The sequence below is a fragment of the Bradyrhizobium sp. 2TAF24 genome (genome assembly GCF_052115025.1).
Lineage (GTDB): Bacteria > Pseudomonadota > Alphaproteobacteria > Rhizobiales > Xanthobacteraceae > Bradyrhizobium_A.
Genome location: NZ_JBFRFW010000031.1, coordinates 1 through 46,906, shown reverse-complemented (window position 1 = coordinate 46,906; position 46,906 = coordinate 1). Strand labels below are relative to the sequence as shown.

The 46,906-nt window shown below is 65.8% G+C and carries 48 protein-coding genes; 37 read left to right on the top strand and 11 right to left on the bottom strand.

Features of this window, described 5'->3' with window-relative positions; translation table 11 throughout:
- The first annotated feature begins 183 nt into the window (after positions 1 to 183).
- The 8 genes from AB4Z37_RS30820 to AB4Z37_RS30785 all read left to right on the top strand — a co-directional run bounded on the left by AB4Z37_RS30820 (position 184) and on the right by AB4Z37_RS30785 (position 8,988).
- Positions 184 to 1,383, top strand: a complete 1,200-nt coding sequence (locus tag AB4Z37_RS30820) for a tyrosine-type recombinase/integrase (RefSeq protein ID WP_103245827.1) — start codon at positions 184 to 186, stop codon at positions 1,381 to 1,383.
- A complete protein-coding gene (locus tag AB4Z37_RS30815) occupies positions 1,380 to 2,543 on the top strand; it encodes a PDDEXK nuclease domain-containing protein (protein WP_103245826.1) in 1,164 nt (387 codons plus the stop codon). The genes AB4Z37_RS30820 and AB4Z37_RS30815 overlap by 4 nt, the downstream gene beginning before the upstream one ends.
- Before the next feature lie 302 nt (positions 2,544 to 2,845).
- The gene (locus AB4Z37_RS30810; RefSeq protein ID WP_441520491.1) at positions 2,846 to 3,256 is read left to right on the top strand and encodes a hypothetical protein; all 411 of its coding nucleotides are present in this window, start codon (positions 2,846 to 2,848) and stop codon (positions 3,254 to 3,256) included.
- A 775-nt stretch (positions 3,257 to 4,031) separates the two neighbouring features.
- Positions 4,032 to 4,862, top strand: coding sequence for a DUF932 domain-containing protein (locus AB4Z37_RS30805; RefSeq protein WP_103245943.1), 831 nt, complete (start codon positions 4,032 to 4,034; stop codon positions 4,860 to 4,862).
- Between the two features lie 66 nt (positions 4,863 to 4,928).
- Entirely contained in the window at positions 4,929 to 7,019 is a 2,091-nt protein-coding gene (locus AB4Z37_RS30800; RefSeq protein WP_066788719.1) for a ParB/RepB/Spo0J family partition protein, read from the top strand.
- A 62-nt stretch (positions 7,020 to 7,081) separates the two neighbouring features.
- Entirely contained in the window at positions 7,082 to 7,291 is a 210-nt protein-coding gene (locus AB4Z37_RS30795) for a hypothetical protein (RefSeq protein ID WP_059400219.1), read from the top strand.
- Between the two features lie 186 nt (positions 7,292 to 7,477).
- Positions 7,478 to 7,870 (top strand): YkvA family protein, encoded by a 393-nt coding sequence (locus AB4Z37_RS30790; RefSeq protein ID WP_059400218.1) that lies wholly within the window; start codon positions 7,478 to 7,480, stop codon positions 7,868 to 7,870.
- A gap of 803 nt (positions 7,871 to 8,673) precedes the next feature.
- The gene (locus tag AB4Z37_RS30785; RefSeq protein WP_009523266.1) at positions 8,674 to 8,988 is read left to right on the top strand and encodes a DUF736 domain-containing protein; all 315 of its coding nucleotides are present in this window, start codon (positions 8,674 to 8,676) and stop codon (positions 8,986 to 8,988) included.
- 388 nt (positions 8,989 to 9,376) lie between these two features.
- Here AB4Z37_RS30785 and AB4Z37_RS30780 read toward each other — a convergent pair whose 3' ends face one another.
- The gene (locus AB4Z37_RS30780; RefSeq protein WP_009523267.1) at positions 9,377 to 9,667 is read right to left on the bottom strand and encodes a helix-turn-helix domain-containing protein; all 291 of its coding nucleotides are present in this window, start codon (positions 9,665 to 9,667) and stop codon (positions 9,377 to 9,379) included.
- 257 nt (positions 9,668 to 9,924) lie between these two features.
- Between AB4Z37_RS30780 and AB4Z37_RS30775 the strand changes: the two genes are divergently transcribed.
- The 4 genes from AB4Z37_RS30775 (at position 9,925) to AB4Z37_RS30760 (ending at position 12,624) form a co-directional block, all read left to right on the top strand.
- Positions 9,925 to 10,275, top strand: a complete 351-nt coding sequence (locus AB4Z37_RS30775; RefSeq protein WP_009523268.1) for a DUF2958 domain-containing protein — start codon at positions 9,925 to 9,927, stop codon at positions 10,273 to 10,275.
- 329 nt (positions 10,276 to 10,604) lie between these two features.
- Positions 10,605 to 11,366: a DUF2285 domain-containing protein gene (locus AB4Z37_RS30770; RefSeq protein WP_009523269.1), complete on the top strand. Its 762-nt coding sequence runs from the start codon at positions 10,605 to 10,607 to the stop codon at positions 11,364 to 11,366.
- Positions 11,367 to 11,449: 83 nt separating this feature from the next.
- Entirely contained in the window at positions 11,450 to 11,740 is a 291-nt protein-coding gene (locus AB4Z37_RS30765) for a helix-turn-helix transcriptional regulator (RefSeq protein ID WP_103245942.1), read from the top strand.
- A gap of 26 nt (positions 11,741 to 11,766) precedes the next feature.
- On the top strand, positions 11,767 to 12,624 hold the full coding sequence (locus AB4Z37_RS30760; protein WP_441520490.1) for a replication initiator protein A: 858 nt from the start codon (positions 11,767 to 11,769) through the stop codon (positions 12,622 to 12,624).
- Between the two features lie 159 nt (positions 12,625 to 12,783).
- On the opposite strand, the gene AB4Z37_RS30755 is transcribed toward AB4Z37_RS30760, so the two are convergent.
- Entirely contained in the window at positions 12,784 to 12,915 is a 132-nt protein-coding gene (locus AB4Z37_RS30755) for a hypothetical protein (RefSeq protein WP_255581933.1), read from the bottom strand.
- Between AB4Z37_RS30755 and parA the strand changes: the two genes are divergently transcribed.
- From parA to AB4Z37_RS30730, 5 genes are all read left to right on the top strand, one after another.
- Positions 12,914 to 13,552 carry a ParA family partition ATPase gene (gene parA / locus AB4Z37_RS30750; RefSeq protein ID WP_059400215.1) on the top strand — a complete coding sequence of 213 codons (639 nt, stop codon included), beginning with the start codon at positions 12,914 to 12,916 and terminating at the stop codon, positions 13,550 to 13,552. The genes AB4Z37_RS30755 and parA overlap by 2 nt on opposite strands.
- Complete coding sequence (locus tag AB4Z37_RS30745; RefSeq protein ID WP_009523273.1) at positions 13,549 to 13,833, top strand: hypothetical protein; 285 nt, start codon at positions 13,549 to 13,551, stop codon at positions 13,831 to 13,833. Before parA ends, AB4Z37_RS30745 begins: the two co-directional genes overlap by 4 nt.
- Entirely contained in the window at positions 13,830 to 14,375 is a 546-nt protein-coding gene (locus AB4Z37_RS30740; protein WP_027477922.1) for a DUF2840 domain-containing protein, read from the top strand. Before AB4Z37_RS30745 ends, AB4Z37_RS30740 begins: the two co-directional genes overlap by 4 nt.
- Entirely contained in the window at positions 14,372 to 14,959 is a 588-nt protein-coding gene (locus AB4Z37_RS30735) for a S26 family signal peptidase (RefSeq protein ID WP_441520489.1), read from the top strand. Before AB4Z37_RS30740 ends, AB4Z37_RS30735 begins: the two co-directional genes overlap by 4 nt.
- A gap of 436 nt (positions 14,960 to 15,395) precedes the next feature.
- Complete coding sequence (locus tag AB4Z37_RS30730; RefSeq protein WP_012436214.1) at positions 15,396 to 17,378, top strand: relaxase/mobilization nuclease domain-containing protein; 1,983 nt, start codon at positions 15,396 to 15,398, stop codon at positions 17,376 to 17,378.
- Between the two features lie 47 nt (positions 17,379 to 17,425).
- Here AB4Z37_RS30730 and AB4Z37_RS30725 read toward each other — a convergent pair whose 3' ends face one another.
- The 8 genes from AB4Z37_RS30725 to AB4Z37_RS30690 are packed head-to-tail and all read right to left on the bottom strand — an operon-like array spanning position 17,426 to position 24,953.
- Positions 17,426 to 17,860 (bottom strand): enoyl-CoA hydratase/isomerase family protein, encoded by a 435-nt coding sequence (locus AB4Z37_RS30725; protein WP_230965135.1) that lies wholly within the window; start codon positions 17,858 to 17,860, stop codon positions 17,426 to 17,428.
- On the bottom strand, positions 17,850 to 18,221 hold the full coding sequence (locus tag AB4Z37_RS30720; protein WP_230965136.1) for an enoyl-CoA hydratase/isomerase family protein: 372 nt from the start codon (positions 18,219 to 18,221) through the stop codon (positions 17,850 to 17,852). Before AB4Z37_RS30720 ends, AB4Z37_RS30725 begins: the two co-directional genes overlap by 11 nt.
- A 33-nt stretch (positions 18,222 to 18,254) precedes the next feature.
- Positions 18,255 to 19,037: an SDR family NAD(P)-dependent oxidoreductase gene (locus AB4Z37_RS30715; protein ID WP_035479509.1), complete on the bottom strand. Its 783-nt coding sequence runs from the start codon at positions 19,035 to 19,037 to the stop codon at positions 18,255 to 18,257.
- A 30-nt stretch (positions 19,038 to 19,067) separates the two neighbouring features.
- Positions 19,068 to 19,868, bottom strand: coding sequence for an enoyl-CoA hydratase/isomerase family protein (locus tag AB4Z37_RS30710; RefSeq protein WP_034386985.1), 801 nt, complete (start codon positions 19,866 to 19,868; stop codon positions 19,068 to 19,070).
- Positions 19,865 to 21,046, bottom strand: coding sequence for a thiolase family protein (locus AB4Z37_RS30705; RefSeq protein WP_035479512.1), 1,182 nt, complete (start codon positions 21,044 to 21,046; stop codon positions 19,865 to 19,867). Before AB4Z37_RS30705 ends, AB4Z37_RS30710 begins: the two co-directional genes overlap by 4 nt.
- A 27-nt stretch (positions 21,047 to 21,073) precedes the next feature.
- Entirely contained in the window at positions 21,074 to 22,741 is a 1,668-nt protein-coding gene (locus tag AB4Z37_RS30700; RefSeq protein WP_035479516.1) for a long-chain fatty acid--CoA ligase, read from the bottom strand.
- Positions 22,738 to 23,805 carry a CaiB/BaiF CoA transferase family protein gene (locus AB4Z37_RS30695; protein ID WP_027015142.1) on the bottom strand — a complete coding sequence of 356 codons (1,068 nt, stop codon included), beginning with the start codon at positions 23,803 to 23,805 and terminating at the stop codon, positions 22,738 to 22,740. The genes AB4Z37_RS30700 and AB4Z37_RS30695 overlap by 4 nt, the downstream gene beginning before the upstream one ends.
- 2 nt (positions 23,806 to 23,807) lie before the next feature.
- Positions 23,808 to 24,953, bottom strand: coding sequence for an acyl-CoA dehydrogenase family protein (locus tag AB4Z37_RS30690; protein ID WP_035479518.1), 1,146 nt, complete (start codon positions 24,951 to 24,953; stop codon positions 23,808 to 23,810).
- A gap of 194 nt (positions 24,954 to 25,147) precedes the next feature.
- Here AB4Z37_RS30690 and AB4Z37_RS30685 point away from each other — a divergent pair, with 194 nt between their 5' ends.
- Complete coding sequence (locus tag AB4Z37_RS30685; protein WP_027015141.1) at positions 25,148 to 26,188, top strand: AraC family transcriptional regulator; 1,041 nt, start codon at positions 25,148 to 25,150, stop codon at positions 26,186 to 26,188.
- 331 nt (positions 26,189 to 26,519) lie between these two features.
- Positions 26,520 to 27,569 carry an MBL fold metallo-hydrolase gene (locus AB4Z37_RS30680; RefSeq protein ID WP_012436223.1) on the top strand — a complete coding sequence of 350 codons (1,050 nt, stop codon included), beginning with the start codon at positions 26,520 to 26,522 and terminating at the stop codon, positions 27,567 to 27,569.
- 188 nt (positions 27,570 to 27,757) lie between these two features.
- Here AB4Z37_RS30680 and AB4Z37_RS30675 read toward each other — a convergent pair whose 3' ends face one another.
- On the bottom strand, positions 27,758 to 28,036 hold the full coding sequence (locus tag AB4Z37_RS30675) for a transposase (protein WP_012436224.1): 279 nt from the start codon (positions 28,034 to 28,036) through the stop codon (positions 27,758 to 27,760).
- A 282-nt stretch (positions 28,037 to 28,318) separates the two neighbouring features.
- On the opposite strand from AB4Z37_RS30675, the gene AB4Z37_RS30670 reads away from it, so the two are divergent.
- The 18 genes from AB4Z37_RS30670 to AB4Z37_RS30585 all read left to right on the top strand — a co-directional run bounded on the left by AB4Z37_RS30670 (position 28,319) and on the right by AB4Z37_RS30585 (position 46,608).
- The gene (locus AB4Z37_RS30670; protein WP_221306544.1) at positions 28,319 to 29,671 is read left to right on the top strand and encodes an MFS transporter; all 1,353 of its coding nucleotides are present in this window, start codon (positions 28,319 to 28,321) and stop codon (positions 29,669 to 29,671) included.
- A 24-nt stretch (positions 29,672 to 29,695) separates the two neighbouring features.
- Entirely contained in the window at positions 29,696 to 31,477 is a 1,782-nt protein-coding gene (locus tag AB4Z37_RS30665) for an acyl-CoA dehydrogenase (protein WP_012436226.1), read from the top strand.
- Positions 31,478 to 31,501: 24 nt separating this feature from the next.
- Positions 31,502 to 32,251, top strand: a complete 750-nt coding sequence (locus AB4Z37_RS30660) for an electron transfer flavoprotein subunit beta/FixA family protein (RefSeq protein ID WP_012436227.1) — start codon at positions 31,502 to 31,504, stop codon at positions 32,249 to 32,251.
- Positions 32,252 to 33,184, top strand: a complete 933-nt coding sequence (locus AB4Z37_RS30655; RefSeq protein WP_012436228.1) for an electron transfer flavoprotein subunit alpha/FixB family protein — start codon at positions 32,252 to 32,254, stop codon at positions 33,182 to 33,184.
- Positions 33,185 to 33,201: 17 nt separating this feature from the next.
- Positions 33,202 to 34,116: a LysR family transcriptional regulator gene (locus AB4Z37_RS30650; RefSeq protein ID WP_012436229.1), complete on the top strand. Its 915-nt coding sequence runs from the start codon at positions 33,202 to 33,204 to the stop codon at positions 34,114 to 34,116.
- 25 nt (positions 34,117 to 34,141) lie between these two features.
- Positions 34,142 to 34,372 (top strand): EexN family lipoprotein, encoded by a 231-nt coding sequence (locus AB4Z37_RS30645; protein WP_012436230.1) that lies wholly within the window; start codon positions 34,142 to 34,144, stop codon positions 34,370 to 34,372.
- Between the two features lie 217 nt (positions 34,373 to 34,589).
- Positions 34,590 to 36,608: a conjugal transfer protein TraG gene (locus tag AB4Z37_RS30640; protein WP_012436231.1), complete on the top strand. Its 2,019-nt coding sequence runs from the start codon at positions 34,590 to 34,592 to the stop codon at positions 36,606 to 36,608.
- Positions 36,605 to 37,069 carry a CopG family transcriptional regulator gene (locus AB4Z37_RS30635; RefSeq protein WP_012436232.1) on the top strand — a complete coding sequence of 155 codons (465 nt, stop codon included), beginning with the start codon at positions 36,605 to 36,607 and terminating at the stop codon, positions 37,067 to 37,069. The genes AB4Z37_RS30640 and AB4Z37_RS30635 overlap by 4 nt, the downstream gene beginning before the upstream one ends.
- Positions 37,066 to 38,103, top strand: a complete 1,038-nt coding sequence (trbB, locus tag AB4Z37_RS30630; RefSeq protein WP_012436233.1) for a P-type conjugative transfer ATPase TrbB — start codon at positions 37,066 to 37,068, stop codon at positions 38,101 to 38,103. Before AB4Z37_RS30635 ends, trbB begins: the two co-directional genes overlap by 4 nt.
- A gap of 104 nt (positions 38,104 to 38,207) precedes the next feature.
- Positions 38,208 to 38,492, top strand: a complete 285-nt coding sequence (locus AB4Z37_RS30625; protein WP_441520492.1) for a TrbC/VirB2 family protein — start codon at positions 38,208 to 38,210, stop codon at positions 38,490 to 38,492.
- Complete coding sequence (locus tag AB4Z37_RS30620; protein WP_012436235.1) at positions 38,489 to 38,773, top strand: VirB3 family type IV secretion system protein; 285 nt, start codon at positions 38,489 to 38,491, stop codon at positions 38,771 to 38,773. The genes AB4Z37_RS30625 and AB4Z37_RS30620 overlap by 4 nt, the downstream gene beginning before the upstream one ends.
- 19 nt (positions 38,774 to 38,792) lie before the next feature.
- Positions 38,793 to 41,270 carry a conjugal transfer protein TrbE gene (trbE, locus tag AB4Z37_RS30615; protein WP_012436236.1) on the top strand — a complete coding sequence of 826 codons (2,478 nt, stop codon included), beginning with the start codon at positions 38,793 to 38,795 and terminating at the stop codon, positions 41,268 to 41,270.
- Positions 41,267 to 42,022 (top strand): P-type conjugative transfer protein TrbJ, encoded by a 756-nt coding sequence (gene trbJ, locus AB4Z37_RS30610; RefSeq protein ID WP_012436237.1) that lies wholly within the window; start codon positions 41,267 to 41,269, stop codon positions 42,020 to 42,022. The genes trbE and trbJ overlap by 4 nt, the downstream gene beginning before the upstream one ends.
- Before the next feature lie 12 nt (positions 42,023 to 42,034).
- Positions 42,035 to 43,390 (top strand): P-type conjugative transfer protein TrbL, encoded by a 1,356-nt coding sequence (gene trbL, locus AB4Z37_RS30605; protein ID WP_074923306.1) that lies wholly within the window; start codon positions 42,035 to 42,037, stop codon positions 43,388 to 43,390.
- 11 nt (positions 43,391 to 43,401) lie between these two features.
- Positions 43,402 to 44,106, top strand: coding sequence for a conjugal transfer protein TrbF (gene trbF, locus AB4Z37_RS30600; protein ID WP_074923307.1), 705 nt, complete (start codon positions 43,402 to 43,404; stop codon positions 44,104 to 44,106).
- On the top strand, positions 44,103 to 45,095 hold the full coding sequence (gene trbG, locus AB4Z37_RS30595) for a P-type conjugative transfer protein TrbG (protein ID WP_441520488.1): 993 nt from the start codon (positions 44,103 to 44,105) through the stop codon (positions 45,093 to 45,095). Before trbF ends, trbG begins: the two co-directional genes overlap by 4 nt.
- Before the next feature lie 2 nt (positions 45,096 to 45,097).
- On the top strand, positions 45,098 to 46,366 hold the full coding sequence (locus AB4Z37_RS30590) for a TrbI/VirB10 family protein (protein ID WP_441520487.1): 1,269 nt from the start codon (positions 45,098 to 45,100) through the stop codon (positions 46,364 to 46,366).
- On the top strand, positions 46,363 to 46,608 hold the full coding sequence (locus AB4Z37_RS30585) for a DUF2274 domain-containing protein (protein WP_024537615.1): 246 nt from the start codon (positions 46,363 to 46,365) through the stop codon (positions 46,606 to 46,608). Before AB4Z37_RS30590 ends, AB4Z37_RS30585 begins: the two co-directional genes overlap by 4 nt.
- The last annotated feature ends 298 nt before the right edge of the window (positions 46,609 to 46,906 follow it).

Sequence of the window (46,906 nt, the reverse complement as noted above, 5' to 3'; positions counted from 1 at the left end):
TTTTTTGTTTGACGATGACCCCAGCCCGACATTTCGCTGGACTGCGCTGAAGCCCGATACAGCAGGTTTATCAATAACTTACGCGCGTCCATCATATGCCGGTGCTTTCCGAAACCTGACCCGGCTTCCGCTCTCGCGGCCCCTATGTGGCTCTTGGAAACCGGGTCTTTCCGAGGAGTCATCGTGGCCAAGATCAAGCTCACCAAGACCGCCGTGGAGACGGCGCAACCCCAGGCGCAGGACATCGAACTGCGGGACACCGTGGTGCCCGGCTTCCTGTGCAAGATTACCCCGGCGGGCCGCCGGGTATTCATGCTCCAGTACCGCACGAACGCGGGCGAGCGTCGCAAACCTGCCTTGGGCCTGTTCGGGGAACTGACCGTCGAGCAGGCCCGCGTCATGGCGCAGGACTGGCTGGCTGAAGTTCGCCGGGGCGGCGATCCCGGCGGCGCCAAGGCCGAGGCGCGCAAGGCGCCCACGGTGGAGGCGCTGTGCCAGAAGTTCATGGAGGACTACTCCAAGAAGCGCAACAAGCCCAGCACGCGGCGCGGCTACCAGGCCGTTATTGATCGCTGCATTGTTCCGCTGCTCGGGCGCAAGAAGGTGCAGGACGTGAAGCGGCCTGACGTTGCCGGGCTGATGGAGAAGTTGGCCTACAAACCCGCCGAGGCGAACAACACATTCGGCGTGCTGCGCAAGATGTTCAACCTGGCCGAGGTGTGGGGCTACCGCCCCGACGGCACGAACCCGTGCCGCCACGTTCCGATGTTCCCGCCCGGCAAGGAAACCCGGCTCATCGTGGACGACGAACTGGCGCTGATCTTCCGCCATCTGGAGAAATTGGAGGCGGAAGGACTGGAGAACTACGTCATTCCGCTGGCGATTCGCCTGCAATTCGAGTTCGCGGGCCGCCGCTCCGAAATCTGCACCCTCGAATGGAAGTGGGTTGATTTGGAGAACCGGCGCGTGGTGTGGCCGGACAGCAAGACCGGTGGCCTCTCCAAGCCCATGAGCGCGGAAGCCTATCGGCTGCTTGCGACGGCACCACGCCGGGAAGGCTGCCCTTACGTCCTGCCGTCGCCCAACGACCCGGACAAGCATTTGACCTTTGGCGAGCACTACGGTGGCTGGTGCCGGGTGCTCAAGGCCACGGGCGTGGCTCATGTCGGCACACACGGTATCCGCCACCGATCGACGACCGACATTGCCAATTCGGGCGTGCCGACCAAGGTGGGCATGAAGCTGACAGGCCACAAGACCGTGGCGATGTTCATGCACTATGTCCACACCGAGGACAAGCCAGTGCGCGATGCGGCCGAGCTGGTGGCCAGCCGGCGGCAGGCCATCACGGGTGCGCGCCAGCCTGCGGAGGCGACAGCATGAACAGCACAAAATCGCCCGCAGTGGCGGCCAAGGCTGCCGCCTTGCCTGCCGGCTACGCCGGCATCCACGGCGGCATCGTAGAACTGCTTGACGCTGCACGCCGTGCAACAGCGCGCAGCGTCAATGCGCTGATGACGGCCAGCTATTGGGAAATCGGCCGCCGCATCGTGGAGGCCGAGCAGCAGGGCAAGCGCCGCGCAGGGTACGGCGAGCAGTTGATCGAACGGCTGTCTGCCGACTTGACTGCGCAGTTCGGGCGTGGGTTCAGCCGCCCGAACTTGCAGCAGATGCGGTCGTTCTTCCTGACCCGGCCAATTCGCCAGACAGTGTCTAGCGAATCTTCTCTAGCGCCGTCGCAAGGGCATTTCCTGCTGGCGCAGGGCCGCCCTGGGCGGCTGGACGAACTGGCCCATGTCTTCCCCTTGCCGTGGTCGGCCTATGTGCGGCTGCTGATGGTCAAGGACGACCACGCGCGCCAGTTCTACGAAGCCGAAGCCCTGCGCGGCGGCTGGAGCGTGCGCCAGCTCGACCGGCAGATCGGCAGCCAGTTCTACGAGCGCACGGCGCTGTCGAAGAACAAGGCGGCGATGCTGGTCAAGAGCGCCGTGCCGAAGCCGGATGATGCCGTGACGGTCGATGATGCGATCAAAGACCCGCTCGTGCTGGAGTTCCTTGATCTCAAGGACGAGTATTCGGAATCCGATCTCGAACAAGCCTTGATTCGACGGCTGGAAGATTTCCTGCTGGAGTTGGGCGACGGCTTCACCTTCGTCGGGCGGCAGCGCCGCTTGCGCATCGACCAGACGTGGTATCGCGTCGATCTGCTGTTTTTCCATCGGCGCTTGCGCTGCCTGGTCATCATCGACTTGAAGCTCGGTGCTTTGACCCATGCTGATGTGGGCCAGATGCACTTGTATTGCAACTATGCGAAGGAACACTGGACGTTCCCCGAGGAAAATCCGCCCGTGGGCCTGATTCTCTGCGCCGACAAGGGGCACGCCTTGGCGCGGTACGCGCTGGAAGGCTTGCCCAACAAGGTGATGGCGGCGAACTACAAGATGGTGCTGCCGGATGCCGAGGTGCTGCAAAAGGAACTGGAGAACACGCGGCGGCTGATCGAATCTCGCGTGACGGTGCCTCCCAAGAAGCGCAAGCAATAACCGGGCGTCCCGGCGTGCCGCCGTCGGGCTCGCGGGCTGCGCCCCGCGCTTCGTGCCGAATCGCGGCCATCCGGCTTTGATCCCTGACGCCTCCGGCCCTCTCGGGCCTGCGCGCTCCGCTTGCCGAAAGCCGGGTGCGTGGGTGGTTTGAGGGAGCGGTCTTGCTGTGTCCCTTCACCGTATCACGGCGTTCTCGCCGTCAATGACTGCGCGTGCAGGCACGCTTGCGGCCTGGCGGCCGTCTTCGATCTTTGACTGCTTGCGCTGCGCCGTGAGGGCGACGGTTCCGGGCAATTCCGCCCGTGCAACCGGAGACCGTCATGAACGACAAATCACACGTTTCACTCGAACAGCATGTTTGCCTCGTTTGCGGCACGGCGTTCGATACCGGCGCCATCCTGCTGGACAAGCGCCTGCGCGCGAGCATGGAGCGCCATACGGCGACCGGCTGGGGCCTGTGCCCCAAGCATCAGAAGCTGGCCGACGATGGCTTTGTGGCGCTGGTCGAATGCGATCCGCAGCGCAGCGGTTCGCAGGCCGGCGGGCGCATGAAGCCCGAGCAGGCGTATCGGACGGGCCGACTGGCCCATCTGCGGCGCACGGTGTTCGCGCGGATGTTCAACGTACCGATCGCGGACGAGCAGGCTTGCGTGTTCGTTGAGCCTGGCGTGATCGAGCAGTTGCAGTCGATGACGGCGCCGGCGGCGAGCTGATCGCGCCGCGCTGCCTTCGGTGCGTCGTTCCTTCGGGAGCGGCGCACCTTTCTTCTTGCTGCGCCCGGTGCCGATACCTTCGCGCCTGCGGCGCTGCGCGCTGCGCTTGCACTCCAGGGGAAAGCCCTGCGGGCTATCCCCGCCGCGCAGGCTTGGCGCCCCTCGAAGACCGCCGACCCGGCTGCGCCGGATCGGCCAGACCGCATTCGCAGCAGATCCACGATGCCTTGCGTGTGCTCGTCCTGATTCTGTTGTTTCTTCGGCTTTGAAGGCTGGGCGTCCCCGGCCACCTGGGAGATGGCCGGGCGCGCTGTCGTGCTTCGCATCGAACCCCCTGCGGGGTTTCGCCCCTGTCGGGCTTCCATCGTTCCCTCGCTCCGCTCGGCTGACGCCTCCGGCCCGGCTTCCAGCTTCGGGCCTGCGCGCTTCGCTTGCGTGCGGTCGGCACACAGGGATGGCCGTTGCCATGTCCAGCCGTCTTCCCTGACTTCATCACCTTGTCCGCGACTGTAGCCCGCGGCCTGGTGCCGTCAAGGCGCGCAGGGCCGTGTCCTCGGCTGCGCCTGCGGGCCGCACCAACCCTGCGCTGGTTTCCTTGACGGCCCCCGTCCACGGGCTCCCTTCCGTCGCGGGCGATGAACTCAGGAAAGACGGTGGCAACAGGGCCAACCGGGTTCCTCGTGCCGACCGCACCGAACAGCCGAAAGGCTGGGCTCCGAATCTAGGAATCCGGTGTGCGGTTTTCTTCAACGGCCTTTTTGTTCAGGAGAAAGACATGCAACTCGCATCCCGTTTCGCTTCCCGTTCCCCTTCGCTGCGCAGCGACTGCCCGCTGTCCGATGACCAGATTCGCAGGGTAGCCCCGTCCATCTTCGCGGATGCCCCGCACCAAAGCCGCTCCGAGCGGTACGCCTATATCCCCACGGCGGCAGTTCTGACCGAGCTTCGCAAGGAGGGGTTTCAACCCTTCATGGTGACGCAGACCCGCGTGCGCGATGAAGGCAAGCGCGAGCACACCAAGCACATGCTGCGCCTGCGCCATGCCAGCCAGATCAACGGCGCGGAGGCTAACGAAATCGTGCTGCTGAACTCCCATGATGGCACCAGCAGCTATCAGATGCTGGCCGGAATGTTCCGGTTCGTGTGCAGCAATGGCCTTGTGTGCGGCGACACCGTGGCGGACGTGCGCGTACCCCATAAGGGCGACGTGGCCGGTTCCGTCATCGAAGGCGCTTTCGAGGTGTTGAGCGGCTTCGAGCGGGTGAAGGAATCCCGCGATGCCATGCGCGCTATCACGCTGGATGAAGGCGAAGCCGAAGTGTTCGCCCGTTCCGCGCTGGCCCTCAAGTACGACCCCACGGACAACAAGCCCGCGCCCATCACGGAGTCGCAAATCCTGATGCCGCGCCGGTTTGATGACCGACGCCCCGACCTGTGGAGCGTGTTCAACCGCACGCAGGAGAACTTGACCAAGGGCGGATTGCATGGCCGCAGCGCCAACGGACGCCGCCAGCAGACCCGACCCGTGCAGGGCATTGATTCCGATGTGCGCCTGAATCGCGCCCTCTGGATGTTGGCCGATGGCCTGCGCCAGTTGAAAGCCTGAACCGTTCCCCCGCCGGAGGGGCGGCTTCCCCTCCATTCCCTTGTTTCACTCGATTGGAGAGTCACCATGAACGCCATCACCCAAACCGAAGCCCGCGCCGTCAATACCGCCGCAGCTATTCCGCTGGAAGCTGCCGACCCGACCAAGAACCTGATTCTGGTTCCGCTGTCGCGGCTGGTGCTGCGCCCCGCTGGCCGCAACGTGCGCAAGACCCCGCGCATGTCCATTCCCGAACTGGCCGCATCCATCCAGCGTGTGGGTCTGCTGCAAAACCTGATCGTGATCGCATCCGCCGATGGCGAGCATTACGAAGTTGTGGCCGGTGGCCGTCGCCTCGCCGCGTTGAAGCTGCTGGCGAAGAAACACCGCATCGCCAAGGATTGGGAGGTGCCTTGCCTGCTGGTGGCCGATGGCACGGCCCGCACGGCCAGCCTCACCGAGAACGTGCAGCGCGAAGCCATGCACCCGGCAGACCAGTTTGAAGCCTTCGCGGCGCTGGTGGCCGAAGGCCGACCCATCGAGGACATTGCGGCGGATTTCTCCGTTACGCCGCTGGTGGTGCAGCGCCGTTTGAAGCTGGCGAATGTCTCGCCGCGCCTGATGGCCGACTACCGGGCCGATGCCGTCACGCTCGATCAGTTGATGGCCCTTGCCATCACCGATGACCACGCCGCGCAGGAAGCCGCGTTCTACGATGCACCGCAGTGGCAGCGCCACCCATCCCACTTGCGCGAACGCCTGACCGAAAGGGAAATCGACGCCTGCCGGCATCCGCTGGTGCGCTTTGTCGGGCTGGACAGCTACGAGGCCGCAGGCGGTGGCGTGCGCCGTGACCTGTTCGCGGAAGATGATGCGGGTGTGTATCTGACCGATGCCGCGCTGCTGGAACGGCTGGCGCAAGACAAGCTGGCGGGCATCGCCGCCACTGTCCGCGCCGAGGGTTGGGCCTGGGTGGATGCCACGCCGGGCGTGACCCATGCCGACCTGCACGCTTTCCAGCGTGCGCCGAGAGAGCGGCGCGAGCCGAACAAGCGCGAAGCCGCACGCATCGAGAAGCTGCAAGCCCGGATGCACCAACTGGCCGAAGCCGTGGATGCCGCGCTGGACGCCGACGACGAGGACAAGGCCGACGCCGACGCCTTGCAGGAGGAAGGCGAAGCCGTGGGCGAACAGTTGCAGGCGCTGGAAGATGGCTTGCAGGACTACGGCGCGAACGTGAAGGCCGCAGCCGGTGCCATCGTCACCATCGACCGCAACGGCGAGGCCGTGATTCATCGCGGCCTGATGCGCGAGGCCGAAGCCAAGGCGCTGCGCACGCTGGAAAAGCTGCGCCAGGGTTTCAGCGACCCGGACGCCGCGAACGATGACGAGGGCGAGGACGGAGACGACGACAGGCAGCCCAAGACCGCCGCCATGTCCGACCGGCTGGCGCAACGCTTGAGCGCCCACCGCACCGCCGCGCTGCAAATCGAAGTCGCACGGCATCCGCAAGCTGCGCTGGCAGCTGTGGTGCATGGCATGGTGCAGACCGCCTTGCAGGAAAGCCGCTACGGCCGCAGCCGTGATTCTCTGCCGCTGGGCGTCGGCCTGAAAGTGCAAGACCGGCTGGAAGGCATGGCCCCGGACTGGCCGGGATCGCCTGCCGCCGTGGCGCTGCGCGAACTGCAACAGGTAGCGGGCGAAGCCTTGCCGGACGACAGCGCCGAATTGTTCGCCGTGCTGCTGACGAAGCCGCAAGACGAGCTGGTCAAGCTGCTGGCCGTGTGCGTGGCTTCCACGGTGGACGTGGTGACGCCTCGCGCCACGCCGCACCAGCCCGGCGAAGAACTGGCGCAGGCCGTGGGCCTCGACATGGCCGCATGGTGGCAGCCGACCGCCGAAGGCTACTTCAAGCATGTTTCCAAGGCCGTGATTCTGGAGGCCGTGGGCGAGTTCGCGCCGGAATCCGTCACCCGGCTGGGTAAGCTCAAGAAGGCCGACATTGCCAGCGAAGCCGAGCGGCTGGCCGATGGCACGGGCTGGATGCCTGCCATCTTCAAGGCCGCAGGCCCGCAGCAGGCAGTGCAGGAAAGCGCGCAGGAGGAAGGCCCGGAGCAGGACGCCCCGGAGGATGCCGAGGCAATGGCGGATGAAACCGCCGAGGCGCTGGCCGCTTGACCCGCGCCGAAGGCAAGCGCCCCGGCTTCGACCGGGGCGCTTCGCCGAAAGGAGAAGCCCCCATGACCCGCATCACCAGCAGCCGCCAGCGCATGGCGGCGATCTACGCCCCCGGCACAACACGCGCCCGCCGCTGGCACGGCGATGGCGACGTGCGCGGCTACCGCCCGCCCTCGGGCTGGTCGGCCCGCGCTGACCTCACCGACATTCATCCCATCACGGGTCGCGCCTTGGCTCGCGCCGTGTGGTGGATCATCGAGACGAAGGAATAACCATCGTCAGCACCGCGCCCAGGCCGTTCCGTCCTGGGCGCGGTGTTGAAGCCGAACAGCCGGAACATCACGCCGCCGCCCTCGCTCTGGCTCGGGCGGCGGCGTTGCAGGCATCGCGGTGGTGCGCGATGCCAGTATGTGCCGATCGGGTCAATCGGCTATTTCTGCTATGCCACACTTTCCGGCATGAGTATCAGCACCACCATGAAGACTTGGGCCAAGCGCATCAAACGCGATGGCGTGACGCTGTGGTTTGCCGGCAAGCATCCCCGCACGCCTTGGTATGCCAAGGCGCTGGGGTTGTTCGTGGTGGCCTATGCCCTGAGTCCCATCGACCTAATTCCAGACTTCATCCCGGTGCTGGGCTATCTGGACGATGTGATTCTGTTGCCCGTGCTGATCTGGCTGACCGTGAAGCTGTTGCCGTCCGAGGTGCTGGCGGAGTGCCGTGTGCAGGCCGATGAATGGATGCGAACAGAAGGGGCCAAGCCAAGGAGCCGATTCGGGGCCGTGATGATCTTGATGCTGTGGCTGGCGATGGGGGTGGCGTTGTGGCTCTGGCTCAAGCCGCATCTGTAGGCTGTTCATGATGGCGTACTGAATGGGCTGGGCGTGTCGGCGCAATGCGCCGCCGGGCTTTCGGGCTGCGCCCCGTGCCGACTTCGCCGTCACGGCCATTCGGCGTCAATCCCTCACGCCTTCGCGCCTGCGGCGCTGCGCGCTGCGCTTGCCTCCAGGAGAAAGCCCAGCGGGCTATCCCCGCCGCGCGATGCTTGGCGCCCCTCAATGCTGCCGAACCGGCGAAGCCGGATCGGCTTGGCCAGCGCCCCGCCGCAGTGGACGGTACGTTGGCGAACACGCTGAGACTTGCTGCGGCAGGTTGTGCGAATGCGTGCCGTCCTCAACGCTGGCGGTTCGTGCCCATCACGTCATGAAGGACGGCTCACGGACATCCCGCCCGGCATCGCCATGGAACTTCCACGCCACGCCTCAAGACCAGCGCCGCAAAGTGCGGCAGGGGCGTTCTCGCCCGTCGTTGGGGTATTGACCTGGCCCGCGTCTGGGAGCGAGCCGGTGCAGCCTTCGTGCGGGAATGCCGAGCCGGCCCTGTCTCCTTTCGGTGCGGTTCGGCCCAAAGCGTCCTTGTGTTGTTGTGAATCCTGGCGGGGGCGCGGCTGCGCCTCGGGCTTCCTGGCTGCAACCGTCCAGCGAAAACAATTTCCCCTCTGCTGCGCAGATTCCTCGCGGGACAAATTCTTTTCGCCTCCCGGCTCTCCACTGCGTTGCGACCGCAAGCGGTGCAGCCCGCCCGTCCCCCGCCGGCCGGATCACAACAAGGACGCGATGGGCGCGAACCTTGTTCCACCAAAAGGAGATCCATCATGGCCAACATCGGCACCTTCACCGCAGACAAAGACGGCTTCACCGGCACGCTTCGCACCCTGACGCTCAACGTCAAGGTCAAGCTGGTGCCCAACGACAAGGGCGACAACGAGAAGGCCCCTGACTTCCGCCTGCAGGCCGCCAGCCACGACATCGGCGCGGCGTGGAAGAAGACCAGCGAGGCCGGGCGGGAGTACATCTCCGTGACCCTCGACGATCCTTCGTTCCCGGCCACGGTCTACGCCCGCCTGATCGAAGACGAGGACGGCACGCACGACCTGATCTGGTCGCGCAGCAAGCCCCAGGCGGCCTGACGGCCGCCAGCGCCCCGCCCACGCGGCGGGGCGCTGTGTTGCGAATGCTGCGCTGTATCGGCAAGCAGAATGGCTTGGCAGTGTGCGGGATGTGTCTTGCCTGGCTACCAAGCAATGGCTTGAATTGGTAGAGGTACATGCGGGGCGGGTCGGTGCTGCGCACCACCGGGCTTTGCGGGCTCCGCCCCGTGCCGACTACGCCGTCACGGCCATTCGGCTCCAATCCCTGCCGCCTTCGCGCCTGCGGCGCTGCGCGCTTCGCTTGCCTCAAAGGGATCGGCGCCAGGCCCATCCCCGCCGCGCGGTGCTTGGCGCCCCTCGATACCGCCGAACCGGCTGGCACCGGATCGGCCTGGCACGCCCCGCCATGATGGCGGGGCTTCGGCGGCTATGCCTGGGCTACCGCCAGCAGTTCTTCGGCCTTGCTCATCAGCACTGCCGTGCTGCATTCGAGTGCGCTGGCGATCTTGAAGATGATCGCCAGCGTGGGCATGTGCTCGCCACGCTCGACCTTGCCCATGTGCGAACGCTCGATGCCCGCGAGGTGCGCCAGCGACTCCTGCGCGATGCCGCGCTCCGTCCGCAACGCGCGCACCGCCGCGCCGAAGGCTTGCGCCAGTTCGGCATCGAAGGTGGTGGCGCCCGCTGGCCGGCCGCGCTGGATGGATCGCTTCTGCATGGACAGAAGCGTCAAGTCGCAGCACAATTAAAACCACGTTATCTTTAACTCTTTCACGGCTCTGGCCTTATTCGTGCTTTTACGGAAATCCGCTTTTGCGGATTCCGACAGAACCGGAGAACCGCCTACGTGCCTTTCCAGATTTCTACAATTCTGTTTTTGCGCTTTCGTGTTTCCAAGGCTTTGGTGGAACACGCATCCGTGCTTCGGCGCGGAAGCGCAAAACCGGCAATCCATGTTGGAACAGGAGCACCACGATGAACGCTCCCCTCGTCACCGATGCGCAGCGCGCCGCGCTGCTGGAGAACGGGCGGCGGGCCGCCGCCGGTGAACCGCACGACCCGTTGCCGGTCGTGCGGCTGTTCACCCCCGACGCGCACGCCATCTGGCTGCTGGCCTCGCTCGATCCTGCCGATGACGATACGGCGACCGGCATCATGGACGTGGGCATTGGTATGCCAGAGCTGGGCCGCATCAAGCTGTCCGACCTGGCCTCCATCGTCGGCCCGAACAAACAGCCCGTGATGCGGGATTTGTATTTCCAGGCAGTGCGCCCGTTGTCGGAATACCTGCGGCTGGCCCAGGAGAACGGTTCCATCGTTGATTGAACCGTTCGCGCTCCGGCCAAGCCGGGCGCATTCAGACTATTTCGGTCTTGCTCCAGACCTTTTCGATCTGAATTCGCACTCTGCTTCAAACCCGAATATCTGTGACTGAAACAGTCACGATCTTTCGCGCGGCTTGCGGCACGGTGTTTTATGCCGCGTGACATTTTTGGGTCAGGCGGCCGTCGCATTCAGACGGATTTCGCAACTCGCCGGAGCCTATCGGTCTTGACACCAGAAGTTACAGCTTAACCGGATTTCCACCTTGATTTGAGGCTCCCGCATGTTCGCCGCCGTGGCGACGTTCCTGCTGTTCGACAGGAGCTTTCGTCATGGTCAGCCCTCACCATTTCGCGCACTGGTATCCCACGGCCGCTTACCTCTACGTCCTGGGGCTGGACACGCTCGCACTGGCCTGGGAGTACCTGCGCCGCCATCCTGATTACCGGCTCGACTGGCTGCGCCGTGCGCGTCGCTCTGATGCTGGGCATCGCTGGGGCTTGCGCCTGCTGGAAGACCCGGCGCTGGATGCGCGTGACGCGCACCCGGCCTGGCTGCCCGGCCACACTGGTGTGGTGCAGCTCTACCCTGATGCTGATCCGCCGCCCGACGCCGCCGCATTCGACTTCTGGAACATCCCCGGCCACAAACACCTGCTCCACGACGGCAAGCGACTGGCGCTGATCGCGCGCAGCCCCGGCCAGTGCCTGCGCTTCGCGCTGGCGCCCGGCCTGGAGGACGGCATGGCTGTCGCCTATGCCCATCACGGCGGTGCTGCCGCACCTGCACGCGGCCATGCGCCCGGTGCGGCGCTGGCCGATGCGCGGCCCCGGCCATCGCATTCGGCCTTGCTGGAACTGCACACCTTGCAGGCGCTCGACGCGGCCCTGACGGGCGCGTCCTTGCGCGACGTGGCCGAAGGTTTGTTCGGCGTGGATGCCGCGGCTGGTTGGTACAGCGACGGCGGCCTGCGCTCCAAGGTGCGCCGCCTGACGCGGCGCGGCGATGCGCTGATGCGCGGCGGCTATCGCCGCCTAGCACAGCTTGCTCCGCTTGAGAAGGGTCGTTTTGAAGGCCACGCAAAACGACCCTGAGCAGGAGAGCTTCGTTTTCTGAGACTGCCTCCATCCGGTTGCGCTGTGTGGCCGGAGCTTTGAAAGCTATGGAGGTTCTCACCATGCGTCCCGCTCCCTTGCGGCCTGCCGCCGCTCCCGCAACCACCTCGACCGCTACCGCGCAACCGCAGCGTTATCTCACCAACGACGAAGCTGCCGACTACCTGCGGCTGTCGCCGCGCACACTGGAAAAGCAGCGCGTGCTGGGTGGCGGCCCCAAGTTCCGCAAGTTCGGCCGCCGCGTCATGTACGCCGTGGCCGACCTCGATGCCTGGGCCGCCGAGCGCAGCTACGAAACTACGTCCGATCCCGAATACGCCGAGCAGCACTCGGCGGACAGCCGTGCGCGCTGATCGTTGGCGAGCGGGTGGCCTTCGCCATGTCCAGCCCTGCGCTGCCGTCCCGGCAGCGGCCCGTGCCAGAGCGCGAACAGCTCGACCTGTTCCGCGCCCTGCCGGGCGACATGGCACCGCGCGACAGCCAGGACTTGATGGCCTTTCCGTTCTTCTCGCTGGCGAAGTCGCGGCGCGTAGCGCCTATCGACTTCCAAGCCAGTGGGGTGACGATCCGCGTGGAGGGTACACAGGAGCACGGCATCGCCACGATCTGGGATGCGGACATCCTGATCTGGGCTGCGAGCCAGATTGTGGAAGCGCGCGACGCGGGCCTGCGCCCGTCGCGGCTGATGCAGGCCACACCCTACGAGATCCTGCGCTTCATCGGGCGCGGTACGTCGCTGCGCGATTACCAGCGTCTCAAGGCCGCGCTGGATCGGCTGCAGTCGACCACGGTGGCCACATCCATTCGGGAGACCACAGGAAGGCGGCTGCACAGCTTCTCGTGGATCAACGAGTGGAAGGAACTGGCCGATGCCAAGGGCACGCCCTTGGGGCTGGAGCTGATCCTGCCAGACTGGTTCTATGCCGGCGTGATGGATGCCGCCCTGGTGCTGACCATCGACCCAGCGTATTTCCGGCTCACGGGCGGCATCGAGCGGTGGCTGTACCGGCTGGTGCGAAAGCACGGTGGGCGACAGCCGGGGGGCTGGCAATTCGACTTCCAGCACCTGTACCGCAAATCGGGCAGCGTGGCGCGGTACTACGACTTCGCCGCCGACCTGCGGGCGCTGGTGGCTCGGCAAGCCTTGCCCGGCTATCGCCTGGGCATCGAATACCTCAGCACTGCTGCCGCGCCGCTGCTGACGTTTCGGCCCGTGCCGCCCACGGCACGGGGATAACTGCGGCAAAGCCTGTGGACGGGCTCGTGCTATCAGGCAACAGAAGTATCGTGCTATCAGGCAACGAATCCTCGTGCTATCAGGCAACAAAATCGGCCGCAAACCCAATGCTGGCGCGGGTTTCGGCCTCTCTTAACTTATCTAACTTAATTCCTAACATTAGTAGTAGCAGTGCGGCGTTTCGGTGGACAACCACCAAACGGCACGCGCGGGCCAGTGATTTTTGCCACCGGCAAGCCGGTTTTGCAGGCCGATCAAAGGCAGGTTTTCCAGCAAGGAGGGCTGCGCCATGATCGTCGCGCTGCTCAATCAGAAAGGCGGCGTGGGCAAGACCACGCTCGCCACCCACATCGCCGGCGAGCTGGCGATGCGCGGCCAGCATGTCGTGCTGCTGGACGCCGACCCCCAAAGCTCCGCGCTGGACTGGACGCAGCGCCGCAGCCAGCAAGGTTTGCCAAGGCTGTTCAGCGCCGTGGGCCTCGCACGCGAAACCCTGCACCAGGAGGCACCAGAACTCGCCAGGCGGGCCGATCACGTCGTCATCGACGGCCCGCCGCGCATCGCCGCCTTGGCACGCTCCGCGCTGCTGGCGGCCGAGCGCGTGCTGATCCCGGTGCAGCCCAGCCCCTACGACCTGTGGGCCAGCGCTGAGATGGTGGCGCTGATCCGCGAGGCGCAAGTCTTTCGGCCTACGCTGCGCGCGGCCTTCGTCATCAACCGGCGCGTCAGTACCACCGTCATCGGACGCGAAGCACGCGGCGCGCTGGCTGAGCAGCCGCTTCCTGCGCTGCGCGCGGAAGTACATCAACGCATCGTGTTCGCCGACAGCGTGGCCGCTGGCCGGCTGGCACGCGAGACGGCACCGGACAGCGCCGCCGCGCGCGAAATCACTGCGCTGGTGGACGAACTGCTGCGGTGGCCGACATGACTGCGAAGCCGCCACCGAACAGCAAACGCACGGTAAAGCGCGTCGGCATCGGCGCGCGTCCGCCCGCGAATCCGCACGCCGAGGCGTGGATTCGCCAGGGCGACGCCGATGCGCTGGGCAAGGGCGACCTCTATACGGCCCGCCTCACGCTCGACATCACGCCCGCCATGCGGGCGCGCATCAAGGTGTCGGCCTTCACGCAGGGCGTGACCGTGGCCGACCTGCTGCGCGGCCTGCTGGAGCGGGAGTTTCCAGAACACCGCAGGGAGAACACGCCATGACTGCATCCGCTTCGTCTGCCCCCGCGCCTGTTGCCTTCGCGGCCACGGCTGCGCTCGCAGCACCTTCCGGCCAGCCTGCCAGCGCGCCGCTGACGCGCGTGGCGCTGGCCTACATCGAACCGCGCTTCAAGCTCTACCTGCGCTTCGGCGAACCTGCGCGCACGCACCAGCTCGACCGCTGGCGGCGCTGCGCCGTGTTCCTGCCGGGCGCCATGTTCTGCCGCATTCGCTGGCAGGCCAACGACTACGGCACGATCCGCTGGCAGCTCATGGTGATGCAGGCTTGCACGCCGCTCGATGCGGCGCAGCGCATCCCCGGCGTTCAGCCGAGTGCACGCCTGCTGCTGCACGTCGAGGGCGACAACCAGGTGCGCGCCGTGCTGGAACGCATCGCCGCTATCGAGGCGCTGGGCATCGCGCCCGCTACCGCCTCGCCCGCGTACTGGCGCACGCTGGGCAACCGGCTCGCTGCGCGCTTGCCGTTGCCCGAATACAGCGCCGAGCGGCACGCCGCCTGGCTGGTCGGGAGGGCGCTGCCATGACCGCTGTTTCCACCGCCGGCACAACGCCGCGTTCTCGCTCGCGCCTGCGCGCTCGCCTCGTGCTGGCGGGCCTGTCCGCCTGCGGCCTCGCTGCGCTGGCCTGGGCGTCTTTCGTGCATCCACTGCCGCGCCTGACCTACAACCCGTCCGACAGCGTGGCGGTCGGTTGGTATCGCGTCGATCCACTTGACCATCGCACCAGCTCGCTGCCACGTCCGTTGTCCGTGGGCAGCATCGTGCTGGTGCCGCTGCCCGCAGAGGCCGCCGCGCTCGCTGCGCAGCGCGGCTACCTGCCGACGCGCATCCCGTTGCTCAAGCGCGTGGGCGCGGTGGCGCCGCAGGAGGTGTGTATCGCCGACGGCAGAGTCCTTATCGACGGCGTGCCTTCGGCCGCCGTGCTGTCTGCCGATCGCTGGGGCCGGCCGCTGCCATCCTGGCAGCAGTGCCACCGCCTTCGGCCTGGCGAGCTGTTCCTGCTCAGTGTCACCAATCCGGCGTCGTTCGACAGCCGGTATTTCGGGCCGGTCAGCGCAGCCGCCGTGATCGGCGTTGCGCGTCCGGTCTGGTTGGAGTCGCGCCCATGACGGCCGCCGATTCGCTGCGCATCGTCGTGCTATTGGGCGTGTCGTTCGGGCTGCTGTCGCGGTGTCGTCGTGCGTGCAGTGCGAGCGCATCCGCGCGGCACTTCGCGCTGCCTCCGGCGCAGCCGTCCCACGTGCAGGCGTCTTGCCTCGAACACGGCTGGCCTGCGGCCATCGCCGTGTTCGCCGGTGCGCTGGCTGCTGGTGCAGCCTTGCCACCGGGCCGCAGTTGCCGGGAGCGGATGCGAGAGGCAAATGCGGAAGGCAAGACAAAAGGGTGCGGCACCTGTCGGCCCGCAAAGCCAGTCTGCACATGGGGGTGGCGCGACACGCAGCGGCTTCGCCACCGTGCCGCGTGGGGCGCGAAGCCCGCGCCGATGCGGGCATGTCCGCGTGCTTCGCACGCCCGGACACGCCAGAACTTGCAAGGAGCACAGCCATGACCGACCGCCGCGACGACGATTTCCGCATCCGTCCCAGCGCCCCGAAGAACCGGGGCCAGAGCTTCGTCTCCAAGGTACTCAAGCAGGCGGGCAAGGCCAGCGGCGGTAAGTCCTCGGTGCGCCGTCCTGGTGGCAGTAGCAAGAGTGCCGGCTCCGGCCAGCGGCCCGGCTCACGCTTGGGACGCGGCCACACGGCGGCGCGCTTCGCGGGGGCGAAGCTCACGTCCATGTCGCGGCGTGTGACCATCAAGACGCTGCTGCTCAATCAGCACCGAGCCAGCCCGCAGTCGCTTGCCAAGCACCTGCGCTATATCGAGCGCGATGGTGTGGGCCGCGATGGCGAGTCGGGCCAAGCCTACGGGCCGCAGACCGATGCCGCCGACCTCGATGCGTTCAAGGAACGCTGCGCCGACGACCGGCATCACTTCCGCTTTATCCTTTCGCCCGAAGATGGCGCGGAGCTGGAAGACCTGCGCACCTATACCCGGCACCTCATGGGTCGCATGGAGGCCGACCTTGGCACGGGCCTCGATTGGGTGGCCGTCAATCACTGGAACACCGACAACCCGCACACGCACATCGTCGTGCGCGGGCGCGACGACACCGGCAAAGACCTCATCATCGCGGGCGACTACATCGCCGATGGGTTCCGCCATCGCGCCGCCGAACTGGCGACCGAATGGCTGGGGCCGCGCACCGAGCTGGAGATCCAGCAGACCTTGCGGCGCGAGGTGGATCAGGAGCGGTGGACGAGCCTGGATCGCACCTTGAAGCGCGAGGCCGGCGACGATGGCATGGTGCATGTCGAACGGCTCAACGAACCCCGACTGCAACGCCAGCGTCTGCTGCTGATCGGCAGGTTGCAGCGTTTGCAGCGCCTGGGCCTGGCCGACGAGGCCCAGCCCGGCACGTGGACCGTCCACAACGATGCGGAAAAGACCCTGCGCGCCCTGGGCGAGCGCGGCGACATCATCCGCACCATGCAGCGGGCCATGCGCGGCGAGCCACGCGAACTGGCGGTGTTCGAGCCTGGGGACGATGGCCGAACCATCCTCGGCCGCGTGGCCGCGAAGGGGCTGGCCGACGAACTGCACGACCGGGGCTATCTGGTCATCGACGGCGTGGACGGCAAGGCCCACTACGTTGCGCTCAACGCCCGCGACGAGCTGGCGAACTATCCGACCGGCGCCGTGGTGGAGGCAAGGAGATCGGCTGACGTGCGCGCGGCCGACAAGAACATCGCCGCGTTGGCGAGCGATGGCCTGTACCGCACCGACCACCACCTTGCCATCGCGCAGGGTCAGGCCGTGCCCGGCCGCGATCCGCAGGAAGTGGTCGCGTCCCACGTCCGCCGGCTGGAAGCCTTGCGCCGTGCCGGTATCGTGGAACGGGTGGCCGAGGGGCTATGGAAGGTGCCGGACGACTTGCCCGAGCAGGGCCGTCGCTACGATGCGCAGCGCCTGGGCGGCGTGGCGGTGGAGCTGAAATCGCACCTGCCCATCGAGCGGCAGGCCCGCGTGATCGGAGCCACCTGGCTCGACCAGCAGTTGATCGGCGGCGGCTCGGGCCTGGGCAACCTGGGCTTTGGCAGCGAGGTCAACCAGGCGATGCAGCAGCGCGCCGAATTCCTGGCCGAACAGGGGCTGGCAGAGCGGCGCGGGCAGCGCGTAATCCTCGCGCGCAATCTATTGGCGACACTACGCGATCGGGATGTGATTCGGGCTGCCAAGGATATTGCCACCGAAACCGGGCTGGAACACCGTCTGGCGGCCGATGGCCAGCGCGTGACCGGCATCTACCGGCGCAGCCTCATGCTCGCCAGTGGCCGCTTTGCCATGCTCGATGATGGTATGGGGTTCAGCTTGGTGCCATGGACGCCGGTCATCGAACAACGACTCGGCATGCTGATTTCTGGGCAGGTACATGGTGGCACCCTATCCTGGCAAATCCGACGGCAGCAGGGTTTATCCGTTACCTGACGCCAGCAGCGATTGAGCACCTACCGACCGGATGCGTCTACAGCCGTTCAGCGTCCGGCAAACTGCGGGACTCGCTTTGCGACGAACGCGTGAACCGCTTCCAGCGAATCTGTGGTTTTCGAGGCTCGATTCATTTCGGCCGCCTCCAGCCTCAATGAGGTCGCCAGATCACTCTCGAAGGCAGCGAGTTGCAGGCGCTTGGCGCCCGCATAACCTTGCGTTGGTCCGACCGAAAATTGCACCGCCATACGCCGCGCTTCGCCCAGCAGGCTCTCGCCAGGAACCACTTTCTCGACCAATCCCCAGGCCAAGGCCTCGTCCGAACTGACTACGCGATTGGTCAAGATCATGTCTCGTGCGCGTCGTCCACCCACTGCGCGTGGAAGTAGCCAGCTGATGCCGAAATCCCCCGCGTATCCGAGGCCGGTATGGGCCGCCACAAACTTCGTCCCACTTGCGGCAATCAGGTAGTCAGAGGCCAAGGCAAGCCCGAGACCGCCTCCGGCCTCCGGCTACCGCGCCTTGTACGGCGCAGACTACCGGGAACGGCAGGCTGGCGAATTGAGGAATCATGCTTTCGGCCACTCTCAGTTCGTCATCGACCAAGGTAGACAACGCATCGCCTGCGGCCACCATTTCTTCGATGTCGCCTCCGCAACTGAACATCCGGCCCTCGCCGCGCAGCAGCAAAGCTCGAATCGAGCCATCGCGTTCGACATCTGCAATGACACCAGCGAGCACGTTTACGACCGACGTGCTCAACGCATTCATTTTTTTTGGCGAGTTGAGTGTTATGGTCGCGACGGCACCATTCTTTTCGAGAATTACCGGATTTCCAGGCATGCTGACGTTCCCTGATTGATCAAAATTTCAGCGTCAGCGCGGCGCCATGCGAATGGCACCATCCACACGAATGGACTCGGCATTCATGTAGCCGCAAGTAACGAGAAACTCGACGGCCTGCGCGAATTCATCGGGGTCGCCTAAACGCTTGGGGAAGGGCACGCTGGCCGCCAGCGCCTGTTTGACGTTGTCCGGCAGACCCAGCAGCAACGGTGTACCGAAGATCCCCGGCATGATGGTGTTGATCCGGATCCCTTCGTCCATCATGTCGCGCGCGATTGGCAGGGTCATGCCCACGATGGCTGCCTTGCTGGCCGCATAGCTGGCCTGGCCGACCTGGCCGTCCTGCGCGGCGGCCGAAGCAGTGTTGACGATGGCGCCGCGGTCGCCATCGGCCAGCGGCGCGAGCGTCAACATGCCCGCAGCTGACTTGGCGATGCAGCGGAAGGTGCCCACCAGGTTGATCTGAATGATGCGATTGAAACGATCTGCCGCGCATGGGCGGATTTCGCCGGTTTTCTTGTCGCGGCTGACAGTCTTGACGGCATCGGCAGTGCCGGCGCAGTTGACCAGAATGCGTTCCTGCCCAATGGCCGCGCGGGCCTTGGCGAAGGCGGCGTCCACCTGCTCCTCGGACATCACGTCCACATTGCAGTAAACGCCGCCGAGTTCGCTAGCCAACGCCTGGCCGAAGGTTTCGTTCATGTCGAAGATGGCGACTTTGACGCCATGGCTGGCCAAACGCCGGGCCGTGGCGGCTCCCAGGCCGGAAGCGCCCCCGGTGATGACGGCAGAGATGTCGGAGTTCAGTTGCATGGTTTTTCCTCGATGGGTGAGAAACAGGCGTTATTGGCCGGTAAAGTTGGGTGTGCGCTTGCCTAGGAATGCCGCTTGCCCTTCCAGGTTGTCGGCCGAACGCAAAGCGACGAGGAAATTGCGCTTCTCATGCTCCAGGCCTTGCGCGAGCGGAGTCTCAAAGCTGGCCAGTGCCGCATCTTTCGCCAGCGCCACGGCCAGCGGCGAATTGGCTGCAATCCGGTTGGCCATCGCCAACGCCGTCGGCAGGGCCTGGCCATCAGCCGTCACTTCGGCGACCATGCCTGCATCGCAAGCCTTGCGGGCGTCGATGAAATCGCCGGTCAGCAACAGGGCCATGGCCTTGGACTTACCGATAGCGTGGATCAGGCGCTGCGTGCCCCCGGCACCCGGAATGGCGCCCAGCTTGACTTCCGGCACACCGAAATTGGCGGACTCGCCAGCGATCGCGATGTCGCAGGCCAGCGCTAATTCTGTGCCGCCGCCCAGCGCGAGCTTTTCCACCGCTGCGATGACGGGCTTGGGGAAGCGCTCCAGTTCCGACCAAAAGTGGCCGCCTGCTGCCGCACGATCGCCCAGCAGTGGCTCGGCGCGCAGCGCATCGAAGGCCGTGATGTCGGCCCCGGCGCAGAACACGCCCTCGGCGCCGGTGATGATGACCGCGCGCACGGTATCGTCGTCGCGCAGTTGCACAAGCTGCGCACGCAGGCCATCGAATACCGCGCGGTTCAAGCTGTTCTTCGCGCGCGGGCGGTTGATGGTCAAGGTGGCGATGGCGCCATCGCGGCTGACGAGCACTTCGCTGGCTTCGCTCATGGTGGCCCCGCTCATCCAAGCCGCTCGATGATGGTGGTGTTGGCCGTGCCCGAGGCCTCGCAAATCGTCTGCAGGCCATAGCGGCCGCCCCGGCGCTCCAGCTCGCACAGCAGGTCAGTGAGCATGCGCGCGCCGGTAGAGCCCAGCGGATGGCCGATGGCTATCGAGCCGCCGTTGACGTTGAGGCGGTCGTCCAGGATGCCGAACTCCTGCTGAAACATCAGCGGCACGCCGCCGAAGGCCTCGTTGACTTCGAACAGATCGATATCGTCGAGGGTCAGACCCGATTCCTTCAGTGCCTTGCGGGTGGCGTCGAGCACGGCGGTGAACTGGATCACCGGGTCGGCGGCTGCCACGGCGGTGCTGACGAAGCGCGCACGCGGCTTCAGGCCGTATTGCTTGGCGTAGGCACGGCTGGCGATCAGCAGCGCGGCGGCACCGTCGCTGATCTGCGATGAGTTGGCGGCCGTGGTGGCGCCGTCGGCGGCAAACACGCCTTTCAGCGTGGCCATCTTCTCGGGGTTGGGGTCCGCGCGCACGCCCTCGTCGGCGGCGACGATCGGGCTGTCCGGATCGGCCGGATCCTCGGTCAGCCGCACCAGTTGATCCCTGACGCGGCCAGCCTGCGAGGCCTCGGTGGCCCGCCGATGGCTACGCACGGCGAAGGCATCCAAGGCCTCGCGCGTGAGACCGAAGCGCTTGTTCATCAACTCCGAGGAAGCGCCCTGCGGTATCAGCGGGTTGTCCTGGTAGCGCGCCAGTTCGCTCGGGCTGTATTGCGAGCCCAGCGGCGCGCCGGGCTTGAACGACGGCGGCATGGGGGCCTGCGACATCGACTCGACCCCGGCACCGATGACCAGTTGGTAAGCGCCCGCCCGGATGCCATGCACGGCAAAGCTCACCGCCTGCTGGCCCGACCCGCATTGCCGATCGACCGTCACCGCCGGCACGGATTCGGGCAGCCCCGCCGCCAATACGGCATGACGGCCCAGGTTGCCGTGCTGCTGGTCCCACTGCAGCACGCAGCCGACGATCACATCGTCCAGATCGGCCGGGTTGATGCCGGAGTGCTCGACCAGTTGGCGCAGCGTCTCGCCCAACAAATCGACGGGATGCCATTTCTGCAAGCGCCCGCCGCGCTTGCCCACGGGGGTGCGCAGCGCACCGACGATGACGGGTTCATGGTCATTCATGTTGTTCTCCTGGTTCAAAAGGTTGGCTCACTCGGCGTAGCGGCCCGCATGCTCGGCGCGGATGCGCTTCTTGTCGAGCTTGCCGACGCTGGTCTTGGGGATGGCTTCGACGAACAGGACCTGATCCGGCCACTGCCACTTGGCGAAGGCGCTGCCCAGGTACTCCTTCAGTTGTTCCTGGGTCGCCTGCTGGTCGGGCTTGAGCACCACCAGGGCCAGCGGCCGTTCCTGCCACTTCGAATGCGGAACGCCGACCACGGCGGCGTCGCGCACGGCGGGGTGGCCCATGAGCAGGTTTTCCATGTCGATGGAAGAAATCCATTCGCCGCCGCTCTTGATCACGTCCTTGATGCGGTCGGTAACTTTGAGGTAACCGTTCTCGTCCACCGTTCCGACATCGCCCGAGCGCCACCAGCCGCCTTCCAGGAAACGGTCTGCGGAATCAGGCATGTCGTGGTATCTGGCCGTGATCCAGGGGCCGCGCACGCAAATCTCGCCCGCTGACTTTCCGTCGTGCGGCAAGTCCTTGTCGTCGGCATCGAGGATGCGAATATCCACCCCGGTCAGCACCAGACCCTGCTTGCGCTTGAGGTTCCACTTCTCTTCCTCGGTCAAGCGCTTCTTGAGCGTGGACTTGAGGCGGTTCATCGTCACCAGCGTCGTGGCTTCGGTGGCGCCGTAGGCGTGCACCACCTCAGCACCCGTGAGGTCGTAGAAACCGATCATCATCGACAGCGGCGGCTCGGAGGCGCCAGACAGCATGCGCATGCGGCTGAAGTCCGGCTTGACCTGCATCGTCTCGATGTACTGCAGCATGGGCTGGAAGATGGCCGGTGCGCCGTTGGTGATGGTCACACCCTCAGCGATCATGGCGTCAACCAGCGGCTTGGTGTCTTCGGCAGCGTAGCGGCCCGGCAGCACGATCTTGTCGGCCAGCAGCGTGGCGGCCTGTGGCAGGCCCCAGCACTGCCCGTGGAACATGGGCGTGATGAGCATGACGCAGTCGTCCAGCGTCATGCCCAGATTGGTGGCCATGGCCGTGGAGTGCAGATAGATGCCGCGGTGCGAGTAGTACACGCCCTTGGGCTTGCCTGTGGTGCCGGTGGTATAGCAGGCGCTGTAGGCCGAGGTTTCGTCGATCTCGGGCCAGTCGATCTTCGTGTCGGCGGCGGCCAGCAGGTCTTCGTAGTGCAGCAGCGGTTTCAGCGTGGTCTTGATCTGGTCCAGCGGCTTGTCGGTCATGACAATCCAGCCCTTGATCTGGGGCGAATTCGCTGCGACGGATTCGGCAAGGGGTAGCAATGACTCGTCTACGCAAACGTAGGACACCTTGCTGTGGTCGACCACGTAGCCCAGGTCCTCTGGGCCCAGGCGCAGATTCATCTGCAACATGACAGCACCCAGGCCGGGAATAGACCAGTACAGCTCGAAGTGACGTCGGCTGTTCCAGTCCAGGATGCCGACCCGGTCGCCGGGCTCGACACCGAGCGCGCGCAGTGCATTGGCGCTGCGGCAGATGCGCGCGTAGCAGTCCGCGTAGGTGTAGCGATCCCAGCCGCCATCGGGTGTGCGGTAGACGATCTCCTGGTCCCCATGGGTGCGCGCGGCGTGCCGGATCAGCGTCGTGGTGTTGAGCTGGCGGTCGTTGCCCGTGGTGGACGGGCAGCCGCGGACGATGTGGGTGGTAGCAGTCATTTCTTTGTCTCCTGGGTGGTGGTTGCGTTGAGTGCCTGGAACCGTGGGGCCGAGGCCGCTTCGATGGCGCCGAAAGAGGTGGTCTGGTAGATGCCCCGTGCCGCGTTGTGCGGATGCCGCACTGCCTCGGCCAGGCTGAGCACGGGTGCAAAGCAGGCGTCGCTGCCTTCAAGCAGCGCGCACCAGTGCGCCTGGGGCTGGGTGCGGATGAGGGCCGCGATGCGCTCCTTCAACGCTGGCCACGCCGCCGTGTCGTACTGGTCTGCAGGGTTCACGTCCGCCAGGCCCAACTTGGACAACAGCAATGCGTAGAACGGCGGCTCGATCGCGCCGAGGCTGATGAAGCCGCCGTCGGCGCAGACGTACACGTCATAGAACGGCGAATCGTGGAACGGGCTCGGCTGTGCGCCGTCGATCTGCCCGTTGGCGCGAATCCAGTGCACCAGCGTGCCCAGCATGGCCACGATGTCCACGATGGCTGCGTCCACAACCCGGCCACGGCCGGTGGCCCGTGCATCGACCAGCGCGCAGGCGATGCCAAAAGCCATGCCTAGCGCCCCGGCACCGTCCCCGAGTACCGAGGGCGGCACGATGGGCGCCTGCCCCCTGTGCGCCGACAGCGACAGCAGGCCCGTCAGCGCGACGTAGTTCAGGTCGTGGCCCGCGGCCTGGGCAAGTGGCCCGTCCTGGCCCCAGCCCGTCATCCGGCCATAGACCAGCCGGGGATTGAGCGCCGCGCAATCTGCGGGGCCGAAGCCCAGCCGCTCCATCACCCTTGGGCGAAAGCCTTCGATCAGAGCGTCGGCCTGGGCAATCAGTTCCAGTGCGCGCGCCTTGCCACCGGGCGACTTCAGGTCGATGACCTCGACCTTCTTGCCGCGGTGCAGCGGGTTCTCCACCGCCCCGCCCAGCCGCTGCGCCCCAGCAGCCTGCTCGGCCCGTGCCAGCGCGATCACCTCGGCGCCCATGTCGACCAGCATCCTGGCGGCCAGAGGGCCTGGACCGATGCCCTCAAACTCCACCACACGGACGCCGTGCAGAGGCAACTGCAGCGTGTGCGGCATGTTCACAGCTTCCTCGAAACCAGGTCTTTCAGGACCTCGTTGGCGCCGCCGTAGATCTTCTGCACTCGCGAAGCGGCATACATCCGCGCGATCGGATACTCGGCCATGTAGCCGTAGCCGCCGAACAATTGGAGACACTCGTCCACCACGCGGCACTGCTGTTCGGTGCACCACCACTTGGCCATGTAGGCGGCCTCGTTGTCGAGTGTGCCGTCCAGCAGTCTCTGTGTACAGTCGTTGACGAAGCTGCGCACCACATGCGCGATGGTCGCCATCTCGGCCAGCTTTTGGCGCGTTGTCTGCATGTCGAACAGAGGCGCACCGAATATCTTGCGCTGCTTCGTGTATTCGATGGTGAGCTCCAACGCCCGGTCGATGACGGCCGCCGCCGGCACTGCAATGACCATGCGCTCGTAGGGCAGCGCGCCCATCAGTTGCCCAAAGCCTTGTCCTTCAACGCTCCCCAGCAGTTGGTCGGCTGGAACGCGCACGCTGTCGAAGAAGAGCTCCGCCGTGTCCGAGGCCTGCATGCCGATCTTTTCAAGCAGGCGGCCCACACGAAAGCCTGGCAGGTTCTCGGTCTCCAGTACGAACAGCGACACCCCTTTGCTGCCCGCGCCACTGGTGCGCGCCGCGACGATCAGCAGGTTTCCGGTGAAGCCGTTGGTGATGAAGGTCTTGGCGCCGTCGATCACGTAGTAGTCGCCGTCGCGCCGGGCCCGGGTGGAGATGGCCTTCAGATCCGAGCCGCAGCCCGGCTCGGTCATCGCGATTGCGGCCAGCATCTCGCCGTTCGTCACCTTGGGCAGCCAGCGCTGCTTTTGCGCTTCGGTGCCAAAGTCCAGGATGTAATGCGAAGCGATGGTGTGCACCGCGATATTGACCGGCATCTCGGCCTTGGCCAGTTCGTCCTGCACCACCAGCTGGTAGGCGAGGCTGGCGCCGGCACCACCATAGGTCTCGGGCATCTCGGGCAGCAGAAAGCTCATCCCGCCGAACAGACGCCAGACCTCGCGCGGGATGTAGCCCTGGCGGCGCCATTCGTCGAGCCGGGGAGTGAATTCGGCGGCAACGTAGCGACGCACCTGCTCGCGAAAAGCGTCGATCTCGTGGTCCATCCAGGCGTGGCGATACAGCTGTGGCAGCATGGGCATGTCTCCTTGTATGTTGGCTTCTGACCCCGCACCGGGCGTTCCGCACAGCGCCACTGCCGAAGTGTTTTTGGGGATGCGACAATCGTAATAATTGGCCCCTGCAAGGGCGATAGCGGATTGCCTCAATCAACTGACAAATAACTTCTTTTGGCCCGCGCGACCGGCGTTGGCTCCTTCGATCACACGCAATGCTGCAACCCGTCTTCACCGCTCCTATCTTTGCCGTGCATGGCCTGCTGGACGGCGCGCGCGGCAAGGGGCTGGCCACGCAAGAATGGCTGAAGGGCGTGCTGGGGCGCGCCGGCATCAGCGAATCGCTGCTGGAGCTCGAGGATTCGCGCGTAACCGTGGAGCAGTTCAACGCGCTATTTATCGCTGTCAAGGACAGCCTGAACGACGAGTGCCTGGGCTACCTACATGAGCGACCCATGCGCCCGGGCAGCTTCGCGCTAATGGTGCGCAGCGCGTTCACTGCCCATTCGTTGTCATGCGCCCTGCGTCGCCTGAGCGAATCCTTCGCCCTGCTGCAGGACGACGTGACGCTGGTGCCCGTGACCGAGGGCGCGCTGGGGGGCTTCGCGCTGGAGATGCGCGGCGGCCCGGGCGCACATGCCGAATTCCTTCATGCACATCTGCTGCGCGTGTTCTGGCGCTTGTTGCTGTGGCTGCACGGCGGCCGGCTGGTGCCGCAGCGATTCGACTTCAATTTTGCGCTGCCGCTCCATGCGATGAGCTACGGGCGCATCTTTTCCGGTTCGCTGTGCTTCGGGCAGCCGCGCACGGCCGCCTGGTTCGACGCCGACGCCTTCAAACTGCCGGTGCGGCGCGATCGGGACGCGCTGCAGTCCTTTCTGCGCGCCACGCCGGGCAACGTGGTGGGGCCGCACCTGAACGAGCGCAGCGCCAGCGCGCGGGTCCGCATGGTGCTGCAGCTGGCCAACCCCGAATGGCCCGACCTGCCCGTCACCGCGCAGCGCCTGCATATGTCGGTGAGTGCGTTGCAGCGGCACCTGGCCACCGAGGGCACTTCCTTCCAGGCACTGAAGGACCAACTGCGGCGCGACATGGCGATCGTGCGCCTAACCAGCAGCGAAGCCTCGCTCATCGCCATCGCCGCCGACCTGGGCTTCACCGACAGCACCGCCTTCCAGCGCGCATTCAAGGTCTGGACCGGCAGCGCGCCGGGAGCCTACCGCGCCCGCTCGCGTAGCCCGCAGCACCCTACATAGAGGCATTCGACCAATTCCGGCACGGCCACGAGGCTGTAGCCGACCACCGAGAAGATCGGCGCCTTCATAGCTGCCGGGTCTTGGCCCACATCGAGCGAGGCTCTCGTGCGCTCAAGAGACTGTTTGCAGCCCTGGCAGTTGCACCGACGGCAGCGCAGCGACAGGCTGCGCCAGGAAGCAGACGCTTTCCGTCAGCCTATCGAGGTCATTCGTCATTGCCACCGTTGAGGCTGACTTCTAAGCTTCCTAAGCTAAAACTGAGCTCGCACTGCATAGGAGTGATGGCTCTGCGCCATTAGGAGCAGCACTGCCAGAATGTAAATCAAGCATCATGACCGACGCAGCCCCGGCACTCTCGTATCCGTTCTCGGATCTCCCACTCCCTGGCCAAGCCACGGAAATCAAGCCTGGTGTGCTGTGGCTGCGCATGCCGCTGCCGTTTTCCCTGGATCACATCAACCTCTGGGCATTGAGCGACGGTCCTGGTTGGGCGGTCGTGGACACGGGCATTCGCAGCGTGGACGTCAGGAACGCGTGGCTCGCCTTGCTCGCTCCGCAGGGGCCGCTAGCCGGCCGACCCATCTCCCGTGTGATAGCGACGCACATGCACCCGGATCATGTGGGCATGGCGGGATGGTTGACACGTCGCTTCGAATGCGCGCTTTGGATGACACGAGACGAGTATTTGAGCTGTCGGGTGATGCTTGCCGATACGGGGCGGGAAGCGCCAGTCGATGGCGTTCGCTTCTATCGGAGGGCCGGATGGAGCGACACCGAGGTGGATGAGTACCGCACCCGGTTCGGTGACTTCGGTAAAATGATCCATCCATTGCCTGACAGCTTTGTGCGGCTCACGGATGGCCAGATGTTGCGGATCGGGGACCAGGAATGGGAAGTCATCGTCGGCACAGGACATTCCCCCGAGCACGCGTGCTTCTACTCGCGCGAACTGGATTTGCTGATATCGGGGGATCAGGTTCTTCCCAGGATCAGTTCCAATACCTCCGTGTACGCCACCGAGCCGCATGCGAATCCTCTGCAGGGTTGGCTCGATTCCATCGACCGGTTGATGCAACGCGTACCTGGGAGCGCCCTGATTCTGCCTGCCCACAACGAACCTTTCCATGGCCTGCACCTACGGTTGGAGCAACTGCGTGCGAGCACCGTCAGAGGCACCGACCGCGTCAGGCAACAACTTGCGCAGCCTCTGAGGGTCATCGACCTGGTTCGCGCCCTGTACCGTTCGTCCATTGTTGCGGAGCAAATGCACCTCAACCTCGCGACCGGAGAGACGCTCGCCCACCTAAACTATCTCGACCAGCGTGGGGAAATCGTGTCTGCAGAAGACGAAGACGGCGCAATGCGCTATCGGCTCGCCTGATGCACTAATTTGCCCTCAAGGATATAGAAGTAACCCAATCAAGCCTGTCATTGACTGGGTTCTTTGCTGATGTGTTTCGAGAGCAATGAGTCCTTGCACCAGCGCGTCGTGTACGGCCTCCAGTTCTTTGAACACCGTGTTGGCAAACCAATCCTGGCACGGCACCTTCCACAGATGCTCGACCGGGTTCAGCTCAAGGCTGGCAGAAACTCTAGGCGCATATTCTGTGGCACATCCAAGTGACCCGCGATGTGCCAACCCGCCTGATCCATGACCATCATGATGAACTCGACGGCATGGCGTCGCGCCATCTCGGCCAGGAACACCTGCATCGTCTCAGCGTTGGCCCAGGGCAGCACCAGAGAGTCAATCACGCCATCGTGCGTGCTGACGGCGGCGAAGGCGTACAGGGTCTGGCGTTGAGGCGTGCGCCGACGATGGGGCGTGAGCCCCTGGGCACCCAACACTGCCGGGGTGTTCCCAGCAGGCAGAAGCGCCCTTCGTGCTGGAATATCAGCCGCACGCGGCGACCATATTCAGCTTGACGCCTGACCTCTTGGCGCACTTGAACAGTGCTCTCAGAAAGGGGCCGTTTGTCATTCGATCGGGGCGCTTCGTCATCGCGGCTCGCAGCACCGGCACCTAGGATTCCTTGTGTGCGCTGGACGACATGTAGCGGAGCGGCGATGACCGCCGCCCCACGATCCAGAGCCTAACTCAAAGGAGACAAACACGTGTGCCAAATCGACATGCAGAAGCTCGCCGACGACGCTCGCTTCAACCGCTTTCATGCCAAGGTGCTTCTGTGGTGCCTGTTGATTCTCATCATCGACGGCTATGACATCGCCGTGGTGGGCATCGCCCTGCCGTCCATCATGCAGCAGATGGGCGTGAACGCATCGACTGCCGGTTTCATGGCCAGTTCGGCCCTGTTCGGCATGATGTTCGGCGCCATGGTTCTGGGCACGCTGTCCGACCGGATTGGTCGGCGCTGGGCCCTCTCCATTGGCGTCATGCTGTTCAGCGTGTTCACCGCGGCCGCCGGATTCACCAAGGATCCCATCAGCTTCAGCGTGGTGCGCTTCATCGCGGGCCTGGGGATTGGCGGTGTGCTGCCGGTCATCGTGGCACAGATGGTCGAGTACTCGCCCAAGAAGATCCGCAGCCTGATGACGGCGCTGATGACTTCGGGCTACGCACTGGGCGGCATCCTGGCCGCGGTGCTCGGCAAGCAGCTGATCGGCGAGTACGGCTGGCAGGTCGTTTTCATCGCAGCGGGTGTGCCGGTCCTGCTGATTCCGTTCATCTTGAAGCTGGTGCCGGAATCAATGACCTACCTGATCTCGCGCAGCCGCAACGGCGAACTGGCCGAAGTGGCCCGTAATCTCCAGCCGGGAGTCAAGCACCCGGCGGACGCCCAGTTCGTCGTGCCCACCGCCGACCGCGTGGCGGGTGCGCCGGTCTCCCGGCTGTTCCAGGACGGGCGAGGCCCGAGCACGGTGCTGTTCTGGATCGCCTTCTTCTCGGGCCTGTTCATGGTCTATGCGCTCAGCAGCTGGCTGACCAAGCTGATGGCTATGGCTGGCTACAGCCTGGGGTCTGCCCTCAGCTTCGTGATCGCGCTGAACGTTGGCGCCATCATCGGTGCCGTGGGAGGCGGGTGGCTCGCCGACAAGTTCAACATCAAGTGGGTGCTGGTGGGGATGTATGCGCTGGGCGGCGTGCTGCTGTACCTGATGACGTTCCAGACCTCGACCGAGCTGCGTTATCTGATCATCGGCGCGGTCGGCGCCTGCACCACCGGCGCGCAATTGGTGGCCTATGCCTACTGCGGGCAGTTTTACCCGATGTCCATCCGCTCGACCGGCATCGGCATGGCCTCCGGCGTGGGGCGCCTGGGCGCGATCGCGGCGCCGCTGCTAATCGGCCAGATCGTTGCGCTTGAGCTGCCGCTGGAGCAGAACTTCCTGGTGATCGGGGCTTTCGGAATCATCGGCTCGATCGCCCTGGCGTTCATCAGGCATGGCGGCCCGGCGTCGGTGGGCCCGCAAGAGGCTGCACGCGAGTTGCGCCCGTCGCAACAGACGCCGCAAAACGCCTGATCGTAGCCATCAAGGAAATTCGCTGTGTCTGTCTACATAGCCCCCCTGCGCGAAATGCTGTTCGCCATGAAAGAGGTCGGCGGCCTGGACGCGATCTGCGCCCAGCCCGACCATGAAGAAACCACGCCCGACCTGGTCGAGGCCATCCTGCAGGAGGCGGCTAATTACGCCGCTGGCGTGCTGGATCCGCTCAACCGCCCCGGCGACGTGCAGGGCGCGCGCTGGCACGATGGTCGGGTCACGCCCGCCGACGGCTTTCGCGAAGCCTGGGCCAGCTTCTGCGAGAACGGCTGGAACGGCATGCCCGCTGCCACCGAATGGGGCGGCCAGGGCCTGCCCACGCTGGTCTCCACCGCCGTGCTGGAGATGTGGAAGTCGTCCAACCTCGCGTTCAGCCTGTGCCAGATGCTCACGCTGGGCGCGGTGGAGGCCATTGCGCACCATGGCAGCGACGCACTCCAGCGCCGCTTCCTGGCACCCATGGTCGAGGGCCGCTGGACGGGCACCATGAACCTCACCGAGCCCCAGGCCGGCTCTGACCTGGCCGCGCTGCGCAGCCGTGCCGTACACGAGGGCGACCACTACCACGTCAGCGGCAACAAGATCTTCATCACCTGGGGCGAGCACGACATGGCCGAGAACATCGTGCACCTGGTGCTGGCGCGCCTACCCGATGCGCCACCGGGGGTGAAAGGCATCTCGCTGTTCCTGTGCCCGAAGTACCTGGTCAACGACGATGGCACCCTGGGCGAACGCAACGACTTGGCCTGCACGTCGATTGAGCACAAGATGGGCATCCACGGCAGCCCCACGGCGTCGATGAGTTTTGGCGACAGCGGCGGCGCTATCGGCTACCTGGTCGGCGAGCCGCACCAGGGGCTGGCCTGCATGTTCACCATGATGAACCACGCGCGGCTGAACGTTGGCCTGGAAGGCGTGGGCATTTCCGAGCGCGCCTACCAGCGCGCACGCGCCTATGCGCTGGAGCGGGTGCAGGGCAAGCCGCTGATCAGCGGCAGCACCGCCATCGCAGGCCACCCGGACGTGCGGCGCATGCTGATGGACATGAAGGCCCGCACCGAGGCCATGCGCGCGCTGGCCTACTTCTGCGCCGGTCAGATGGACCGCGCCGCGGGCCACGCCGATGCGCAGGAGCGCGCGCAGGCGCAGGCCCTGGTCGGCCTGCTGATACCGGTGGTCAAAGGCTGGTGTACCGACAGCGCGCAGGGCATCACGTCCGACGGCGTGCAGGTGCATGGCGGCATGGGCTACGTCGAGGAAACCGGCGCCTCCCAGCACATGCGCGACGCGCGCATCACGACCATCTACGAAGGCACCACGGGCATCCAGGCCAACGACCTGATCGGCCGCAAGCTGGCACGCGAGGGCGGGCGCACGCTGAAGGCGCTGCTGGGCCGCATCGACGGCGATGCGCGCCGGTTGGTCGAATCGCCCGATGCAGTGCTGGCGCAGATCGGCCGCGCGTTGGCAGCCGCTGCCCAGGCGCTGGACGAAGCGGTCGACTGGCTGCTGGCCCACGACGGTCAACCCGCGCAGTGCGCGGCGGGCGCCGTGCCCTTCCTGCGGCTGGCGGGCACCGTGATCGGCGGCTGGCTGTCGGCGCGCATGGCCGAAGCCGCTACCGCGCAACTCGCGGCGGGCGCGGGCGATGCGGGCTTTCTCGGTACCAAGCGCGCCACAGCCAGCCATTACGCGGCGCATGTCCTGGTGCAGGCGCCGATGCTGCGCGACATCGTCACGGGCGGCGCCGCCAGCACGCTGGCCCTGGCGGACGATCAACTCTGAATGATCCTGAAAGGAAACCCTCCCATGAAAATCCTGGTTCCCGTCAAGCGGGTGGTTGACTACAACGTCAAGGTCCGCGTCAAGAGCGATGGCAGCGGCGTGGACATCGCCAATGTCAAGATGAGCATGAACCCCTTCGACGAGATTGCCGTCGAAGAGGCTGTGCGGCTCAGGGAGAAAGGCGCGGCAACGGAGATCGTCGCCGTCTCGTGCGGCGTGTCTCAATGCCAGGAGACGCTGCGCACCGCCATGGCCATCGGTGCCGACCGCGGCATCCTAGTCGAGACCAATGAAGAACTGCAGCCGCTGGCCGTGGCTAAGCTGCTTAAGGCCCTGATCGACAAGGAACAGCCCGGCCTCGTGATCCTGGGCAAGCAGGCCATCGACGACGACTGCAACCAGACCGGCCAGATGCTGGCGGCGCTGGCCGGTCTGCCGCAAGCCACCTTCGCCTCCAAGGTCGAGCTCGCCAGCGACAAGGCAGCCGTGACCCGCGAAGTGGACGGCGGCCTGGAAACCCTTAGCCTCACGCTGCCCGCGGTCATCACCGCCGACCTGCGTCTGAACGAACCGCGCTACGTCACCTTGCCCAACATCATGAAGGCCAAGAAAAAGCCGCTGGACACCATCAAGCCCGAAGACCTCGGCGTTCAAGTCGCCCCGCGCCTGAAGACCCTGAAGGTGACCGAACCCGCCAAGCGCGGCGCCGGCGTGAAGGTGGCTGACGTGGCCGCCCTGGTCGAAAAACTCAAGAACGAAGCGAAGGTGATCTAAATGTCGGTACTCGTTATTGCTGAACACGACAACGCATCCATCAAGGGCGCAACCCTGAACACCGTGACGGCTGCAGCCGCTTGCGGTGGCGACGTGCACGTGCTGGTGGCCGGCCACAATGCCGGCGCTGCCGCACAAGCCGCCGCCCAGATCGCCGGTGTCGCCAAGGTCATCCACGCCGACGCCGCAGGCTTGGCCCACGGCCTGGCCGAGAACGTGGCCGCCCAGGTGCTGGCCATCGCCGGCAACTATAGCCACATCCTGTTCCCGGCCACGGCCGGCGGCAAGAACGTGGCCCCCCGCGTGGCCGCCAAGCTCGACGTCGCCCAGATCAGCGACATCACCAAGGTGGTGAGCGCCGACACCTTCGAACGCCCCATCTACGCCGGCAATGCCATCGCCACCGTGCAAAGCAGCGACGCCACCAAAGTCATCACCGTGCGCACCACCGGCTTCGACGCCACAGCGGCGACCGGAGGCAACGCAGCAGTGGAAACGGCAACCGCAGCGGCAGACACCGGCAAGAGCAGCTACGTGGGCAGCGAAATCGCCAAGAGCGACCGGCCCGAACTGACGGCGGCCAAGATCATCGTCTCCGGCGGCCGTGCGCTGGGCAGCAAGGAAAAATTCGACGAAGTCATCACCCCGCTGGCCGACAAGCTGGGCGCGGCCATCGGCGCGAGCCGCGCGGCGGTGGATGCGGGCTACGCGCCCAATGACCTGCAGGTGGGCCAGACCGGCAAGATCGTGGCGCCGCAGCTGTACGTGGCGGCGGGCATCTCGGGGGCGATCCAGCACCTGGCGGGCATGAAGGACTCCAAGGTGATCGTGGCGATCAACAAGGACCCGGAGGCGCCGATCTTCAGCGTGGCCGACTACGGGCTGGAGGCGGACCTGTTCGCGGCTGTGCCGGAACTCGTCAAGGCCTTTTAACTTGGATGAGATACACCATGGAGCTTCGGCATTTGCGTTGCTTTATAGCGGTGGCCGAAGAACTTCACTTTGGCCGCGCAGCGGAAAAGCTGCACATCGATCAGTCCCCTTTGTCGCGCACCATCAAGGAGATAGAGGAAGAGCTCGGGGCGCAACTGTTCACGCGAACCACGCGAAGCACCCGCCTGACCTTTGCCGGAATGGCATTCCTGGAGCGGGTGCCGCGAATCTTCGAAGCTCTGAAACAGGCGTGTGACGGCGTCAAGTCCGCCGCCAGTGGGTTTCAGGGACAGTTGCGCATCGCTTTGTCCGATGGCATCACGCCCTCGCGAATGCCGACGCTGCTGGCACGGTGCCGAGAGGAAGATCCAGAGATTGACATTCGGTTATTTGAGATGCCGTTGGACCAACAGATCAAGGGTCTGCACGATGACCTGTATGACGTCGGCTTTTCGATGGCCGAAGAGGTGGGCGACGGCATTGTGGTCAGGCCTGCGTGGGAAGACGAGCTGATGGTGGCGGTCCCAGCTCGCCATCCTGTGCTGGCCCACAAGCACGTTCCGTTGGAAGAAGTGCTGCGCTATCCGCTGGCGCTATGCGATCCGGCGATATGCGAAGGCCATGCACGCCAAGTTGATCGCGTTTTGCAGCGCTACGAGCAACAGCCACTGATCGCCCAGCGCGTGGCGTCCTATGAGGTGATGATGACCTTAGTCTCCGCCGGATTGGCACTTGGTTTGGCGGGCGCCGCGCACATTGCATCCGGCCGTGGGCCAGGTGTTGTGGCCCGGCGCTTGGCGGGCAAGTCGCAGATGCTGGCCACGTATCTGCTGCACCGTGACGTGGAGCCCTCCGAAATGCTGGCTCGGTTCATCGCACGAGTGGACTCCATTGATTCGGCGGATGGCTCCAGCGCCGCCGAGGACTCCTGATCCACCTGCTGAAAGGACCCAAGCCATGCCCCGATTCCTGTCGCTGCTGATGGCCGCTGCACTGACAGCCTCCTGTGGGCCATCCCAACCGACGGAAACCGTGGACTTCCTCGTGGCCCATCCTGAGCGTCTCAAGGAAGTCCAGCGCCTGTGCAAGGAAGAGCGCGCGAAGGCCGGCGAAGAACTCTGCCGACGTGCCGCCGAGGCCGCGAATCGCCGCTTCTTTGGTGACCGGCCGGAGCAGAAGTCCCAATAAGGTAACCTTCCGTCGCGGCGCCGCGACAAAGTTCTCGCAGTTACCTCATCACGCCGCAGCGCGCTCGCGCATGCGGCATTTTTATTGTCTTCGCCACCGCAAGAAGTCTGGCTCTTTTGGCCTGAATCCCCGCCATAACGGTCTTTGACCGGCCTGCACGCTCGCCTTGATCCTCGGCACTACGGCACGTTCCTGTGCCGTAGTGGGAGGTTGACCAATGCAAGGAACGAACGTGCTGTTCGGTCAGATTGCCGTCGTCTTCGGCATCGTGATCGCTGGCGTATGGAGCGCCACGCAATGGACAGCAGCGGCCCTGGGCTACCAGCTACGCCTGGGCTCGCCGTGGTTCGACTTCTTCGGTACGCCGGTCTACCACCCCTGGGGCCTGTTCGAGTGGTGGTTCTTCTTCGACGCCTACGCGCCGCATATCTTCGACGCGGGCGGTGCCATTGCCGCAGGCAGCGGCCTGATCGCGATGGTAGTTGCCATCGGCATGTCGATCTGGCGCTCGCGCCAGTCCAAGCTGGTCACGACCTACGGCTCGGCCCGCTGGGCCAATGCGGAGGACATCCACAAGGCGGGCCTTGACCAGCCTGCGGGCGTGTTCCTCGGCCTGCATCGCCAGCAGTACCTGCGCCATGAAGGCCCGGAACACGTCCTGACATTCGCGCCCACCCGCTCGGGCAAAGGCGTGGGCCTGGTGGTTCCCACCTTGTTGAGCTGGCCTGCATCGGCCGTCATTCACGACATCAAGGGCGAGAACTGGAGCATCACCGCCGGCTGGCGCTCGCGCTTCTCGCATTGCCTGCTGTTCAACCCGACCGATGCGAAGTCGTCGGCCTACAACCCACTGCTGGAGGTGAGGCGCGGCGCGCACGAAGTGCGCGACGTGCAGAACATCGCAGACATTCTGGTCGATCCCGAAGGAGCACTGGAGCGGCGCAACCATTGGGAGAAGACCTCGCATGCGCTGCTGGTTGGGGCCATCCTGCACGTGCTCTACGCAGGCGAAGACAAGACGCTGCGCGGAGTCGCCAACTTCCTCAGCGACCCGGCCTGTCCCTTCGAGCTGACCCTGCATCGGATGATGACCACGCCGCACATCGGTGGTGGGCCGCATCTGGTGGTGGCATCGGCAGCGCGCGAAGTCCTGAACAAATCGGACAACGAGCGTTCCGGCGTGTTGAGCACCGCCATGTCATTCCTCGGCCTGTACCGCGACCCCACGGTGGCCGAAGTCACCTCGCGCTGCGACTGGCGCATTGCCGACCTGATCGCGGCCGAGCATCCGGTGTCGCTGTACCTGGTGGTGCCGCCTTCGGACATTTCGCGGACGAAACCGCTCATTCGCCTGATCCTCAACCAGATCGGGCGACGGCTGACGGAATCGCTCGACGGCAGCGACGGCATCGCGCGCCGCCACAAGCTGCTATTGATGCTCGACGAGTTCCCCGCGCTCGGACGGCTCGACTTCTTCGAGACGGCCCTGGCCTTCATGGCCGGCTACGGTATCCGCAGCTTCCTCATCGCCCAGTCGCTCAACCAGATTGACAAAGCCTACGGCCAGAACCATTCGATCCTGGACAACTGCCATGTCCGGGTGACGTTCGCCACCAACGACGAGCGCACCGCCAAGCGCATCTCCGAAACGCTGGGCACCGCGACCGAGCTGCGCGCGCAGCGCAACTACGCCGGCCACCGGCTCGCGCCATGGCTCGGGCATCTGATGGTGTCGCGCCAGGAGACGGCACGTCCGCTGCTCACGCCGGGCGAGGTAATGCAGCTTCCGCCCGACGAGGCCGTGGTGATGGTGTCCAGCGTGGCGCCCATCAAGGCCAAGAAGCTGCGCTACTACGCGGACAGCAATTTCAAGCGGCGCGTGCTTCCGCCGCCGGTGCTTGCAACCCTGTCCATGCAGGGGCGCTATGCCGATGTGCCACCGGAACGCGCCGACGACTGGAGCGGGCTGGCGATTCCCGCCATGCCGGTCGCACCGACGGCCGACGCCGCCGATGGGCTGGAGAACCTGGGTTCGGCCGACGACAGCGGCCCACGCCGCCAGCCCGAACTTTCCGAAGCCGTCACCTACGACCCCGACCTGGTTGCGCCCGCAGCCGACCTCGGGCTGCTCGATGACGACGACATGCCGCATCCCCTTCCTCGCCAGCTCGATCCGGCCCTGCAGCGCACGGCCCGGCTGGCTTCCCTCGACCCTGACGACGGAATCGACCTATGACCCAACACCGCCTCAATGTGTTCATCCAGCCGGAGCACAGCAAGCGGCTCGATGAACTGGCCGCCAAGAAGGGCGTGTCCAAGTCCAGCATCGTCGCGGCGGCCCTGGCCTCCTGGCTGTCGCCCGATGCGGCCGACCAGCGCGAGGCGGCAATTGCCAAGCGGCTGGACCGCCTGTCGCGCCACGCCGAGCGCCTGGAGCGCGACCAGAACATTGCCATCGAAACATTGGCGCTGTTCATCCGCTATTTCCTCACGGTGAGCACACCCGTGCCCGAGGCCCATCAGGATGCCGCTCGCGCCCAGGGCAAGGCCCGCTTCGAGCAGTTCGTCGAGCAGCTCGGTCGCCATTTGCTGCGCGGGCGCAGCCTGGTGCGGGATGTGGTGGAGGAACTGCACACCGATCCGACGCGACCGGAGGGCGCTGCGGCCGTCGCGGATGCCCAGGAGCGTGCCTTATGAGCGCCGTTCCTTCCTCCTTCACGGCCACCTCGCTGGATCGCCGCATCCAGATGCTGCGCACGGCCATGGGGCCGCTGATCGCTGCCGCGCTCGAAGACCCGGACGTGGTGGAAATCATGCTCAACCCCGATCGCACGCTCTGGGTGGATCGTCTGTCCACGGGCCGCGCGCCGATGGGCGTGGAACTGTCCGAGGCCGATGGCGAACGCATCATCCGCCTCGTTGCAGCTCACGTTGGCACGGAAGTTCATCGGGGCCAGCCGTTGTTGACGGCAGAGCTGCCCGAGACGGGCGAACGCTTCGAGGGCATCCTGCCGCCCGCCGCGCCGGGGCCGGCCTTCGCCTTGCGCAAGCGCGCCTTTGGCGTGATCCCACTGTCGCGCTACATCGAGGACGGAATGATGACCGCCGCGCAGGCGGGCCTGCTGGTGCGCGCCGTGCGCGAGCGCCAGAACATCCTGATCGCAGGCGGCACCAGCACGGGCAAGACCACGCTCGCCAATGCCTTGCTCGCCGAGATTGCCGCTACCGGTGACCGCGTGCTGGTGCTTGAAGACACGGTGGAGCTGCAATGCGCGGCGCGCGATCACGTACCGCTGCGCACGCGCCAGGGCGTGGTGTCGATGACCGAGCTGGTGCGCTCTTCCATGCGCCTGCGCCCGGATCGCGTGATCGTTGGCGAAGTGCGTGGTGCCGAGGCGCTGGATCTCATCAAGGTATGGGGCACGGGCCACCCCGGCGGCATCGCCACCATCCACGCCGGCTCCGCGCTGGGCGCGCTGCTGCGCCTGGAGCAACTGATTCTCGAAGTGGCGGAGAACCCGCCCCGTGCGCTGATCGCGGAAGCGGTCAACGTGGTCATCCACATCGCCGGGCGCGGACGCAAGCGCCGCATCGAGAGCATCGCCCGCGTCGTCGGCTTCGATGGCGCGGGCTACCAACTGGCGGATGCGCTGGAGGCTCCATTCCCGGAGCTGCTGTCGCAGTCCGACCTTTCTTCCCTGTCCCCTGACCAACCTGGAGAACTGCCATGACGCAGATGATCGTTCCTGCTTTCCGTATTTCTGCAAACCCGCTTGCCCTGCGCTGCCGTCCCGCGCGGCTGGATGGCTTGGCACGCCCAGCCCTGCAGGGCCTGATGCTCGCGGCGCTGATGCTGCTGCTCGCAGGCACCGCGCAGGCCGCCGGTTCCTCGATGCCTTGGGAGGGGCCGCTGCAATCCATCCTGGAGTCGATCCAGGGTCCGGTGGCCCGGATCATCGCGGTCATCATCATCATCGCCACGGGCCTGGCGCTGGCCTTCGGCGATACCTCGGGCGGTTTTCGCAAGCTGATCCAGATCGTCTTCGGTCTGTCGATCGCGTTTGCCGCGTCCTCGTTCTTCCTGTCGTTCTTCAGCTTCTCGGGCGGGGCTGTCGTATGAGCGCGGCCCACGATGGCGTGCAGGGGTTCGCTCCGGGGTTCGAAGTGCCACTGCACCGCTCGCTGACCGAGCCGATCCTGCTGGGCGGCGCGCCGCGCACGGTGGCGATTGCCAATGGCACCTTGGCCGCGGCCGTGGGCTTGGGCCTGCAACTGTGGATTCCGGGCCTGGTGCTCTGGATCGCCGGCCATGCGTTGGCGGTCTGGGGCGCGCGTGTCGATCCGCGGTTCATGCAAGTCTTCGCGCGCCATATCAAGCACCGGCCGCTGCTGGACGTGTAGGGGCAAAGGGAGATATCGCATGCTGAACCTTGCCGAATACCGCCAGCGCCCGGCCTTGCTGGCTGACTGGCTGCCTTGGGCCGGGCTGATCGCTCCGGGCGTCGTGCTGAATAAGGATGGCTCCTTCCAGCGCACGGCGCGCTTTCGGGGGCCAGACCTCGACAGTGCCACGCAGGGCGAGCTGATCTCTACGTCAGCACGGTTGAACAACGCGCTGCGCAGGCTGGGTTCGGGCTGGGCCTTGTTCATCGAAGCCGAGCGCCGGCCCGCCGCCAACTACCCGCACTCGGAGTTTCCCGAGCCGCTGTCGTGGCTGGTGGACGAGGAGCGACGGGCCGCCTTTGAGGACTTGGGCAATCACTTCGAGAGCGGCTACCACCTCACGCTGGTGTACCTGCCGCCCGAGGAGGCCCGTGCCCGTGCCGCGGGCCTGCTGTACGAGAACCGGCTGACCGAAGGCGTCGATTGGCGCGAGCGCCTGACTGCCTTCATCGCGGAGACGGAACGCATCTTTGACCTGCTCGACGGCGTGATGCCGGAGATCGCCTGGCTCGACGATAGCCAGACGCTGACCTACCTGCACGCCACCGTGTCTACACGGCGTTACCGCGTGGGCGTGCCCGAGGTGCCATTCCACCTCGATGCGCTGCTGGCCGACGCGCCGCTGATCGGTGGCTTGGCGCCGATGCTGGGCGACCAGCACCTGCGCGTGGTGTCGGTGCGCGGTTTTCCGATCTCGACTTGGCCGGGGATTCTGGACGACCTCAACCGTCTGGGCTTCGCGTATCGCTGGAGTACGCGCTTTCTCTGCCTGGACAAAGCCGAGGCGGAAAAAGAACTCGCCCGCCTGCGCCGTCAGTGGTTCGCCAAACGCAAGAACGTCATCGCGCTGCTGCGCGAGACGATCTTCCAGCAGGAAAGCCCGCTGGTCGATACCGACGCCAGCAACAAGGCCACCGATGCCGATGCCGCCTTGCAGGAGCTGGGCAGCGATCAAGTGGCCTTCGGCTACGTGACAGCGACCGTCACCGTCATGGACGCGGATGCCGCCGTGGCCAACGAGAAGCTGCGCAGGGTGGAGCGCGTCATCCAGGGGCGTGGCTTCGTCACCATCCCCGAAACGCTCAACGCCGTGGATGCGTGGCTGTCGTCCATTCCGGGCCATGCCTACGCCAACGTCCGCCAGCCCATCGTCTCCACGTTGAACCTGGCGCACCTGATGCCGGTGTCGGCGGTATGGGCCGGGCCGGAGAAGAACGCGCACCTCGACGGCCCGCCGCTGATCGTCACGCGCACTGAGGGCGCGACGCCGTTCCGGCTGGTGACGCACATCGGCGACGTGGGCCACACGCTGGTGGCTGGCCCTACGGGCATGGGCAAGTCGGTGCTGCTCGCCACCTTGGCGATGCAGTTTCGGCGCTATCGCGGCTCGCGCATCTTTGCCTTCGACATGGGGCGCTCGATGCGCGCCACCATCCTCGGGCTGGGTGGTGAGCACTACGACCTCGGGATGGATGGCGAGATCGCGTTTCAGCCTCTCGCCCGCATCGACCGCGAGGGCTACCGCACCTGGGCCGCCGAATGGATCGAAGGGCGCTTGCGGCATGAGAGCGTGGCCGTCGGCCCCGAAGAGAAGGCCGCTATCTGGTCGGCGCTCGGCAGTCTCGCCGGTGCGCCGATGGAACAGCGCACGATGACGGGCCTGTCGGTACTGCTGCAATCGAATGCGCTGCGCCAGGCGCTTGCGCCGTACGTGCTGGGCGGCGCCCACGGCAAGCTGCTGGATGCGGATTCGGATCGCCTGGGCGCTGGCTCCGTGCAGTGCTTCGAGATGGAGGAATTGATGCACAGCAAGGCCGCCGTCATGGCCGTGCTGCACTACCTCTTTGCGCGCTTCGATGAGCGCTTTGACGGTGCGCCCACGCTGCTGATCCTCGATGAAGCCTGGCTGTTCCTCGATGACCCGGTGTTTGCCGCGCGCATTCGCCAGTGGCTCAAGACGTTGCGCAAGAAGAACGTGTCGGTCATCTTCGCCACGCAGAGCCTGGCCGACATCAAGGATTCGAGCATCGCGCCCGCGATCATCGAAAGCTGCGCGAGCCGCATCTTCCTGCCGAACCCGCAGGCGACCGAGCCGCAGATTCGCACGATCTACGAAGGCTTTGGGCTGAACTTGCGCCAGATCGAGATCGTCGCCACCGCGCAGCCCAAGCGCGACTACTACTACCAATCCCGCCTCGGCAATCGCCTGTTCGACCTCGACCTGGGACCGGCGACGCTGGCCTTCGCGGGCGCATCCACGGCGCAGGACCAGCGCGACATCGACGCGGTGCTCGCTGCCGCCAGCACCTCCACACCTTCCGCTTCCACCCCGTTCGCAGCCGCATGGCTGCGCCACCGCAGCCTCGATTGGGCGGCCGATCTGCTGCGCGATTTCCCCGGCCCCGCGCCGGGTGCCGCCCCCATCCCCAGCCATTCCCAGGAGAACCTGCCATGAAACCCCATGCCCACAATCTCGCCGCGCTGACCACCGCCTGCGTGCTCGCCTTCGGCATTGCGCAGCCCGCGCATGCACTGTTCGGCGTTGGCGACATCGTGTTCGATCCGACCAATTTGGTGCAGAACACGCTCACCGCCGTTCGCACGCTGGAGCAGATCAACAACCAGATCCGCCAGCTCCAAAACGAAGCGCAGATGCTCATCAACCAGGCGCGCAACCTGGCCAGCCTGCCGTCCAGCGTGGTGGGCCAGCTGCGCGCCAACCTGGCGACCACCCAGCGGCTCATCGCCCAGGCCAAGGGCATGGCCTACGACGTGGCGAACATGGACCAGATGTTCCAGCGTCTGTACCCCGAACAGTACTCCGCCACCGTCAGCGGCAATCAGATGTACCGCGATGCGCAGGAGCGCTGGAAGAACACGCTCACTGGCCTTCAGACCACCATGCAGATGCAGGCCCAGGCTTCGCAGAACCTGAGCGATGACGAGGGCGTGCTGGCCGACCTCGTGGGCAAGAGCCAGTCCGCCGTGGGCGCTCTCCAGGCGATGCAGGCCATGAACCAGTTGCTGGCCCTGCAGGCCAAGCAGTCCATTCAGACCCAGCGCTTGCAGATCACGCAGGACCGCGCGGCCTCGCTGGAGCTGGCGCGGCAGGCCGCCGCAGTGGAGCGTGGCCGCGAGGTGAATCGGCGCTTCGTGGGCACTGGCACGCCGTACACGCCGCAGCCCGTGAACTTCTACAGCCGCTGACGGAGCCGGGCCATGAACGACGTTTCGGTCATCGACCGCTTCCTCGACGTTTTCTCGCGCTACATCGACTCGGGATTCGGCCTGGTGCAGGGCGAGGTGGCGTTCCTGACCGCAACGTTGATCGTCATCGACATGACGTTGGCCGGGCTGTTCTGGGCGATGGGGCATGCCACCGGCCAGGGCGAGGACGTGATCGCCAAGCTGATCCGCAAGGTGCTATACGTGGGTGCTTTCGCCTACATCATCGGCAACTTCAACACCCTGGCGGGCATCCTGTTCCGTTCCTTCGCCGGGCTGGGCCTGACGGCCAGCGGCTCGACCTTGAGCATGGGCAACTTCCTGCAGCCGGGACGGCTGGCCAAGGCCGGCATCGACGCGGCGGCGCCCATCCTCGACCAGATCCGGGAGATGGCGGGCTTCCCCGAGGTGTTCATCAATATCGCGCCCATCGTCGTGCTGTTCCTCGCGTGGCTGGTGGTCATCGTCAGCTTCTTCGTGCTGGCGGTGCAGCTCTTCGTCACGCTGATCGAGTTCAAGCTGACCACGCTCGCGGGCTTCGTGCTGGTTCCGTTTGCCCTCTGGAACAAGACGGCGTTCCTGGCCGAGAAGGTGCTGGGCAACGTGGTGTCCTCGGGCATCAAGGTGCTGGTACTCGCCGTCATCGTGGGCATCGGCTCGGGGCTGTTCGCCGAATTCAGGATACCGCCGGGCTCCGAGCCGTCCATCGACCAGGCGCTGGTCATCATGCTGGCCTCGTTGTCACTGCTCGCCCTGGGCATCTTCGGGCCGGGCATTGCAACGGGCTTGGTATCGGGCGGGCCGCAGCTCGGCGCGGGCGCGATGGCCGGTGCTGCCATCGGTGCAGCCGGAACCGCTGTGGCGGTCGGTGCCGCGGCTACTGGCGTCGGCAGCGCCGTGGCGGCTGGCGCGCGCATGGCGCCCGCAGCCGCCAAAGCAGCGGCCAGCGGTGCCCGCTCGATGGCATCGACCGCCAGCAGCGCCAGGTCGGCGTACCAGGCGGGCTCCGCTTCGGCCGGTGGAGGCCTGAAAGGTGCCGCCGCGGGCGTGGGCAATGTTGCCAAGACTGGCGCGCAGGCGGCGGGGCAGAAGGTGGCCGAAGGCGCACGCTCGATGAAGGAGCGTGTCGCTGCCGCCTTCCGGCCCGATGACACATCAGCCTCCGGCGCCGCACCCACCGGCCCTGACGCTGCCGGATCGGCTCCATCTGCCGAACAACCCGCGTGGGCCAAGCGCCTGCATCGCAGGCAGCAGCTCACCCATGCGGCGACCACCGCCGCCCACACGCTGCGCGGCGGCGATGGCGGCAGCTCCAGTCAAGGCCCAAGCCTTCGCGATTCCGACTCATAAGGAGAACTCCCATGCGATTCAAACGACCGCAGGTGCGCTACGCCGATACGCCGCAGCCTGCTACCCCATACCAATCCGCCGCCCAGGTCTGGGACGAGCGCATCGGTTCGGCCCGCGTGCAGGCGAAGAACTGGCGCTTCATGGCCTTCGGCTGCCTCACGCTGGCCGTACTGATGGCCGGCGGCCTGGTCTGGCGCTCGGCGCAGTCCATCGTTACGCCCTACGTGGTGGAGGTGGACAACGTGGGCCAAGTGCGCGCTGTCGGCGAAGCCGCCACGCCATACCGGCCCAGCGATGCCCAGATGGCCTATCACCTGGGCCGCTTCATCGGGCTGGTGCGCTCGCTGTCCATCGACCCCATCGTGGTGCGGCAGAACTGGCTCGATGCCTACGACTACACGACCGACAAGGGCGCCGTGGTGCTTAACGAGTACGCGCGGGTGAACGATCCGTTCGCGCGCATCGGCAAGGAGTCGGTGACGGTGCAGATCACCAGCGTGACCCGCGCCAGCGACACGTCTTTCAACGTGCGCTGGACGGAGACCCGCTTTGTGAACGGTGCGCTGGATCGCACCGAGCGCTGGAACGCGGTGGTTTCCACGGTGCTGCAAGCCCCGCGCACCGAGCAGCGTCTGCGCAAGAACCCCTTGGGCATCTACGTCAATGGTCTGTCGTGGAGCCGCGAACTGGAAGGAAACGAAGGAGCAAAACCATGAACGCACATTTCCGTAAATCCGCCTTGCCGGTGATCCTGCTGGTATCCACCGTCCTGTTTGCAGGCTGCGCTTCGCAGGGCAAGCCGCCGCCGTCCATTTCGCTCGATGAGCCGGTGCAGGCCCAGCCTCTGCCGGAGCCGCCTGCGCCTGTGGAAGTGGTGGCCGTGCCGCAGGTGCTGCCGATGCCGGCGCAGATGAAACCTGTGCCGGATGCCAAGCCCACGCCGGAACCCGCCGATGAAACCGTGCGGGTGTCCCGCGCCAACGCCGAGGCGCGCATCGCGCCGACGCGCGAGGGCTACGTCAACGCAATCCAGGTCTGGCCCTTCACCGATGGCGCGCTGTACCAGGTCTATGCAGCCGTGGGCCGCGCGACGGTGATCGCGCTCCAGCCGGGTGAGGAACTGGTGACGGTGGCCGCTGGCGATACCGTCCGGTGGATCGTCGGCGACACATCGAGCGGCAGCGGTGATGCGCTGCGCGTCAACGTGATGGTCAAGCCGATCCGCTCAGGGTTGAAGACCAACCTGGTCATCACGACCAGTCGGCGCACCTACCTGCTGGAGCTGACTTCGACCGAGAAGACGTGGATGGCCTCGGTGTCCTGGGAATATCCGAAGGACAAGATGCTGGCCTTGCAGCGCCAGTCGCAGGCGGCCAGCGCCGCCGCGCCGGTCGATGCTGGCCTGTCGCTGGAGAAGATCCGTTTCCGTTATGCGGTCAGCGGCAGCAATCCGCCGTGGAAGCCGCTGCGGGCCTTCGACGATGGCGAGAAGGTCTATATCCAGTTTCCGCCGGGCATCGCCCAAGGCGAACTGCCGCCGCTGTTCGTCATCGGCGCCCAGGGCGATGGGCAACTCGTCAATTACCGCTTCCGGCCGCCGTACTACATCGTGGATCGCCTGTTCGGCGCCGCCGAACTACGCCTGGGCGGGGACAAGGGCGATGTGGTGCGGATCGAACGTACCGATGGCACGCGGAGGAACTGAGCATGAGCCAGGACGATTCCCCTGACTTTGCGCCGCAGGCGGGCAAGGTCGCGCCCGAGGCGGTGGCGCTGCGCGCCCAGCCGCGCCCGGTCACACGCCTGAACCGGCGCACGCTGGCCATGCTCACCGGTGGCCTGTCGGTCGCCGTGCTCGGGGCCACGATCTGGTCATTGCAGCCGCACCGGCGCGGCGCAGGCGAGCAGACCGAGCTTTACAACGTCGATCGCGTCTCGAAGTCCGAGGGGCTGGATGGCCTGCCTTCGGATTACTCCAAGCTGCCGCGAAAGGTGCCCGAGCTGGGGCCGCCGCTGCCGGGCGACCTTGGCCCGGCCATCGTGAAGGCGCAGCAGCCGGTGACGCCCACCTACGCGCCGCCGGGCCACGACCCGGAGGATGCACGGCGCAAGGAAGCTGAAGCGGCAGCAGCTTCCTCGGTGTTCTTCCGCTCGGGCACGCCTGGCAAGACCGCCGCGCCAGCGGCTGCGCAAGTCGCTGCGGCTGGCCAAGCATCGGCCTTGGCGGGCTTCGACCCGCTCGCCGCCGGGCCGGCCTCGACGGCGGCCCAGCCCGCCGACCCGACCGCTGTGCAGAATCGACAAGACCAGAAAGAGGCGTTCCTGAAAGGCGGCTCTACGGAAACCCGCAATTCCGGGGATCTGAAAATGCCGTCCTCGCCGTATCAGGTGATGGCCGGGACGGTGATCGCTGGCGCGCTGGTGACAGGCATCAAGTCCGATCTTCCGGGCGACGTGATCGCCACGGTGACGGAGCCGGTCTACGACACGGCCACGGGCAAGTTCCTGCTGATTCCGCAGGGCTCGCGCATCCTGGGCCGCTACAACAGCCAGGTCAGCTATGGACAGAGCCGGGTGCAGGTGGTTTGGAACCGCATCATCCTGCCGGACACGTCCTCGCTGACGCTGGACAACCTCGTCGGCACCGATCCGGCCGGCTATTCGGGCCTGGAAGACGGTGTGGACTACCACTGGAGCCGCATCGTCGCCGGTGCGGCGCTGACGACGCTGCTGGGCATCGGCGCCGAGTTGGCCGCGCCGGAGAACCGGCAGGACGGCAACCGCATCGTGATCGCCGGGCGCGACAGCGCACAGGACAGCATCAACCAGGTCGGGCAGGAGATGACCCGGCGCAACATGAACATCCAGCCGACGCTGACCGAGCGGCCCGGCCTGCCGGTGCGGATCATCGCCAACCGCGATCTGGTGCTGCGTCCGTACCAGCCAATGTTCTTCCAGCGGGGAGCGATGCAATGAGCACGACCAAGAAACTGCGGCTCGGGCCACTGCCCAAGACCGAGAGCGTCAAGCTGACCTTCGCTTGCCCGGCCAGCCTGAGGGCCACCCTCGACCGCTATGCCGCGCTGCACGCGCAGGCATATGGCGAGACCGTCGATGCAACGACGCTTATCCCGCACATGCTGGAGGCGTTCATGGCGGGGGATCGGGGATTCAGGAAGGGCACAGCGACACGGAGCGCGCCAACGAAGCCGACATGATGGCGTCGCGTACCAATGGCATCCGTCGAACGCGCAGCCCCAGGCTGCGCGTTCTTCATTCTCTGGATGCCGCACGCAAAGCCTCTTGGGCTATGATGGTGCGACAGGCCCGCCGTTCCTCGGCAATCCCGCACGCTCCAGCGCGATCCGGCTTTCCCTCCCGACGCTCCTATGTGGCTCCTAGCCCACAAGGCCGCACTTCCGCAAAGTGGCCTGAAAACGAGCTAACCTACTGTCCCATATACGGTTTCAAGCTCTGCGTGATTTGCACGAAGGACTTGACACCAGAACTTTTTTG

Excerpts from the sequence above, each read along its gene's own strand:
- AB4Z37_RS30645 (WP_012436230.1), top strand. The coding sequence starts at position 34,142 with ATGCCCCGATTCCTGTCGCTGCTGATGGCCGCTGCACTGACAGCCTCC.
- parA (WP_059400215.1), top strand. The coding sequence starts at position 12,914 with ATGATCGTCGCGCTGCTCAATCAGAAAGGCGGCGTGGGCAAGACCACG.
- AB4Z37_RS30785 (WP_009523266.1), top strand. The coding sequence starts at position 8,674 with ATGGCCAACATCGGCACCTTCACCGCAGACAAAGACGGCTTCACCGGC.
- trbF (WP_074923307.1), top strand. The coding sequence starts at position 43,402 with ATGCGATTCAAACGACCGCAGGTGCGCTACGCCGATACGCCGCAGCCT.
- AB4Z37_RS30640 (WP_012436231.1), top strand. The coding sequence starts at position 34,590 with ATGCAAGGAACGAACGTGCTGTTCGGTCAGATTGCCGTCGTCTTCGGC.
- trbE (WP_012436236.1), top strand. The coding sequence starts at position 38,793 with ATGCTGAACCTTGCCGAATACCGCCAGCGCCCGGCCTTGCTGGCTGAC.
- AB4Z37_RS30800 (WP_066788719.1), top strand. The coding sequence starts at position 4,929 with ATGAACGCCATCACCCAAACCGAAGCCCGCGCCGTCAATACCGCCGCA.
- AB4Z37_RS30655 (WP_012436228.1), top strand. The coding sequence starts at position 32,252 with ATGTCGGTACTCGTTATTGCTGAACACGACAACGCATCCATCAAGGGC.
- AB4Z37_RS30780 (WP_009523267.1), bottom strand. The coding sequence starts at position 9,667 with ATGCAGAAGCGATCCATCCAGCGCGGCCGGCCAGCGGGCGCCACCACC.
- AB4Z37_RS30720 (WP_230965136.1), bottom strand. The coding sequence starts at position 18,221 with ATGCCTGGAAATCCGGTAATTCTCGAAAAGAATGGTGCCGTCGCGACC.
- AB4Z37_RS30705 (WP_035479512.1), bottom strand. The coding sequence starts at position 21,046 with ATGAATGACCATGAACCCGTCATCGTCGGTGCGCTGCGCACCCCCGTG.
- AB4Z37_RS30635 (WP_012436232.1), top strand. The coding sequence starts at position 36,605 with ATGACCCAACACCGCCTCAATGTGTTCATCCAGCCGGAGCACAGCAAG.
- AB4Z37_RS30735 (WP_441520489.1), top strand. The coding sequence starts at position 14,372 with ATGACCGCTGTTTCCACCGCCGGCACAACGCCGCGTTCTCGCTCGCGC.
- AB4Z37_RS30710 (WP_034386985.1), bottom strand. The coding sequence starts at position 19,868 with ATGAGCGGGGCCACCATGAGCGAAGCCAGCGAAGTGCTCGTCAGCCGC.
- AB4Z37_RS30620 (WP_012436235.1), top strand. The coding sequence starts at position 38,489 with ATGAGCGCGGCCCACGATGGCGTGCAGGGGTTCGCTCCGGGGTTCGAA.
- AB4Z37_RS30790 (WP_059400218.1), top strand. The coding sequence starts at position 7,478 with ATGAGTATCAGCACCACCATGAAGACTTGGGCCAAGCGCATCAAACGC.
- AB4Z37_RS30770 (WP_009523269.1), top strand. The coding sequence starts at position 10,605 with ATGGTCAGCCCTCACCATTTCGCGCACTGGTATCCCACGGCCGCTTAC.
- AB4Z37_RS30670 (WP_221306544.1), top strand. The coding sequence starts at position 28,319 with ATGCAGAAGCTCGCCGACGACGCTCGCTTCAACCGCTTTCATGCCAAG.
- AB4Z37_RS30700 (WP_035479516.1), bottom strand. The coding sequence starts at position 22,741 with ATGACTGCTACCACCCACATCGTCCGCGGCTGCCCGTCCACCACGGGC.
- trbJ (WP_012436237.1), top strand. The coding sequence starts at position 41,267 with ATGAAACCCCATGCCCACAATCTCGCCGCGCTGACCACCGCCTGCGTG.
- AB4Z37_RS30685 (WP_027015141.1), top strand. The coding sequence starts at position 25,148 with ATGCTGCAACCCGTCTTCACCGCTCCTATCTTTGCCGTGCATGGCCTG.
- AB4Z37_RS30690 (WP_035479518.1), bottom strand. The coding sequence starts at position 24,953 with ATGCTGCCACAGCTGTATCGCCACGCCTGGATGGACCACGAGATCGAC.
- trbG (WP_441520488.1), top strand. The coding sequence starts at position 44,103 with ATGAACGCACATTTCCGTAAATCCGCCTTGCCGGTGATCCTGCTGGTA.
- AB4Z37_RS30740 (WP_027477922.1), top strand. The coding sequence starts at position 13,830 with ATGACTGCATCCGCTTCGTCTGCCCCCGCGCCTGTTGCCTTCGCGGCC.
- AB4Z37_RS30745 (WP_009523273.1), top strand. The coding sequence starts at position 13,549 with ATGACTGCGAAGCCGCCACCGAACAGCAAACGCACGGTAAAGCGCGTC.
- AB4Z37_RS30795 (WP_059400219.1), top strand. The coding sequence starts at position 7,082 with ATGACCCGCATCACCAGCAGCCGCCAGCGCATGGCGGCGATCTACGCC.
- AB4Z37_RS30660 (WP_012436227.1), top strand. The coding sequence starts at position 31,502 with ATGAAAATCCTGGTTCCCGTCAAGCGGGTGGTTGACTACAACGTCAAG.
- trbL (WP_074923306.1), top strand. The coding sequence starts at position 42,035 with ATGAACGACGTTTCGGTCATCGACCGCTTCCTCGACGTTTTCTCGCGC.
- AB4Z37_RS30805 (WP_103245943.1), top strand. The coding sequence starts at position 4,032 with ATGCAACTCGCATCCCGTTTCGCTTCCCGTTCCCCTTCGCTGCGCAGC.
- AB4Z37_RS30625 (WP_441520492.1), top strand. The coding sequence starts at position 38,208 with ATGCTCGCGGCGCTGATGCTGCTGCTCGCAGGCACCGCGCAGGCCGCC.
- AB4Z37_RS30715 (WP_035479509.1), bottom strand. The coding sequence starts at position 19,037 with ATGCAACTGAACTCCGACATCTCTGCCGTCATCACCGGGGGCGCTTCC.
- AB4Z37_RS30730 (WP_012436214.1), top strand. The coding sequence starts at position 15,396 with ATGACCGACCGCCGCGACGACGATTTCCGCATCCGTCCCAGCGCCCCG.
- AB4Z37_RS30585 (WP_024537615.1), top strand. The coding sequence starts at position 46,363 with ATGAGCACGACCAAGAAACTGCGGCTCGGGCCACTGCCCAAGACCGAG.
- AB4Z37_RS30760 (WP_441520490.1), top strand. The coding sequence starts at position 11,767 with ATGTCCAGCCCTGCGCTGCCGTCCCGGCAGCGGCCCGTGCCAGAGCGC.
- AB4Z37_RS30650 (WP_012436229.1), top strand. The coding sequence starts at position 33,202 with ATGGAGCTTCGGCATTTGCGTTGCTTTATAGCGGTGGCCGAAGAACTT.
- AB4Z37_RS30695 (WP_027015142.1), bottom strand. The coding sequence starts at position 23,805 with ATGCCGCACACGCTGCAGTTGCCTCTGCACGGCGTCCGTGTGGTGGAG.
- AB4Z37_RS30590 (WP_441520487.1), top strand. The coding sequence starts at position 45,098 with ATGAGCCAGGACGATTCCCCTGACTTTGCGCCGCAGGCGGGCAAGGTC.
- AB4Z37_RS30765 (WP_103245942.1), top strand. The coding sequence starts at position 11,450 with ATGCGTCCCGCTCCCTTGCGGCCTGCCGCCGCTCCCGCAACCACCTCG.
- AB4Z37_RS30680 (WP_012436223.1), top strand. The coding sequence starts at position 26,520 with ATGACCGACGCAGCCCCGGCACTCTCGTATCCGTTCTCGGATCTCCCA.
- AB4Z37_RS30755 (WP_255581933.1), bottom strand. The coding sequence starts at position 12,915 with ATGGCGCAGCCCTCCTTGCTGGAAAACCTGCCTTTGATCGGCCTGCAA.
- AB4Z37_RS30815 (WP_103245826.1), top strand. The coding sequence starts at position 1,380 with ATGAACAGCACAAAATCGCCCGCAGTGGCGGCCAAGGCTGCCGCCTTG.
- AB4Z37_RS30775 (WP_009523268.1), top strand. The coding sequence starts at position 9,925 with ATGAACGCTCCCCTCGTCACCGATGCGCAGCGCGCCGCGCTGCTGGAG.
- trbB (WP_012436233.1), top strand. The coding sequence starts at position 37,066 with ATGAGCGCCGTTCCTTCCTCCTTCACGGCCACCTCGCTGGATCGCCGC.